53 protein-coding genes and 1 tRNA gene (2 of these 54 running past the window's edge) are annotated in these 57,671 nt (G+C 58.4%); 31 read left to right on the top strand and 23 right to left on the bottom strand.

Going from position 1 to position 57,671, the window contains the following annotated elements; genetic code table 11:
• Positions 1-313, top strand: the 3' portion of a protein-coding gene (locus I6L37_RS03265) for an Rrf2 family transcriptional regulator (protein ID WP_026456341.1). It extends 140 nt beyond the left edge of the window; only the last 313 of its 453 coding nucleotides appear in the window; the start codon falls outside the window, past its left edge; its stop codon occupies positions 311-313.
• A gap of 56 nt (positions 314-369) precedes the next feature.
• Here the strand turns inward: I6L37_RS03265 and I6L37_RS03260 are convergent, their stop codons facing one another.
• Positions 370-894 (bottom strand): ferredoxin-type protein NapF, encoded by a 525-nt coding sequence (locus tag I6L37_RS03260; RefSeq protein ID WP_201981862.1) that lies wholly within the window; start codon positions 892-894, stop codon positions 370-372.
• 140 nt (positions 895-1,034) lie between these two features.
• Here I6L37_RS03260 and I6L37_RS03255 point away from each other — a divergent pair, with 140 nt between their 5' ends.
• Both I6L37_RS03255 and rmuC read left to right on the top strand, forming a co-directional pair.
• Positions 1,035-1,250: a hypothetical protein gene (locus I6L37_RS03255; protein WP_026456343.1), complete on the top strand. Its 216-nt coding sequence runs from the start codon at positions 1,035-1,037 to the stop codon at positions 1,248-1,250.
• Positions 1,247-2,587, top strand: coding sequence for a DNA recombination protein RmuC (gene rmuC / locus I6L37_RS03250; RefSeq protein WP_216993258.1), 1,341 nt, complete (start codon positions 1,247-1,249; stop codon positions 2,585-2,587). The genes I6L37_RS03255 and rmuC overlap by 4 nt, the downstream gene beginning before the upstream one ends.
• 111 nt (positions 2,588-2,698) lie before the next feature.
• On the opposite strand, the gene I6L37_RS03245 is transcribed toward rmuC, so the two are convergent.
• From I6L37_RS03245 to glnA, 6 genes are all read right to left on the bottom strand, one after another.
• Entirely contained in the window at positions 2,699-3,370 is a 672-nt protein-coding gene (locus I6L37_RS03245; RefSeq protein WP_216993257.1) for a bifunctional 2-polyprenyl-6-hydroxyphenol methylase/3-demethylubiquinol 3-O-methyltransferase UbiG, read from the bottom strand.
• Between the two features lie 158 nt (positions 3,371-3,528).
• Entirely contained in the window at positions 3,529-4,530 is a 1,002-nt protein-coding gene (add, locus tag I6L37_RS03240; RefSeq protein WP_216993256.1) for an adenosine deaminase, read from the bottom strand.
• 141 nt (positions 4,531-4,671) lie between these two features.
• The gene (gene glnG / locus I6L37_RS03235; protein ID WP_216993255.1) at positions 4,672-6,090 is read right to left on the bottom strand and encodes a nitrogen regulation protein NR(I); all 1,419 of its coding nucleotides are present in this window, start codon (positions 6,088-6,090) and stop codon (positions 4,672-4,674) included.
• 9 nt (positions 6,091-6,099) lie between these two features.
• Positions 6,100-7,155, bottom strand: a complete 1,056-nt coding sequence (gene glnL, locus I6L37_RS03230; protein ID WP_216993254.1) for a nitrogen regulation protein NR(II) — start codon at positions 7,153-7,155, stop codon at positions 6,100-6,102.
• Positions 7,156-7,235: 80 nt separating this feature from the next.
• The gene (locus I6L37_RS03225) at positions 7,236-7,814 is read right to left on the bottom strand and encodes a DUF4124 domain-containing protein (protein WP_042025292.1); all 579 of its coding nucleotides are present in this window, start codon (positions 7,812-7,814) and stop codon (positions 7,236-7,238) included.
• Positions 7,815-7,929: 115 nt separating this feature from the next.
• Entirely contained in the window at positions 7,930-9,339 is a 1,410-nt protein-coding gene (glnA, locus tag I6L37_RS03220) for a glutamate--ammonia ligase (protein WP_026456606.1), read from the bottom strand.
• 354 nt (positions 9,340-9,693) lie between these two features.
• Here glnA and typA point away from each other — a divergent pair, with 354 nt between their 5' ends.
• Entirely contained in the window at positions 9,694-11,505 is a 1,812-nt protein-coding gene (gene typA, locus I6L37_RS03215) for a translational GTPase TypA (protein ID WP_026456607.1), read from the top strand.
• Positions 11,506-11,695: 190 nt separating this feature from the next.
• Here the strand turns inward: typA and I6L37_RS03210 are convergent, their stop codons facing one another.
• The 5 genes from I6L37_RS03210 to def form a co-directional block, all read right to left on the bottom strand.
• Entirely contained in the window at positions 11,696-13,138 is a 1,443-nt protein-coding gene (locus tag I6L37_RS03210; protein WP_042072547.1) for a TrkH family potassium uptake protein, read from the bottom strand.
• Positions 13,139-13,234: 96 nt separating this feature from the next.
• Complete coding sequence (trkA, locus tag I6L37_RS03205; RefSeq protein WP_042025290.1) at positions 13,235-14,611, bottom strand: Trk system potassium transporter TrkA; 1,377 nt, start codon at positions 14,609-14,611, stop codon at positions 13,235-13,237.
• An 87-nt stretch (positions 14,612-14,698) separates the two neighbouring features.
• Complete coding sequence (rsmB, locus tag I6L37_RS03200) at positions 14,699-15,991, bottom strand: 16S rRNA (cytosine(967)-C(5))-methyltransferase RsmB (RefSeq protein ID WP_216993253.1); 1,293 nt, start codon at positions 15,989-15,991, stop codon at positions 14,699-14,701.
• Positions 15,992-16,036: 45 nt separating this feature from the next.
• Positions 16,037-16,981 (bottom strand): methionyl-tRNA formyltransferase, encoded by a 945-nt coding sequence (fmt, locus tag I6L37_RS03195; RefSeq protein ID WP_216993252.1) that lies wholly within the window; start codon positions 16,979-16,981, stop codon positions 16,037-16,039.
• Between the two features lie 12 nt (positions 16,982-16,993).
• Complete coding sequence (gene def / locus I6L37_RS03190) at positions 16,994-17,506, bottom strand: peptide deformylase (RefSeq protein WP_026456707.1); 513 nt, start codon at positions 17,504-17,506, stop codon at positions 16,994-16,996.
• Between the two features lie 108 nt (positions 17,507-17,614).
• On the opposite strand from def, the gene I6L37_RS03185 reads away from it, so the two are divergent.
• The 8 genes from I6L37_RS03185 to I6L37_RS03150 all read left to right on the top strand — a co-directional run bounded on the left by I6L37_RS03185 (position 17,615) and on the right by I6L37_RS03150 (position 24,250).
• Positions 17,615-18,706: a LysM peptidoglycan-binding domain-containing protein gene (locus I6L37_RS03185; RefSeq protein ID WP_216993251.1), complete on the top strand. Its 1,092-nt coding sequence runs from the start codon at positions 17,615-17,617 to the stop codon at positions 18,704-18,706.
• Position 18,707: 1 nt separating this feature from the next.
• On the top strand, positions 18,708-19,823 hold the full coding sequence (gene dprA / locus I6L37_RS03180) for a DNA-processing protein DprA (RefSeq protein ID WP_216993250.1): 1,116 nt from the start codon (positions 18,708-18,710) through the stop codon (positions 19,821-19,823).
• A complete protein-coding gene (locus I6L37_RS03175) occupies positions 19,816-20,289 on the top strand; it encodes a DUF494 family protein (protein ID WP_042072540.1) in 474 nt (157 codons plus the stop codon). The genes dprA and I6L37_RS03175 overlap by 8 nt, the downstream gene beginning before the upstream one ends.
• Positions 20,290-20,344: 55 nt before the next feature.
• Positions 20,345-20,902, top strand: coding sequence for a type I DNA topoisomerase (locus I6L37_RS03170; RefSeq protein WP_082043443.1), 558 nt, complete (start codon positions 20,345-20,347; stop codon positions 20,900-20,902).
• A gap of 595 nt (positions 20,903-21,497) precedes the next feature.
• Positions 21,498-22,058 (top strand): Sua5/YciO/YrdC/YwlC family protein, encoded by a 561-nt coding sequence (locus I6L37_RS03165; protein WP_216993249.1) that lies wholly within the window; start codon positions 21,498-21,500, stop codon positions 22,056-22,058.
• Positions 22,059-22,159: 101 nt separating this feature from the next.
• Positions 22,160-23,068, top strand: coding sequence for an oxygen-dependent coproporphyrinogen oxidase (gene hemF, locus I6L37_RS03160; protein WP_216993248.1), 909 nt, complete (start codon positions 22,160-22,162; stop codon positions 23,066-23,068).
• A 103-nt stretch (positions 23,069-23,171) separates the two neighbouring features.
• Positions 23,172-23,993 carry a shikimate dehydrogenase gene (aroE, locus tag I6L37_RS03155; protein WP_216993247.1) on the top strand — a complete coding sequence of 274 codons (822 nt, stop codon included), beginning with the start codon at positions 23,172-23,174 and terminating at the stop codon, positions 23,991-23,993.
• Positions 23,990-24,250 (top strand): DUF1488 domain-containing protein, encoded by a 261-nt coding sequence (locus I6L37_RS03150; RefSeq protein ID WP_026458214.1) that lies wholly within the window; start codon positions 23,990-23,992, stop codon positions 24,248-24,250. Before aroE ends, I6L37_RS03150 begins: the two co-directional genes overlap by 4 nt.
• A gap of 783 nt (positions 24,251-25,033) precedes the next feature.
• Here I6L37_RS03150 and yihA read toward each other — a convergent pair.
• On the bottom strand, positions 25,034-25,690 hold the full coding sequence (gene yihA, locus I6L37_RS03145) for a ribosome biogenesis GTP-binding protein YihA/YsxC (RefSeq protein WP_026456286.1): 657 nt from the start codon (positions 25,688-25,690) through the stop codon (positions 25,034-25,036).
• Between the two features lie 142 nt (positions 25,691-25,832).
• On the opposite strand from yihA, the gene I6L37_RS03140 reads away from it, so the two are divergent.
• From I6L37_RS03140 to I6L37_RS03115, 6 genes are all read left to right on the top strand, one after another.
• Positions 25,833-26,450, top strand: coding sequence for a cytochrome c (locus I6L37_RS03140; protein WP_026456285.1), 618 nt, complete (start codon positions 25,833-25,835; stop codon positions 26,448-26,450).
• A 509-nt stretch (positions 26,451-26,959) separates the two neighbouring features.
• A complete protein-coding gene (locus I6L37_RS03135; RefSeq protein WP_032495448.1) occupies positions 26,960-28,381 on the top strand; it encodes an IS66-like element ISKpn15 family transposase in 1,422 nt (473 codons plus the stop codon).
• A gap of 435 nt (positions 28,382-28,816) precedes the next feature.
• Positions 28,817-29,389 carry a Der GTPase-activating protein YihI gene (yihI, locus tag I6L37_RS03130; protein WP_216993246.1) on the top strand — a complete coding sequence of 191 codons (573 nt, stop codon included), beginning with the start codon at positions 28,817-28,819 and terminating at the stop codon, positions 29,387-29,389.
• Positions 29,390-29,400: 11 nt separating this feature from the next.
• Positions 29,401-29,841: a DUF2489 domain-containing protein gene (locus tag I6L37_RS03125; RefSeq protein ID WP_042025274.1), complete on the top strand. Its 441-nt coding sequence runs from the start codon at positions 29,401-29,403 to the stop codon at positions 29,839-29,841.
• A gap of 31 nt (positions 29,842-29,872) precedes the next feature.
• Positions 29,873-31,246, top strand: a complete 1,374-nt coding sequence (gene hemN, locus I6L37_RS03120) for an oxygen-independent coproporphyrinogen III oxidase (RefSeq protein WP_216993245.1) — start codon at positions 29,873-29,875, stop codon at positions 31,244-31,246.
• Positions 31,247-31,553: 307 nt separating this feature from the next.
• A protein-coding gene (locus I6L37_RS03115; RefSeq protein ID WP_088821966.1) for an IS3-like element ISAs22 family transposase occupies positions 31,554-32,641 on the top strand; the annotation gives its coding sequence in 2 pieces (ribosomal slippage) (positions 31,554-31,806 and positions 31,806-32,641; 1,089 coding nt in all).
• 473 nt (positions 32,642-33,114) lie between these two features.
• Here I6L37_RS03115 and I6L37_RS03110 read toward each other — a convergent pair.
• The 3 genes from I6L37_RS03110 to I6L37_RS03100 all read right to left on the bottom strand — a co-directional run bounded on the left by I6L37_RS03110 (position 33,115) and on the right by I6L37_RS03100 (position 34,406).
• On the bottom strand, positions 33,115-33,483 hold the full coding sequence (locus tag I6L37_RS03110; protein ID WP_042025272.1) for a hypothetical protein: 369 nt from the start codon (positions 33,481-33,483) through the stop codon (positions 33,115-33,117).
• A gap of 1 nt (position 33,484) precedes the next feature.
• Entirely contained in the window at positions 33,485-34,132 is a 648-nt protein-coding gene (locus tag I6L37_RS03105; RefSeq protein ID WP_026456280.1) for an AAA family ATPase, read from the bottom strand.
• Between the two features lie 97 nt (positions 34,133-34,229).
• Positions 34,230-34,406, bottom strand: coding sequence for a hypothetical protein (locus I6L37_RS03100; protein ID WP_216993244.1), 177 nt, complete (start codon positions 34,404-34,406; stop codon positions 34,230-34,232).
• Between the two features lie 748 nt (positions 34,407-35,154).
• On the opposite strand from I6L37_RS03100, the gene arcA reads away from it, so the two are divergent.
• The 4 genes from arcA (at position 35,155) to I6L37_RS03080 (ending at position 39,944) form a co-directional block, all read left to right on the top strand.
• Complete coding sequence (arcA, locus tag I6L37_RS03095; RefSeq protein ID WP_026456279.1) at positions 35,155-36,375, top strand: arginine deiminase; 1,221 nt, start codon at positions 35,155-35,157, stop codon at positions 36,373-36,375.
• A gap of 62 nt (positions 36,376-36,437) precedes the next feature.
• Positions 36,438-37,364, top strand: a complete 927-nt coding sequence (arcC, locus tag I6L37_RS03090; protein ID WP_026456278.1) for a carbamate kinase — start codon at positions 36,438-36,440, stop codon at positions 37,362-37,364.
• Between the two features lie 49 nt (positions 37,365-37,413).
• The gene (argF, locus tag I6L37_RS03085) at positions 37,414-38,418 is read left to right on the top strand and encodes an ornithine carbamoyltransferase (RefSeq protein ID WP_042025270.1); all 1,005 of its coding nucleotides are present in this window, start codon (positions 37,414-37,416) and stop codon (positions 38,416-38,418) included.
• A 122-nt stretch (positions 38,419-38,540) separates the two neighbouring features.
• Entirely contained in the window at positions 38,541-39,944 is a 1,404-nt protein-coding gene (locus I6L37_RS03080; RefSeq protein WP_026458484.1) for a YfcC family protein, read from the top strand.
• Positions 39,945-40,130: 186 nt separating this feature from the next.
• On the opposite strand, the gene I6L37_RS03075 is transcribed toward I6L37_RS03080, so the two are convergent.
• The 4 genes from I6L37_RS03075 to I6L37_RS03060 form a co-directional block, all read right to left on the bottom strand.
• The gene (locus I6L37_RS03075) at positions 40,131-40,622 is read right to left on the bottom strand and encodes an arginine repressor (RefSeq protein WP_042025268.1); all 492 of its coding nucleotides are present in this window, start codon (positions 40,620-40,622) and stop codon (positions 40,131-40,133) included.
• A 200-nt stretch (positions 40,623-40,822) separates the two neighbouring features.
• Positions 40,823-41,287 carry an aspartate carbamoyltransferase regulatory subunit gene (gene pyrI / locus I6L37_RS03070; RefSeq protein ID WP_026455957.1) on the bottom strand — a complete coding sequence of 155 codons (465 nt, stop codon included), beginning with the start codon at positions 41,285-41,287 and terminating at the stop codon, positions 40,823-40,825.
• A gap of 10 nt (positions 41,288-41,297) precedes the next feature.
• On the bottom strand, positions 41,298-42,218 hold the full coding sequence (pyrB, locus tag I6L37_RS03065) for an aspartate carbamoyltransferase (RefSeq protein ID WP_042025267.1): 921 nt from the start codon (positions 42,216-42,218) through the stop codon (positions 41,298-41,300).
• A 274-nt stretch (positions 42,219-42,492) separates the two neighbouring features.
• Positions 42,493-43,035, bottom strand: a complete 543-nt coding sequence (locus tag I6L37_RS03060) for a hypothetical protein (protein WP_216993243.1) — start codon at positions 43,033-43,035, stop codon at positions 42,493-42,495.
• A 201-nt stretch (positions 43,036-43,236) separates the two neighbouring features.
• Here I6L37_RS03060 and I6L37_RS03055 point away from each other — a divergent pair.
• Positions 43,237-43,313: transfer RNA gene (locus tag I6L37_RS03055), tRNA-Trp, on the top strand.
• A 269-nt stretch (positions 43,314-43,582) separates the two neighbouring features.
• Positions 43,583-45,475: a methyl-accepting chemotaxis protein gene (locus tag I6L37_RS03050; RefSeq protein WP_026455960.1), complete on the top strand. Its 1,893-nt coding sequence runs from the start codon at positions 43,583-43,585 to the stop codon at positions 45,473-45,475.
• Positions 45,476-45,536: 61 nt separating this feature from the next.
• Here I6L37_RS03050 and I6L37_RS03045 read toward each other — a convergent pair whose 3' ends face one another.
• Both I6L37_RS03045 and I6L37_RS03040 read right to left on the bottom strand, forming a co-directional pair.
• On the bottom strand, positions 45,537-46,049 hold the full coding sequence (locus I6L37_RS03045; RefSeq protein ID WP_026455961.1) for a lipocalin family protein: 513 nt from the start codon (positions 46,047-46,049) through the stop codon (positions 45,537-45,539).
• A 17-nt stretch (positions 46,050-46,066) separates the two neighbouring features.
• Entirely contained in the window at positions 46,067-46,969 is a 903-nt protein-coding gene (locus I6L37_RS03040) for an AraC family transcriptional regulator (protein ID WP_216993242.1), read from the bottom strand.
• Between the two features lie 146 nt (positions 46,970-47,115).
• Between I6L37_RS03040 and yqhD the strand changes: the two genes are divergently transcribed.
• From yqhD to I6L37_RS03010, 6 genes are all read left to right on the top strand, one after another.
• Complete coding sequence (gene yqhD / locus I6L37_RS03035) at positions 47,116-48,279, top strand: alcohol dehydrogenase (RefSeq protein ID WP_216993241.1); 1,164 nt, start codon at positions 47,116-47,118, stop codon at positions 48,277-48,279.
• Positions 48,280-48,785: 506 nt separating this feature from the next.
• Positions 48,786-50,312, top strand: coding sequence for a Re/Si-specific NAD(P)(+) transhydrogenase subunit alpha (gene pntA / locus I6L37_RS03030; protein ID WP_216993240.1), 1,527 nt, complete (start codon positions 48,786-48,788; stop codon positions 50,310-50,312).
• An 11-nt stretch (positions 50,313-50,323) separates the two neighbouring features.
• Positions 50,324-51,808: a Re/Si-specific NAD(P)(+) transhydrogenase subunit beta gene (pntB, locus tag I6L37_RS03025; RefSeq protein ID WP_042025258.1), complete on the top strand. Its 1,485-nt coding sequence runs from the start codon at positions 50,324-50,326 to the stop codon at positions 51,806-51,808.
• A 423-nt stretch (positions 51,809-52,231) separates the two neighbouring features.
• Complete coding sequence (locus I6L37_RS03020) at positions 52,232-53,530, top strand: serine dehydratase subunit alpha family protein (RefSeq protein WP_216993239.1); 1,299 nt, start codon at positions 52,232-52,234, stop codon at positions 53,528-53,530.
• A 137-nt stretch (positions 53,531-53,667) separates the two neighbouring features.
• Positions 53,668-55,068, top strand: a complete 1,401-nt coding sequence (locus I6L37_RS03015) for an L-cystine transporter (RefSeq protein ID WP_026455966.1) — start codon at positions 53,668-53,670, stop codon at positions 55,066-55,068.
• Positions 55,069-55,149: 81 nt separating this feature from the next.
• A complete protein-coding gene (locus tag I6L37_RS03010) occupies positions 55,150-56,478 on the top strand; it encodes a CoA-disulfide reductase (protein WP_216993238.1) in 1,329 nt (442 codons plus the stop codon).
• Positions 56,479-56,574: 96 nt separating this feature from the next.
• Here I6L37_RS03010 and I6L37_RS03005 read toward each other — a convergent pair whose 3' ends face one another.
• Positions 56,575-57,330: an outer membrane protein assembly factor BamD gene (locus tag I6L37_RS03005; protein WP_042025307.1), complete on the bottom strand. Its 756-nt coding sequence runs from the start codon at positions 57,328-57,330 to the stop codon at positions 56,575-56,577.
• 118 nt (positions 57,331-57,448) lie between these two features.
• Here I6L37_RS03005 and rluD point away from each other — a divergent pair, with 118 nt between their 5' ends.
• Positions 57,449-57,671, top strand: partial view of a 23S rRNA pseudouridine(1911/1915/1917) synthase RluD gene (gene rluD, locus I6L37_RS03000; RefSeq protein ID WP_042072517.1) — the start only. 758 nt of this gene lie beyond the right edge of the window; only the first 223 of its 981 coding nucleotides appear in the window; it begins with the start codon at positions 57,449-57,451; the stop codon falls past the right edge of the window.

Below are 57,671 nucleotides of genomic sequence, written 5' to 3'. Positions count from 1 at the left end.
CCAGCTCGGGATCAAGGGATACATAGAGACGGTACGTGGCAAGCATGGCGGCATCCGCCTTGGCCGTGCAGCGGTATCCATCAATCTGCGGGACGTGGTGATGGACATGGAGCATGTGCTCTGTCCGGTCGACTGCAAGCGCGAGAACTGTCGCCTCTCCGGCGGCTGCCGCATTCAGGGGATCCTGCGTCGCGCCATGAACGCCTTCCTGGAAGTGCTGGGTGAGTACACCCTGGCCGATGCGGTACGCGATCCTACCCGTCTGTGCCACCTGCTGGGTATAGAACAGGAGTCCATCCTGGCGATGGCGTGATCCGAAACGGGAACGAACAAGACATAAGAGGGGCCCTTGCTGGCTCCTTTTTCGTATCAGCGGTTGCCCGGCTGGCGGATCAGGGTGATGGCACCGTGCAGGCAGGCCAGTCCGCAGGCGCCACAGCCGTCACACGCTTCCATATTGACGCTGACTCCATCGGCGGTGGCCTTGATCGCCTGCTGGGGGCAGGCATCTTCACACAGCAGGCAGTAGAAGCCCTGACGGGCCTGGCAGCTGGCCTCGTCGATCTGGACCCGGGTCTGCACCTGGCGTCCCAGCTGCAGGTCGAGGGCGCCGGTGGGGCAGGCTCTGGCGCAACTGCCACAGTAGCTGCACTGGCCGCATTCGAGATCCAGCACCGGGGTGCCGGCGATCGGGCTGCCTTGATATTTTTCCCGGGAGGCGGGTTTGAGCAGGCCGCGCGGGCATGCCTTGAAGCACTCACCGCAGCGGGTACAGAGGGAGAGATACTGGGATTCCTCGATGGCCCATGGCGGGCGTGCTTCCTGGCACACTACGGCGGGTGCGCGGGAAGCCTGCCAACCTTGTGTCAGCCAACGGAGGAAATAATGAGTCATGCCCACCCCTAATACCTATTAGGGGTTAATTTTATCGGAGTTTATGGACGCAAGCCAGAGAATCGCGGCAGTCAGGATCGCAAGGGCGGTTGCCCTTGTGTAAGCTAGGCGGGTCTTTTTGCGTGACTGAATGAAAACATATGTGGTTATTTCTCTGGCGTGCCTCCCTGCTGTATGTGTTTCCTCTGCTGATGTGGATCTACTGTCGCATCAAGGGTATCGAGTTTGTCGAGCTTGATACCGGCGTCAACATGCACAAGTGGGTGGTGCTGGCCGCCTATCTCCTCTATGTGGTGATCTGGTTGCTGGCTAACCGCTATCTTGAACTCTTTCTGCGTCAACGGAGTCGCAAATGATCGAGCCCGGGCTCTGGGAGATCCTGCTGCCTGCCGCCGTGCTGGCCCTGGGGATTGGCTGGCTGGCCGGACGCCGGGCCAGTGCCGCCCAGGCCAGGGCGCTGTTGCTGGCTCAGGAGCGTTATCAGGCGCTGCAGGATCGTTTCGACGAGCTGCAGGATGAGCGGATGCTGGGTCAGCAGAAGCTGGATCAGCAGCAGACCCTGCTGATCAAGCTCACCGCCCGTCTCAAGGATGCCGAGGCGACCCTGCGCAGCGAGCGGCTGGCCGCCGCCGAGAAGCTGCAGTTGCAGCAGGAAGCGGAGCAGCGCCTCAGCCAGCAGTTCGAAAATCTTGCCAACCGCATCTTCGAGCAAAACTCGGGCAACTTCCGCGAACTGAATCAGAACAGTCTCGATCTGCTGCTGACACCGCTGAAAGAGCAGCTCGAGGGTTTTCGTCGTCAGGTAGGGGAAACCCACGCCCAGGAAACGGCCCAGCGTCACAGCCTCAAGTTCGAGCTGGAGCGCCTTGCCGAGCTCAATGCCCGCATGACCGAAGAGGCGGCGGCCCTGACCCGTGCCCTCAAGGGGGACAGCAAGCAGCAGGGTAACTGGGGCGAGGTGGTGCTGGCCCGCATCCTGAGCGAATGCGGCCTGCGCGAAGGGCACGAGTACCACACCCAGGTCAATATCGAGGTGGACAAGGGCAAGCGCTATCAGCCTGACGTCATCGTCCACCTGCCGCAGGAAAAAGACATCATCATCGATGCCAAGGTGTCGCTGACCGCCTACGAGCGCTGGTACAACAGCGACGACGAGCTGGAGAAATCGGTCGCCCTCAAGGAGCACGTCGCCTCGGTGCGCAACCATATCCGCGAACTGGGCCGCAAGGATTATCAGCAGCTGCCCGGGGTGCGTACCCTCGACTATGTGCTGATGTTCGTCGCAGTGGAGCCCGCCTTTCTCACCGCCCTCGAAGCGGATCCCTCGCTGGTGCGCTACGGGCTCGACAACAACATACTGCTGGTGAGCCCCACCAACCTGATGGTGGCGCTGCGCACCATCGAAAATCTGTGGCGCTACGAACGGCAGAACCAGAATGCCCGTCATATCGCCGAGCGCGCGGGGCGCCTCTACGAGAAGTTGCGGTTGTTTGTCGAAGAGATGCAGCAGATGGGCGGTAGCCTGCACAAGGCGCAGGAGAGCTATGACAAAGCGATGGGGCGGCTGGTCAATGGCCGTGGCAACCTGATCGCCCAGGCCGAGCGTTTTCGCGAGCTGGGGGTGGAGGTAACCAAGACCCTGCCCGAGCCGCTGGTGGAGCGGGCGCTGGAGCGCGACCAGGCGCGGGATTAATCGCTCACTTTCTTCGGCGTCAGCCAAGGCCCAACCATGACCGCTATGCACTCCGGGGGAGGGGGATCATACGCGATGGCTTGCCAGCGTCTTCATTACCAGGGAAAATAGTCATGGCTGTTTTTTCAAAATAGCCAAGTAATTACCATCGTCCTCCTTATGAAGTATTTCAGTGGAGAAGCCATATATTTCACCCTGGTGGCGTAATGTCTCCTGATCGATATCCAGCCAGCTGACGGTTTCATCAGTTTCACCGTTATATGTAAAAGAGAGTTTGCGTATTGTCGTCAGGTTGGTTGTGCCGTTGGTGGAATTCAGAATGAGCCGGCCATTTGCCGACAAATATTGATGGGCAAGAGAAAGCAAGCAAGTGAGCATGGGAAGGCTCCCCACTGCGCCTATGCTACGGCCCAAGAGCAACCATGTATCGAATTCTGCATCGAAACGGGCGGAAAAGATGTCCGCGTTGATGACCCTGTTGACCCCTCTCCACCGCATCACTTCACAAGCCAATGGTGATATGTCCAACGCGGTCACATCACGGCGATGCTTTTGCAGGAATAGCGAGTGTTCACCTGCCCCCGCGCCTATATCTAAAATACGTCCGGAACACAGGGACAAGGCTAAACGATCAATGGCATAGTAATCTGCCGGTCGAAAAAATATCGATAATGGGAGACGGTATGATTCTTGTCCCTCAATATTAATTTGTAGCATCTCATTACCTTGATTCAGGTAGTGATCTCGTAGAGCCTTGCCGAATATATCCAGATTCTTTCCCATGGCTATGTCCTCCCTCATGCCAAACTCGGCCCAGATATCTCATGTTGTCGATATTGAATTTGTGGAGAGCACGATGTTTTTGAAACTATGAGTCGTCATAGCCAAATAAAAACGGCCCACTTCAGTGGGCCATTTTTTATTTGCAGTACCGATGTTAATCAGCGACTGGCGGCGCGGGCGCTCAGCGCGGCTTTTTCGGCATCGCTCAGGAAGGCCAGGGTCAGGCCATTTTGCTGGGCGGTGCGGATCTCGCTCGCCGTCATGCCGGCGGCCGGGGCGGCTACCTCGTATTCGTAGGGCAGATCGATGCCTTCCACCGCCGGATCGTCGGTGTTGAGGCAGGCCAGTACGCCGGCGGCCAGGAACTGGCGGATCGGGTGCTCGGCCAGGCTCGCCACCGTGGTGGTCTGCAGGTTGGAGGTGAGGCAGGACTCGATGCCGATGCGGTGCTCGGCCAGATAGGCCATCAGGGCCGGATCCTGAATTGCCTTGACGCCGTGGCCGATACGTTCGGCACCCAGCTCGCGAATGGCTTGCCACATGCTCTCGGGGCCGGCGGCCTCACCGGCGTGCACGGTAACGCGCATGCCGGCATCCCGCACCTGGCGGAAGTGATCGGTAAACAGCTCGCCCGGGAAACCCAGCTCGTCGCCGGCCAGATCGATGGCGACCAGCTGGTCGCGATGGGCCAGGCAGGCTTCCAGCTCGCTGCGGCACTGTTCGGTGCCGAAGGTGCGGCTCATGATGCCGATGAGGTTGGTCTTGATGCCGAAATCGCGGCTGCCGGCGGCCACGCCGTCGATGACGGCTTCCACCACTCCTTGCGGGTGCAGCTTGTGAGCCATCGCCATGTAGGCGGGGCTGAAGCGCAGCTCGGCATAGTCGATGCCGGCGCGCAGCAGATCTTCCACGTTCTCGTAGGCGACCCGGCGACAGGCGTCATAGTCGGCCAGCACGGCCACGCCCCAGTCCAGCTTCTTCAGGAAAGCGACCAGGCTTGGCTCGTTCTCGACGATCTGGACGTGGGGGCGCAGTGCCTCCAGCTCATCGGCAGGCAGCCGGATATTGTGATGACGTCCCAGCTCAAGGATGGTCTGCGGGCGGATGTTGCCGTCCAGATGGCGGTGCAGGTCGGTCAGGGGGAGAGATCTGTCAATCATGATATCGCCTTCTTCGAGTCGGGGTTGAAGCCTGCCATTCTAGGGGGGGCTTTCAAAAAAGATACCCCGTTTGAAATCAAACGGGGCTCTTGTTGCGCAATGATTTACCAAGGCGTGATGGGAATCGTTTTTCCTCTGGACTCAGGAGATGTCTAGCTCTTTCAGCTTGCGGGTCAGCGTGTTGCGACCCCAGCCGAGCAGGCGGGCGGCCTCCTGCTTGTGGCCGTGGGTATGTTCCAGCGCTGTCTCCAGCATGATCCGTTCGAACTGGGGCATGGCATCCGCCAGGATGTCGATTTCCCCCAGCGCCAGCTTGGCGGCCACCCACTCCTGCAACTGCTGTTGCCAGCCGCCGGACAGGGCTGGCTGGCCCGGCTCGGCGGTATTGGTGATGGGGGTGAGCAGCTCGGTGGGCAGGTCGCTTACCAGCACCTCCTGCCCTGAGGCCATCACGGTGAGCCAGCGGCAGACGTTTTCCAGCTGACGGACGTTACCCGGCCAGGGCAGGCGGCTGATGTAGGCCTGAGTATCCGGATGCAGACTCTTGGCTTCTACGTTCAGCTCCTTGGCAGCGCGCAGCAGGAAGTGGCGGGCCAGTTGGGGGATATCCTCGCGGCGCTCCTTGAGGGCCGGAATATGGATGCGAATGACGTTGAGGCGGTGGAACAGGTCTTCACGAAACTCGCCATCGGCGACCCGCTTCTCCAGGTTCTGGTGGGTGGCGGCGATGATCCGTACATCTACCTGCACCGGCTGATGGCCACCGACCCGGTAGAACTGGCCGTCGGCCAGTACCCGTAGCAGCCGGGTCTGCACGTCCAGCGGCATGTCGCCTATCTCGTCGAGAAACAGGGTGCCGCCGTCGGCCTGCTCGAAGCGGCCGTGACGGATGTTGTTGGCGCCGGTGAAGGCCCCCTTCTCGTGGCCGAACAGCTCTGATTCGATGAGATCTTTCGGGATGGCCGCCATGTTGAGGGCGATGAAATTCTTGTGGGCGCGCGGGCTGTGCTTGTGCAGGGCATGGGCGACCAGCTCCTTGCCAGTGCCGCTCTGGCCGTTGATCAGCACCGAGATGCTGGAGCGCGACAGCCGGCCGATGGCGCGGAACACTTCCTGCATTGCCGGCGCCTCGCCGATGATCTCCGGGGTGCTGCTGGCCTCCTGCTGGCGCGCCTTGCGCTTGGTGCGCTGCTCCTTGAGGTGATTCTCGGCGCGCCGAACCAGGGCCACGGCCTCGTCGATGTCAAACGGCTTGGGCAGGTATTCGAAGGCGCCGCGCTGGTAGGCGTTGACCGCGCTGTCGAGATCCGAGTGGGCGGTCATGATGATGATGGGCAGGTCGGCCTGACGGCGGTGGATCTGCTCCAACAGGCTCAGGCCGTCGATCCCGGGCATCCGGATATCGGAGAGGATAACGTCGGGGGAGCGAAGCTCCAGGGCATGGAGCAGGGCTTCGCCATCGGCGAAACTCTCGCAGGTGAAGCCTTCGCTGCCGAGGGTGCGCTCCAGCACCCAGCGGATAGAACTGTCGTCATCGACGATCCACACTTTGGCGGTCATGGTGGTCCCTTACTTGCGAAGCGGTAGAAAGATGGTGAATTCGGTATGGCCCGGCCAGCTGATGCAGTCGATGCGCCCCTTGTGCTGATCGATCAGGTTCTGGGCGATGGAGAGACCGAGCCCGGTGCCCCCCTCCTTGCCGGTGATCATGGGATAAAACAGGGTGTCGCGGATGGCATCGGGAATGCCGGGGCCGTTGTCGATGATCTTGATCTCCGCCGCCAGCCGGTAACGCTGGCCGTGGATGGTGATCTGGAAGGCGGTGCGGGTCTTGATGCGAATAAGGCCGGTCTGATCGCCGATGGCTTCGGCGGCGTTGCGCACTATGTTGAGAAACGCCTGCTGTAGTTGGTCCGGCTCCATCTCGAACTCGGGAATGCTGGGATCGTAATCTCGCTCGATGCGTACCGAGGGGGGCAACTCCAGCTCCACCAGACGGCGCACCTGCTCCAGCACCGAGTGGACATTGTGCATCTGGTGGCGACCGGGACGCTGGGGGCCGAGCAGGCGATCGACCAGTACCCGCAGCCGGTCGGCCTGCTCGATGATGATGCCGGTGTATTCGCGCAAGGAAGGATCTGGCAGTTCCTTTTGCAGTAATTGGGCTGCGCCGCGCAGACCGCCGAGGGGGTTCTTGATCTCGTGGGCCAGGCCACGTACCAGCTCCTTGGCCGCCTGCTGCTGGGCGTGTTGCTGCTGCTCTTGGCTGATCTTCTTCTGCTGATCGATCTTACGCAGCTCCACCACCAGGAGTCGCTGCTCGTGATCGGCCATGGGGGTGGCGCTGAGCTCCACCAGGCGGGGCTCCCCTTCCACTACCAGGGTGACTTCGCTATCGGTGAAGCCCTGCCCCGAGATGAGGCAATGCTTGAGCCGCTGTAGATCGAGGGAGATATGCTCCAGCAGGTGGGGCAGTTCGATGCCGATCAGTCGCCGTTCACTGAGGGAGAGCAGCTGTTCGGCCGCCGGGTTGACGAATTGAATGCAGAGCCGCTCATCCATGAGGATCACGGCGGTCAGCAGATTATCCAAGAGTGTCTTGGCACTATCCGAGCGGGTTGGCACAGGTTTCTCCCTAAAACGGTGCTTTGCACCTGTAATGCACCGATATGGTGCATTGAGTTTACCCGCATCGGTGCGCTATATCACCCCTGATTGGCCTTCGGGGTGGGTTTGGGAGCCGCAGCCACACTCGCTCTATGCAGGTAAAAGGTGACTGGAGTGGATTTAGCAAGGATCGTACCGTCTTTGGCGAGCAGCTCTAGTTGTGCCTCGTGGGCGCCGCGATCGAGGTTTTCAACCCGGATCGCCAGGCTGTTGCTGACGATGGGAGCGGCCTTGCCATCAAGTTTCAGGCGTACGTCATATTGCGTCGGCGGCTGGGGGGTGATCTGTCCCTGAAATACTATGTTGCCGGTGTTGTCGCGCAAGGTGCTGCCTTGTTCGGGGGAGAGCAGCTCAATGACCAGCTTGGCGGCCTCCTGTTCTTTCTTGGCATCGGCGCCGGTCAGGGCGTTGAAGTTCTCCACCTGCACCGAGCGGGGTGAGCTGCCGATGAGGGGGGCCGTGCGCAGATCGACCTCCTGGGCCTTCTTGCCGGGGGGCGGGGCATCCGTGTAGTGGGTCACGCCATTGCCATCAACCCAGGAATAAACCTTGGCGGCCTCGGCACCGGCAGTGATCAGCAACAGGGTGAGCGTCCATGCGATGTAGCTTCTGTTCATCCATCTCTCCTTGACGGTATTTTGCTTAATCCTATCAGAGAAAAAACCCGCCAGATGGCGGGTTTTGTCACGATTAGGCAAGCTGGCCGGATTTAAACGGGCAGGCTGTCCGGGTTTAGACGGAGTAGTACAGCTCGAACTCCAGCGGGTGCGGGGTCATGCGTACGCGGTCAACGTCCTGCTGCTTCAGCTCCAGGTAGGAGTCGATGAAGTCGTCGCTGAACACGCCACCACGGGTCAGGAACTCGCGATCGCTGTTCAGGGCTGCCAGGGCTTCGTCCAGAGAACCGGCTACGGTCGGCACTTCTGCGGCTTCTTCCGGCGGCAGGTCGTACAGGTTCTTGTCCATGGCATCGCCCGGATGGATCTTGTTGATGATACCGTCCAGACCGGCCATCAGCTGGGCAGCAAAGGCCAGGTACGGGTTGGCAGCCGGATCCGGGAAGCGCACTTCGATACGACGGGCTTTCGGGCTCGGTACCACCGGGATACGGATAGACGCTGAGCGGTTACGGGCGGAGTAGGCCAGCATGACCGGGGCTTCATAGCCCGGCACCAGACGCTTGTAGGAGTTGGTGGTCGGGTTGGCGAAGGCGTTGATGGCCTTGGCGTGCTTGATGATGCCGCCGATGTAGTGCAGCGCCATCTCGGACAGACCGCCGTACAGGTCGCCGGCGAACAGGTTGACGCCATTCTTGGCCAGGGACTGGTGGCAGTGCATGCCGGAGCCGTTGTCACCGAACATGGGTTTCGGCATGAAGGTGACGGTCTTGTTGTAGGCGTGGGCCACGTTGTGGATCACGTACTTCAGTACCTGTACTTCGTCAGCCTTCAGGGTAAGGGTGTTGAAGCGGGTCGCGATCTCGTTCTGACCGGCAGTGGCCACTTCGTGGTGGTGAGCTTCAACAACCTGGCCCATCTCTTCCAACACCAGACACATGGCGGCACGGATGTCCTGGGAGGAGTCAACCGGGGCAACCGGGAAATAGCCACCCTTGACGAAGGGACGGTGACCCTTGTTGCCGTGCTCGTAGTTGGTACCGGAGTTCCAGGCAGCTTCTTCGGATTCGATCTTCACGAAGCTGTGACCCATGGTGTTGGAGAAGGTGATGTTGTCGAACATGAAGAATTCCGGCTCCGGCCCGAACAGCACGGTGTCAGCGATGCCGCTGGACTTCAGGAAATCTTCTGCACGCTTGGCGATGGAGCGCGGATCGCGGTCATAGCCTTGCATGGTAGCAGGTTCCAGCACGTCACAGACGATGTTCAGAGTGGTCTCTTCGGTGAAGGGATCCAGTTTGGCGGAGGCCGGGTCCGGCATCAGTACCATGTCGGACTCGTTGATGCCCTTCCAGCCGCCGATGGAAGAACCATCGAACATCTTGCCGTCTTCGAAGAAATCTTCATCAACCTGATGAGCAGGGATGGATACGTGCTGCTCTTTACCCTTGGTGTCGGTAAAGCGCAGATCAACAAACTTGACTTCGTGTTCCTGGATCAGGGCCAAAACGTTCTGGGCTGACATGCTAAGTAACCTCCGGTGTTAAAACTCTTTTGGGTGAATGCGTCGTCGTATTCACATAAGCCAGTATCGTGCCAAGTTTGTGACAGCTTGATTTCAGGGCAGTCCCGGCAGGATGGCTCCCCAAAAGTAGGCGCTTTCGCGTCGGAATGCATCAAATTAGTGCGTCACTGGATCGTTTTGGTGCACTGAAATGGTGCGCAATAACGGAGTCACGAGGCGCCCAAGCAGGCTTTGTGGGACGGGTCTATGATCCAGATCCGTTGATGTGCGCGAATGTACTGCAATTCTGCTAGGCAGATCACAAAGGCGAGAGTACAATTAGCGCCCAATTTTACCCGGTGTATTGAGGCGAGAATGTTAGATAATTTACGCAATATTGCGATTATTGCGCACGTTGACCACGGCAAAACCACGCTGGTGGACAAGCTGCTGCAGCAGTCCGGTACCCTGGACCGCTCCACGGAAGGTCAGGAACGGATCATGGACTCCAATGATCTGGAACGGGAACGTGGCATCACCATTCTCGCCAAGAACACTGCGATCCGCTGGAACGACTACCGCATCAACATCGTGGATACCCCGGGTCACGCCGACTTCGGTGGTGAAGTTGAGCGCGTACTCTCCATGGTTGACTCCGTGCTGCTGCTGGTTGACGCGGTAGACGGCCCGATGCCGCAAACCCGCTTCGTGACCCAGAAGGCATTTGCCCAGGGTCTGAAGCCGATCGTGGTGATCAACAAGGTTGACCGTCCGGGTGCCCGTCCTGACTGGGTAATGGATCAGGTATTCGACCTGTTCGACAACCTGGGGGCCACCGACGAGCAGCTGGACTTCAAAGTTGTTTACGCCTCTGCACTGAACGGTTGGGCCACCATGGATCTGGACACTCCGTCCGAGAACATGGAACCCCTGTTCCAGGCCATCGTCGACAACGTGGAAGCTCCGAAAGCTGACACCAACGGCGCATTCCAGATGCAAATCTCCCAGCTGGACTACAACTCCTACGTGGGCGTTATCGGTATCGGCCGCATCACCCGCGGTCGCGTCAAGACCAACCAGCAGGTGACCGTGGTCGGCGCCGATGGCAAGACCCGCAATGGCAAGGTTGGCCAGGTGCTGGGTTACCTGGGTCTGTCCCGTACCGAAGTGACCGACGCGCAAGCGGGCGACATCATCGCCATCACAGGTCTGGGCGAGCTGAAGATCTCCGACACCATCTGCGACACCGGTGCCGTTGAAGCGCTGCCGCCGCTCTCCGTTGACGAGCCGACCGTGAACATGACCTTCCAGGTCAACACCTCGCCGTTCGCCGGTAAAGAAGGCAAGTTCGTCACCTCCCGCAACATCCTGGAGCGTCTGAACCAGGAGCTGGTCCACAACGTGGCCCTGCGCGTGGAAGAGACCGATGATCCGGACAAGTTCCGCGTATCCGGTCGTGGTGAGCTGCACCTCTCCATCCTGATCGAAAACATGCGTCGCGAAGGCTACGAGCTGGCGGTATCCCGTCCGGAAGTTATCCTGCGCACCGTCGATGGCGAACTGCAAGAACCGTTCGAAACCGTCACCGTGGACGTGGAAGAAGCGCACCAGGGTTCCGTCATGGAACAACTGGGTCTGCGTAAAGGCGAAATGACCAACATGACCCCGGATGGCAAGGGCCGTGTTCGCCTCGACTTCATGATCCCGAGCCGTGGCCTGATCGGCTTCCAGACCGAGTTCATGACCCTGACCTCAGGTACCGGTCTGTTGTACCACACCTTTGACCACTACGGTCCGCACAAGGGTGGCAACATCGGTGAGCGTCAGAACGGCGTGCTGATCTCCAACGCAACCGGCAAGGCCCTGACCTACGCCCTGTTCGGTCTGCAGGACCGTGGTCGTCTGTTCATCGGTCACGCGACCGAAGTGTACGAAGGCCAGGTGATCGGTATCCACTCCCGCTCCAACGACCTGACCGTCAACTGCCTGAAGGGCAAACAGCTGACCAACATGCGTGCCTCCGGTACCGATGAAGCTCAGGTGCTGACTCCGCCGATCCGCATGTCTCTGGAACAGGCCCTCGAGTTCATCGACAACGACGAACTGGTAGAAGTGACTCCGAAGAGCATCCGCATTCGCAAGAAGTTGCTGACCGAGCTGGATCGCAAGCGCGCCGGCCGTGGTTGATATGATGCGTTGAGTGGCCATGGCCACTCCATGCAGGCAAGCGGGCCCAAACCTCTGGTTTGGGCCCGCTTTTATTGTCTGGCACTGCTCTGTTCAACCCATGCATTACTGATGGCGAGGCAGGGCAGTGGATAAACAAAAGCCGCGGGTCGTGAGACTCGCGGCTTTTTCATTGCTTCGTCGGTAGCGCTTACTGGCGCCAGAACGAGGGGAAGAAGAGCACGGCGACGGTCAGGATCTCGAGGCGCCCCAACAGCATGCCGAACGACATCAACCACTTGGCCGAATCGGGCAGGCTGGCGAAGTTGGTGCTGGGACCGACCACAGGTCCCATCCCGGGACCCACGTTGGCCACCGCCGTGATGGCGCTGGAGATGGAGGTGAGCGGGTCCAGCCCGATGGCGCCGAGCAAGGCGGCGATCACCAGTATGATGGCGAAGTAGGCCAGCACGAAGGAGATCATGGAGCGGATGATGGCGTCATTGACGGTGCGGCCGTTGTATTTCTGTGGAAACACGGCGGAGGGGTGCATCAGCTGGCGCATCTGCTTCTTGAACAGGGCGAAAGCAACCTGAATACGGAATATCTTCAGGCCCCCCGCCGTCGAGCCGGAGCAGGCCCCCAGCGCCAGCAGCACGATGAAGAGAATGCTGGTGAGCGGCCCCCAGGTGCCGAAGTCGCCGAGGCCGTAACCCGTGGTGGTGAGTACAGAGACGATATTGAAGCTGCTGATGCGCAGGGCGTCCCAGAAATCGAATACGTCCCGCTGCCACAGGTAGAGGGTCATGATGAGGGTGACCCAAACCACCAGCCAGAAGAAGCCCCGCACCTGGGCATCCTTGAACAGGCTGTAGTCCCTGTGATTGAGGCTCTGCACATAAAGCAGGAAGGGCAGGCCGCCCAGGAACATGAAGACGGTACCGATCCAGTGGGCAGAGGGGGAGAAGTGGGACATGGATTGGTCAGAAGTGGAGTAGCCGCCGGTACTCAGGGTAGTCATGGCGTGATTGACCGCCTCAAACATGGTCATGCCGCTCGCCCAGTAGGCCATGAAGCAGAGCATGGAGAGCACCAGATAGACCACGACGATATTGTTGGCCACCGTTTTGGCGCGCGGAGCGCTCTTGTCGGACCAATCCGAGCTTTCGGTCTGGAACAGCTTCATGCCACCGACGTTGAGGTAGGGCAGTACTGCTACCGCCATCACGATGAAACCGACCCCGCCAAGCCACTGCAGGATGGATCGCCACAACAGGATGCTGTGGGCCATGTTGTCGAGCCCGGAGAGCACGGTGGAGCCGGTGGTGGTCACTCCCGACATGGTTTCGAAGTAGGCGTCAGCAAACGTGATGTGAGTGATGAAGACGAACGGCAAGGCGCCAAAGACGCATGCCACTACCCAGACCGAGGTGGTGAGCAGAAACATCTCCCGCACCCCGAGGTGAAACTCCGCCTTGCGGCCATAGTGGAGGCAGAGCAGGGCGGCGCCATGGGTGATGAGCACCGACTTGAGAAATTCGACGAAGCCTTCGGAGCCGGTCAGCAGTGCCAGCAGGGTGGGCAGCCACATGAAGAGCGCCAGCTTGGAGAGCACCAGTCCGAGAGTGAAGATGATAGGTCGCAGCTTGATCATGCCGGATAACCTGGTCGTTGATTAAAAAAAGACCCGGACCATTCCCTTGGAGGGAGCAGGCCGGGTCGGATTTGGCTGTCTGTACGCATTTGAACGTTACAGGAAGAAGGGGCTTGGCTGGAACAGCCGCTCCACTTCCGGAATGTACTTCTTGTCCACCAGGAACATGACCACATGGTCATCTTGCTGGATCTGCGTACGGTCGTGGGCGATCAGTACTTCATCCCCCCGAACCACGGCACCGATAGTGGTGCCGGGCGGCAGCTTGAGCTCGCCCACCGTCTTGCCCACCACCTTGGAGGTGTTTTCGTCGCCGTGGGCGATAGCCTCGATGGCCTCGGCGGCACCGCGGCGCAGACTGTAGACGTTGGCGATATCGGCCCGTCGCACGTGGGTCAGCAGGGCCGAAATGGTGGCCTGCTGGGGCGAGATGGCGATGTCGATGGAGCCACCCTGCACCAGATCCACGTAGGCGCCGCGCTGGATCAGTACCATGGTCTTCTTGGCGCCCATCTTCTTGGCGAGCAGGGCCGACATGATGTTGGCCTCGTCCTCGTTGGTCACCGCGATGAAGACATCGATCTGGTCGATGTGCTCCTCCGCCAGCAGCTCCTGATCCGCCGCATCGCCGCAGAAGACGATGGTGTTTTCCAGCAACTCGGAGAGTTGCTCGGCCCGCTTCAGGTTGCGCTCGATGAGCTTGACGCTGTAGCGCTTCTCCAGCTGGCGGGCGAGGCCGGCGCCGATATTGCCGCCTCCGACGATCATGATGCGCCGGTAGGGGCTCTCGAGTCGCTGCAGCTCCGACATCACGGCACGGATATGGCCGGCGGCGGCGACGAAGAAGACCTCGTCATCCGCTTCTATGATGGTGGTGCCTTGCGGGCGGATGGGGCGTCCCTGACGGAAGATGGCAGCCACCCGGGTCTCGATGTTGGGCATATGTTCACGCAGGGTGGAGAGGGCATTGCCCACCAACGGGCCGCCGTAGTAGGCCTTGACCGCCACCAGGCCGACCCGGCCACCGGCGAAATCCACTACCTGCAGAGCCCCCGGATATTCGATGAGGCGCCGCACATAGTCGGTCACCAGTTGCTCGGGGGCGATCAGGTGATCCACCGGCACGGATTCCGGCAAGAACAGACGATCCCGCTCGGTCAGATAGGCCGGTGAGCGGATCCGCGCCACCTTGTTCGGCGTGTTGAACAGGGAGTAGGCCACCTGGCAGGCGATCATGTTGGTTTCGTCGCTGTTGGTGACGGCCACCAGCATGTCGGCATCCTGGGCGCCCGCCTCGCGCAGCACCTTGGGGTGGGCGCCGTGGCCATTGACCACTCGCAGATCGAACTTGTCCTGCAACTCGCGCAGCCGCTCGCTGTCGGTATCGACGATGGTGATGTCGTTGTTCTCCCCGGCCAGGTTCTCGGCCAGGGTGCCGCCGACCTGGCCGGCGCCCAGAATGATGATCTTCATACGGACCGTTTACTCACGTTGGTGCGGTAAAGGGGGCCGCCAGCACAGGCCAGGCGGGGCTCCCGAATGATGCCGGACATGCCGGGCTCACTGCTTGATCAGCTTGGCATAGTAGAAGCCGTCCATTTCGGCCTCGCCCGGCAGGAACTGACGCCCCGGGCACTCCGGCGTGTCTTCTGCGTGCAGTGGCACCAGGGTGGCATCCGGCGTCGCCGCCAGGAAGGCGCGGATCTGTTCGCGATTCTCCTCCGGCAGTACGGAGCAAGTTGCGTAGAGCAGGGTACCGCCGCTCTTCAGCTTTGCCCAGAGTGCGTTGAGGATGCGGCGCTGCAGCTCGGCCAGTTCACGAATGTCCTGATCCCGGCGCAGCCACTTGATGTCGGGGTGACGGCGGATGACGCCGGTCGCGGAGCAGGGGGCATCCAGCAGGATGCGATCAAACTGCCCATCTGGCCACCACTGTTCCGGCGCGCTGGCATCGCCGTGGATCACTTGGGCGGTGAGGCTGATGCGCTCCAGGTTTTCCCGTACCCGAGTCAGGCGGTGTTCGTCGGCATCGACCGCGACGACGCCTGCCAGCTTGGGTTGGCGTTCCAGCAGGTGTGCGGTCTTACCGCCAGGAGCAGCGCAGGCATCCAGCACCCACTCACCCGGCTGCGGGTCGAGCAGGGCTGCGGCCTGTTGGGCCGCACCATCCTGTACCGAGCAGTCACCCACCTCGAAACCGGGTAGCTTGGCCACGTCGCAGGGGCGCTCCAGCAGGATGCAGTCCTCACCCTCTTCACCAGCCACTGCATTGATGCCGGCTTCGGCCATGCGTGCCAGCATCTGGTCGCGGCTCTGGCGCTGGCTATTGTTGCGGATCCACATGGGCGGGCGCTGGTTGTTGGCCTCCATGATGAATTCCCACTCGTCGGGATAGGCCTGACGCAGGCGCTTGGTGAGCCACTCGGGATGACCGAGGCGAATGCTGGGGACGCGGTCGATGCGCAGCAGAATGACTTCGGCGCTGCGCTGGAAGTTGCGCAGCACGCCGTTGATGAGGCCGCGCAAGGAAGATCCCTTGAGCAGCTTGACGGCATTGACGGTCTCGGCCACTGCGGCGTGGGCCGGAATCCGGGTGTAAATGAGTTGGTAGAGGCCGACCAGGATCAGGTAGTGGAAGATACGGCTCTTGTTCTTGAGCGGTTTGTCCATCATCTCGCCGACCGCCGCATCGAGGCGGGGCAGCCAGCGCAGGGTGCCGTAGCAGAGTTCTTGCAGGAGGGCGCGATCGCGAGGCGCAACCTTCTCTTGAGCAGCAGGCAGTACGGCTGAGAGGGACTGGCCCTGATCCAGCACCTGTTGAATGACGAGAGCGGCCTGTGCACGTGTTTTCATATGATTACCTTAGATGCGCAAGTCGGGGCCTGAGCCCCGCTTGTTTCAATTCAATTGCGTGCCGGGTTCAAACCAGTCGCGGCGAGAGTTGAGCAGATCCGTGACGGACATGGCTTTCTTGCCGGGCGGTTGCAGGGTCAGCAGGCGCAGCACACCCTTGCCGGTGGCGATATCGATCCCCTGCTTGTCGGCCTTGAGCAGGGTACCGGCACTCTGGCCGTGTTCGTGCTCGATGACCTCGGCCTGCCACACCTTGATGGTCTGACCGGCGACCTCGCACCAACTGATGGGCCAGGGATTGAAGGCGCGGATGCAGCGCTCGATAGCGACGGCGTCCATCGTCCAGTCGATGCGGGCCTCTTCCTTGGAGAGCTTCTGGGCATAGTTGGCCAGGGCATCGTCCTGCGGCTCGGCGGTCGTGTTGCCGGCAGCCATGGCATCGACGGTGTCGACCAGCGCCTGCGGGCCCAGTTCGGCCAGTTTGTCATAGAGGCTGGTGGAGGTTTCGTCGGCTGCGATGGGGCAGCTCACCTTGCGGATCATGGCGCCGGTATCCAGCCCCACATCCATCTGCATGATGGTCACGCCGGTCTCGGCATCGCCAGCCCAGATGGCTCGCTGAATAGGAGCAGCACCACGCCAGCGCGGCAGCAGGGAGCCATGCACATTGATGCAACCCAGACGCGGGGTATCGAGCACGGCCTTGGGCAAGATCAGGCCATAGGCCACCACGACCATCAGATCGGCGCCCAGTGACGCCAGTTCAGCCTGCGCCTCTTCGTTGCGCAGGGAGGCGGGCTGGTAGACCGGCAGATTATGGGCGAGGGCCAGTTCCTTGACCGGGCTGGCGGTGAGTTTCTGGCCGCGGCCGGCCGGCTTGTCCGGCTGGGTGTAAGCGGCGACGACCTCATGGTCGGAAGACAACAACGCCGCCAGGTGACGGGCGGCGAAGTCGGGAGTACCGGCAAAAATCAGTTTCAACTTATTCAATGCAGCAGATCCTCAAAGGGCTTTGCGATCTTCTCGGGCCATTTTTTCCAGCTTTTGGCGGATGCGCTGGCGCTTGAGCGGCGACAGGTAATCCACAAAGAGTTTGCCCATCAAATGATCCATCTCATGTTGGATGCAGATGGCGAGCAGATCGTCGGCCTCCAGTTCAAAGGGCTTGCCGTGACGATCCAGAGCCCGGATCTTGACCTGTTCGAAACGGGGAACCAGAGCCCGGCTGCCCGGGACGGAGAGACAGCCTTCTTCGATACCAGTGCTGCCACTCTGCGCAATTATCTCCGGGTTGATCAATACCAGAGGATGTTCACGGTTTTCAGAGACATCGATCACTATGATGCGCTGATGAATGTCGACCTGAGTCGCGGCCAGGCCAATGCCTTCCTCCGCGTACATGGTTTCGAACATATCATCTACAATCTGTTGTAACTCGGGTGTAAAGGTCTCGACAGGGGCTGCGATTGTACGCAGACGCTCATCGGGGAAACGCAATACATCTAGAATGGCCATAGTTTTTTCTTTAGTTTCGTATAAATGCAGTCAATATTGGCGTAATTCTAGTCATTTACGCCGACAAAAAACAGCAACACTTTGCGCGCAGAAGTAACAGGGAGTGTTATGTATCTGAAGCAAACCATCTTTGCCTGCCTGCTGGCCACCGTGAGTCAGGGCATTCTGGCCGATCAGCTGAAGCTGAAAGCAGGCTACCCCGAGAGCTATGTGGTGCAGAAAGGAGACACCCTGTGGGATATCTCCGGCAAGTATCTGGCCGAGCCCTGGCTCTGGCCCCGTCTCTGGAACATCAATCCGCAGATTGCCAATCCGCACTGGATCTACCCCGGTGATGTGCTGCACCTGAGCTGGGTCAATGGCGAACCACGCTTGGGCAAAGCGACGCAGGGGGGCAAGCAGGTCATCCGTCTCAGCCCCAAGAGCCGTTACGAGAACAAGGCCAACCCGATTCCCACGCTGCCCATCAGCGAGATAGGCCCCTTCCTGCAAACCGATCATATTCTGGCGGACACTCGCCAGCAGAAGAGCCTGCCTTATGTGCTGGGGTCGGACAAGAAACATATTGGCATGCTGGAGGGGGATACCCTCTACGTGCAAGGGGATCTGGTTCCGGGCCAGAATTATGGCATCTATCATCCCGGCGTCATCTACAAGGATCGCGAAACGGGTGAATTGCTTGGCCAGGAAGCGATTTTTGCTGGCACGATCCGTGCCGTGGCCCGCCTGGATGGCAACCGGACCGAGGCAACCCTCACCCATAACCAGCGTGAAGTCATGCAGGGTGACAAGGTGATGGTGTTGCCCGAGCAAGAGAGTCTACCCGCGGTCTTTATGCCCAAGGCTGCGCCGACCATTACCCCTGGCTATATTGTTGACTTGCTCAACAAGACCCGTGGCGGTGGCAAATTTGATGTGGTACTCATCAACAAGGGAAGCCGGGATCTGCTGGCGGCGGGGGATGTGCTGGACATACGTCGCCCGGGTGCCGGCTTGGTGACCAAAAATGGCAAGGTGCAGTACAGAGAGCTGTCATCTGTCTATGACAAGGTGTTTCACAGCAACAACCGCAAAGCGGCTCTGCCTTCTGAAGCCATTGCCAGAGTCATGTTGTTCAAGGTGTATGACAAGCTGAGTTACGGTCTCATCATGCAGAGCAACGACATGGTGAGTTCGGGTTATCAGGTTACCCATTTCTGAGGTGAACTATCCCGACGGGCGGCTGGCCCTCTGGCTGACATTGGAAGCCGTCACGGGGATCGGCCCTGTGACGGCTTCTCGTTTGCTGGAACGGGTGGGTGGCGACATCCTGACATTGTTTGAGAGCGATGAAGCCAGTCTGCATGGCATGGGACTCTCTTCCGAGCAGATCAGACAGTTAAGATGGCCATCACCGGTTGTTGAAGGGGGGCTGAGGTGGGCCTGTGATCCCGGTAATCATCTTGTTCCTCGTGATCATCCGGCCTACCCGGCTTTGCTGGGTGAAATCCCGGCGGCCCCCTTGTTGCTCTATTGTCGTGGTGATTTGTCAGCCCTGGTGTTGCCGCAGCTGGCCATGGTCGGCACCCGTCATCCTACCTATGCCGGCAAAGACAATGCTGCGCGTCTGTGTGCCGAGCTGGTAGCGTGCGGGCTGGCGATAACCTCAGGACTGGCGCTGGGGATCGATGGCATCTGTCATCAGCAGGCCTTGACGAGTGGCTGTGTCACACTTGCCGTATTGGGCTCCGGCCTTGACTGTATCTATCCCAAGCGTCATCAGGGGCTGGCGGTTAATATTCTGGAGCGTGGTGGTTTGCTTGTCTCCGAGTTTGCGCCGGACAAGGGACCGCTTGCCGAGCATTTTCCTCGCCGTAATCGCATTATCAGCGGCCTCTCTTTGGGGACTCTGGTGGTGGAGGCGACCGAGCAGAGTGGCTCGCTGATCACCGCTCGTTATGCGCTTGAGCAGGGGCGCGAGGTTTTTGCGGTTCCCGGTGCCCCTCAAAATGAACAAGCGACGGGCTGCAACAGATTAATTCAACAAGGTGCCAAACTTGTGCTGAATGCAGCCGATATAGTGGAAGAGCTGCCCATGTTGATGGGATCTTGGCAAAGGCAACGAGTGGCTCCTGCACCACAGATTAATAGCGAATTGCCTTATGCCGATTTGTTGGATAACGTAGGTTATGAGACCACGAGCGTGGATACCGTCGCCGAACGGGCTCAGCTCCCTGTCGAAGTGGTACTGGGCAGGTTGGTGGAGCTGGAACTGGCCGGGGCAGTGATGGCGGTAGCCGGTGGATACGTCAGAACGAGGAGGGCGAATCATGTTTGATGTATTGATGTACCTTTTCGAGACCTACATCCACAGCGATGCAGATGTGATGGTGGAACAGGACGAGCTCACCGACGAGTTGAGCCGTGCCGGTTTCGACAAAGACGAGATCGAAAAAGCGCTCAGCTGGCTGGAGCGGCTGGCCAATCTGCATGATAGCGAGCGGGAGGTGTACGTCTCCGCCAGCGCGCAAGGTTCGATGCGTATCTACGCCCCGCAAGAGCTGGCTCGCCTCAGCACGGAATGTCGTGGCTTCCTGCTTTTCCTGGAGCAGGCTCAGGTACTGAATGCCGAAACCCGTGAAATCTGCATCGAGCGCCTGCTTGAGCTGGACAAGCCGGATATCGAGCTGGATGACCTGAAATGGGTTGTCATGATGGTGCTGTTCAACGTCCCCGGCAGTGAAAACGCATATCAGCAGATGGAAGAGCTGGTGTTTGACGAGTCAGACGGCGTCATCCACTGACAGTCCGCCGCCGCGCTGGTAGAATCTGGAGCATCTGGATTTCAAGGCGCGGCACATGTCAAAAATCGATCACCACCTCTTCTCTGCCCATGAGCATGCGTTCGAGCGCGAGCCCTGCCCGCAATGTGGCGCCGAGCTGGTGATCCGTCAGGGCAAACATGGCTTGTTTCTTGGCTGCTCCGCCTACCCTTCCTGCGACTATATCCGCTCCCTGACGCCATCCGGTCGTGATATCGAAAAAGTGCTCGAAGGTTCCGTCTGCCCGGATTGCGGTCATCCCCTGGCGATCAAAAAGGGTCGTTATGGCCTGTTTGTGGGATGCACCCAGTATCCGGCCTGCCAGCATATCGAATCCCTGCAGGAAAGTGATGACACCCAGATCCTGTGTCCTGATTGTGGCAAGGGGCATCTGGTGAGCCGAACCTCTCGCTATGGCAAGCAGTTTTACTCCTGTGATGCTTACCCCCATTGCAAATATGTGGTGAACGACAAACCTATCCCCATGCCATGTCCCGAGTGTGGTTGGGGCATCATGGTAGAGAAAAAAGTGAGGGGTGCGTTGCGCTGGGTGTGCCCGCAAAAGAAATGTGGCCATCAAAGTGAGCGGTTATAAGTCCGCTGCACAACCAGGTTGCAGCATTGCTAGTAAATTCAATCCTTTGGACTAGGGAAATTACCTGCCATACATAGCCCTTCGTTACCGTATCACTGGGTTCTGATCCAACCTTTCCCGTATGCAAACTGCTCTCGATAAGCTCAACTCGCTTGAGATCAAGGCTGAAGTTAGCGTCATCTCCGTACTCTGCCAGTCATCTCTCAGTCGGTGACCGACCTAGAGGCCCGTGGCTGCCAGGTCTCAATATGTGCCATTGGCCGGGCGATTCATCAGACAAGCCATTGCCAGCATCACGCCCGTTCCATGATGGGGGTTCCCATCTATAGTGGTTTGCTCAAAGAGCTGGTTGCTCAGATGCTGGTGGTGAGGGATGATGCGTGGGCAGCCAAGGGTGTGCCAAACGCCAGCTCAAGATTGAGGAGATGGTAGCCAGGGGGGCCGCACTGCAGGTACGACTCAACGTAGATTAAATGATGTGGCTGTTATCCGATTGAGCGCTATTTTCCTCTCTGGAAAGTGCGATCACAGCGGTGGCGGTCATGTAACAGGTTCAACCCAATGATGAGGTGGCAGCCCGACTGCCGCATGTGTTATGTCCAACGAATTTGAACGCGCCGTTGCAGCCCTTCGCCAGGAAGGGGTAATTGCCTATGCCACCGAGGCCGTATTTGGTCTGGGTTGTGATCCTGATTCCGAACCGGCGGTCCAGCGCTTGCTGGCCATCAAGCAACGTCCGGTGGAGAAGGGTCTTATCCTGATCGCAGCCGAGCTGGCGCAGTTGCAGGATTATATCGACCTGGATCAGCTGAGCGATGAACAGCGCCAACGGGTCGAAGAGAGCTGGCCAGGTCCCTTTACCTGGATCATGCCCGCCAAACCAAATACCCCTTCATGGTTGACTGGCCAGTTCAATACTCTGGCTGTTCGGGTGACGGCACATCCTCAGGTGCAGGCCCTGTGCCGTGCTTTTGGCAAACCGCTGGTCTCTACCAGTGCCAACCTGACCGGTGAGGAGCCTGCCCGCCGGGTGGCGGATATTGGAGAATTGCTGGCAAGCCAGCTGGCCTATATTCTGCCCGGAGAGGTTGGTGGTCAGGCGAATCCATCAGAAATCAAGGATGCCAGAACCGGCGCCATCATCCGGGCTTCCTGACCCGGACGGTGAACTTGGCTTGGCTATGACGGGCGTCGAGGGCGCCACAATCGCACAATAACAAGGACAGGGCGAACAGATCCTGCCTCACTGGAGACAAGATGAGCAAACCGGATGTGGCCGAGGTCAAGGCCTTCCTGTTGCAGCTACAGGACGAAATCTGTCGCGGTCTGGAACAGGCCGATGGAACTGGACACTTTGTTGAGGATGCCTGGCTGCGCGAGGGGGGCGGCGGTGGCCGAACCCGGGTGCTGCGTCACGGCGCCGTCATCGAGCAGGGGGGGGTCAACTTCTCCCACGTGTATGGTGATGCGATGCCTGCATCGGCGACTGCCCATCGTCCCGAGTTGGCGGGGCGCCGGTTCGAAGCCATGGGGGTGTCGCTGGTGATCCACCCGCATAACCCCTATGTGCCGACCAGCCATGCCAATGTCCGGTTTTTCATTGCCGAGAAAGAGGGTGAAGAACCTATCTGGTGGTTCGGGGGCGGTTTCGATCTGACGCCGTTTTATCCGTTCGAAGAGGATGTGCGGCACTGGCATCAGGTATCCCATGAGCTTTGCCAGCCCTTTGGCGAGGAGATTTACCCCGAGTTCAAGGCGTGGTGTGACCGCTATTTCTATCTCAAGCATCGTAACGAGACACGTGGGGTAGGGGGCCTCTTCTTCGATGACTTGAACCGTTGGCCGTTTGCCGACTGTTTCGCCTTCATGCAGGCGGTGGGCCGAGGCTATCTCGAGGCTTATCTGCCGATTGTCGAGCGACGCAAGGCCTTGCCCTATGGTGAGCGGGAGCGAGAATTCCAGCTCTACCGTCGTGGTCGCTATGTAGAGTTCAACCTGGTTTATGACCGTGGCACCTTGTTCGGGTTGCAGACTGGGGGGCGCACCGAATCCATCCTGATGTCGATGCCGCCTCTGGCGCGCTGGGAATATGACTGGCAGCCTGCTGCAGGTAGCCCGGAGGCCCTGCTCTACAGCGATTACCTCACGCCTCGAGAGTGGCTGTGACAAAAGGGGCCGCCTGCGGCCCCTTTCTGTTGCCGAGATTCGGCTTGTCCCTGAGAGGGAAAACCCGTTAAATCGGAACATCGCCCTCTGCTGGAATGCTTTGATGGATCATTATCTGGTTTTTGGCCACCCGGTGCGCCATAGCAAATCTCCCTTCATCCACACCCTGTTTGCCAGACAGACTCAACAAGAGTTGGAGTACGGGCTGGCCGAGCCTGCCGTCGATCAATTTGCTGCTGCTTTGCACGATTTTTTTGCCCAGGGGGGCAAGGGGTGTAACGTCACGGTGCCATTTAAAGAGCAGGCGTTCGCATTGGTGAATCAACTGAGCCCCAGGGCCAAGCGGGCCGGGGCAGTCAATACCATCAAGCTGACCGACGATGGTGTGTTGCTTGGAGACAATACCGACGGCGCCGGCCTGGTAGCTGACCTGAAATCCCATGAGGTGTCTCTGGCTGGTTGCCGGATCTTGTTGCTGGGTGCCGGTGGCGCGGCTCGTGGGGCCTTGGCGCCGTTATTGGCCGAACAACCACGCGAACTAGTGATTGCCAATCGCACTCACGCCAAAGCCGAACAGCTGGCTGCCGAGTTTAGTGATTTGGGCACGGTAACGGCGCAAACTTATGAACAGCTGAGCGGATCTTTCGATCTTGTCATCAATTCAACCTCGGCCAGTTTGCAAGGTGAGTTGCCACCACTGTCGCCTGCCCTGATTCATGCTGATATCGCCATTTATGACATGATGTATGGTGCTACGGACACGCCTTTCATCACCTGGGCCAGGCAGCAGGGGGCCCGTCATGCCATGGACGGACTGGGCATGCTGGTGGAGCAAGCCGCAGAGGCGTTCACCGTGTGGCGTGGCATCCGGCCAGGTACTAAACAAGTATTGAGAGAGCTGAAGCGTAATCTGGGGATTCTATGAACCAAGGTATTCTTTTTCCCGACTTGATGGAGTGGCAAGCTCAAGAGCAGCGGGTGCACTTCCCGGCCCAGCAGATGGGTGCGCTGATAAATTGCTACATCAGCCGCCGCAGACTGGAGAAAATGACCGGGCTTGTACTGACGAAGGAAGGTGACATAGTGCGGGCATTCGAAAGTGTGCGCTTTGACATTGAGGATATAGCGGAAAAACTCATTGAAGAACAAGAGTTTGGCGAAGATGGCGCCATCTACCTTTGATTTTTTCAGGTTTTTTTTCTTCGCGTCGGAACTTCTATGGCCCGCCGTGGACTAACTAGATAGTTGAGGAAGTGCTAGCTAGTCACCTTTATAACTCCCCGGTATTCGTACTGGGGATTTTTTTATCTAAATGAAAAATAAAGACTTTTTGTCTCGTTTCGAGTTTGGAATTTAATTACATAAATTACTTTCACTTTTTGCTGCTTTGTTGTACGATTCTCGGCGTAGGGTACAGAGGTAAGATGTTCTATCTTTCAGACCTTTTATTTCACGTAATTGAATGTGGCTGAATAGCAGCCCCGATGAGATTCTCGTCGGGGTGTTTTTTTATGCGTAGTGTTTAGAGTAAATGCTTTAATTTGCCGGTGCATTTGTTAGAATGAGGTGCTTCTTGAGGAAATACCTATCGTCGTGGTTCTCAAGAATCAGCTTCTTCCCAATTTTTTGAACTTCTTGTTTCAGGCCGGGTGACAGCACTGTCATTCGGCCTCATTTTTATCCCGTCTCGTACGTGAAATGTAATTAAATTACAGCATTGTCTTTTTAGGTGATTTTATTACTTCTTGCACGCACCAGCGTGAAAACGATATCAGAATTTTGAAAGGTTAATTCTCTTTGATAATTAAATCTCTATCTATCTGATAATTAAGAATGACTTTGTTGATGCGGGTAAAGGGTGGGGGTGGGGATGGGGAGAAAGAATGGAGAGAAAATATCAATCTGAAACCCTTTCAATCAGCGGAGGAGGATCTCCGCCAATTGCAAGGAAAGACGAGGAGCGGATTACTCCTCGCTAGACTCCTGTTCGTCGGCATCGACGAGACCTTCATCCGCGCCGGCCAGATACCAGTCGGTCAGGGTCTTCGCCAGCTTTTCTACGCCGATATTGCTGAGTGACGAGAAGGCTTCCACCTGGATCTGCGGACCCAGGCTGGCAACAGCTTGACGTACCTTGATCACCTGATTGTTGCGGGGACCCGGGCTCAATTTGTCCGCCTTGGTCAGCAGCAGCATCACCGGCAGCTCGCGGTGAGTACTCCACTCCAGCATATTCATATCGGTGTCTTTGAGCGGGTGGCGAATGTCCATCAAGATCACCAGTCCTTTCAATGACTCACGACGCTGCAGATACTCTGCCAGTGATTTTTGCCACTTGAGCTTCATTTCCAGCGGAACTTGGGCATAACCGTAGCCTGGCAGGTCGACCAGACGTTTGCCCGGTTCCAGTTCGAACAGGTTGATGAGCTGGGTACGGCCCGGGGTCTTACTGGTCCGAGCCAGGTTCTTGTGTTTGGTCAAGGTGTTCAAAGCAGATGACTTGCCGGCATTGGAACGGCCTGCAAACGCGATCTCGACACCCCCATCATTTGGCAGGTGGCGGATGTCGGGTGCGCTGGTCACAAAATGCACCTTATTGAAATTCAGAATTTGTGTATCCAACGTAAATTCCCTATGGAGATAGAGGGTTATGGAGTTACTTTTTTGTAAAATAGTGTAAAATGGCGTCGCTTAAACGCGTTTATTTTAACATGCCTTCAGCGGCATGGGATCTGGAAGCCTAATAACGAAAAGTTGGAACGCCATGAAGAACCTAGTCATTACTCTTGCTCTGATGGTTGGCGTAACGGGGATGGCACAAGCCACAGGCGATGCCGCTGCGGGACAGACCAAGGCTGCCGTTTGTGCGGCTTGTCATGGACCGGACGGAAACAGCCTGGTTGATATGTACCCCAAAATTGCTGGTCAGCACGCATCATATATCAAAAAGCAGTTGATTGAACTCAAGGCAGCCGCTTCCGGCCAAACTGGTCGGGTTGCGCCCGTGATGGGGCCGATGGCATTGCCTTTGTCTGAACAGGACATGGATGATCTGGCGGCTTATTTCTCCAGCCAGAAGGTGACGCCGATCGCCGTCCCTGACGATGTCGTCGAAGCAGGCAAGGCTCTCTATATGGGAGGCGACTTGAGTCGTGGTTTGGCTGCCTGTACCGCCTGTCATGGTCCGCGCGGTTCCGGAGTTGAGCAGGCCAAGTATCCGAATTTGTCCGGGCAGCATCCGGCTTACATCAAGGATCAGTTGACCAAGTTCCGTGCTGGCACTCGGGATAACGATCCGAATGGCATGATGCGCGATGTGGCCAAGAAACTGACCGATCAAGATATCGATGTGTTGTCCAAGTATATTGCCGGACTGCACTGATTAGACGATTGCATTGTAGGGTTGCATAACGGGGAGCTTCTGCTCCCCGTTGTTTTTGCTTTCACCTTTCCATTCTCGTAATAGTCCTTGTTGTTTGTAAGAGATCTTCCATTTATCGGGTCGGCCAAGGCTCAAATATCTCTGTGTCTTTTCAAATAACCTCAATTAATCATGTAGTTAAATTGAAAATGCACTTTTATGATGCATAGAATTGATCCCTGAGTGATTGAGCCGCTTTATGGTGTTGATACCATTAATGCAAAGGATTTCTCCGAAAGGCTCATTGCAGGACGCAGTGACAACAGGATGTCAGGCATGGTGGACGCCATGGGCTCTTTGGAGTCGGCAAGGGATTGAAGGATCAGGATGGTGACCATCTCCGGAGCGGGATGGGGGGGCGGGATGGTAAGTATTCACCGGAACAGTATTGACACAGGAAAAATGAGACGATCGTCTCTTGATCCCACTTTCCTGCTTGCTTGATCCTGCTCCTTAGATACGCTCCCCCCATGAGCAAAAACACCATGCATTCCGCGGGAATGCCCACCACTCTGGAGCAGGCCAACGAGCTGATTTATAAGCTCCTCGACCGCATCGCCGAGCTGGAGGACCGCCTCAATCAGCACAGCGGCAACTCCTCCAAGCCGCCTTCCAGCGACGGCCCCGGTGCACCGCCGCCGGCCCGCAAGCGTCCGGCGTCCGGCAAGCAACGGGGGGCGCAGCCCGGTCACAAGGGACATCGCCGCGAGCGGCATCCGCTTGATGCCCGCCTGACCCTGGTCCCGCATTACCCTGCCGCCGATTGCGCTTGCTGTGGCGGGGACATGGTGGCCCATGCCAAACCCTATCAGGTTCATCAGGTGTTCGAGCTGCCCGAGGTGAGCTATCTCGTCACCGAACACCAACTGTATCGTGCGACCTGCTCACGGTGTATCGGCACGACCCAGGCCGCACTGCCAGACAACGTCAGCAGCAGCCAGATGGGGGCCAATCTGCTCAGCTACATCGCGCTGCAAAGCGGCCAGTTTCACCAGAGCGTCAGCCAGATACAGCAGCAGCTCAAACAGCATTTCGGCCTGAGTTTTAGCCGGGGCGCCATCAGTGAGGCGCAGGGGCGGGTGAGTGCCATGCTCACCCCGACCTACCAGGCCATCAAGCAGCAGGTGCAGACGGCCACCCACGTTCATGCCGATGAGACCCGGCATCAGCGGGGTGGAGAGCGCCGCTGGATGTGGCTGGCGCTGAGCAAGATAGCCGTCTGCTTCATGACGGCCTATGGCCGTGGTCAGGAGGCGGCCAAGCGGCTGCTGGGCGCCGAGTTTGACGGGGTGCTGGTGACCGACCAGTACGCCGGCTACCGGTTTATCGACGCCGACCAGCGGCAACTGTGCTGGGCCCACGTGGCCCGCAATCTCGTGGCCATCGCCGAGAGTAGCGAGCAGTGCAACCAGCCCATCGGTGCCCGGTTGGTCTTGCTGGCGGATGCGGTGTTTCGTACCCGGCACCGTTGGGAAAGCGGTGCGTTGAGCAAGCAGAAATACCTGCGCAGGCTCGCGCGTTACCGGCAAAGCTGGCGAAGCCAGTTGGAGCGCGGCGCCCTGTTGTGCAGCAAACGCTACCGTGGACGATGCCAGTTGCTGCTGCGGGATGACGAGATGCTGTGGCGGTTTATGACTGACGACGAAATAGCGCTGACCAACAACGAGGCGGAGCGGGCGCTGCGTGGCTATGTGCTCTGGCGCAAGGGTAGCTACGGCGTGTGGTCTCACCGGGGCGAGCTGTTTCGCCAGCGCATCCTGTCGTTGGTGGAGACCGGCAAGCGATTGGGCCGCTGCCCACAGGAGTGGTTGAGGGCCGTGGTCAGGGCGTGCATCGAGAAGACAGATTATCCCATCCCGGCAGAACTGATGCCGTCAACCCCGTCCTGGTGAATAGATACGCGGGATGCGCATTCTCCTTCGCGATAACAGGATGTTGTCGGCGTGGGTCAAGCAAGCACACGCACATTCAGGACGACTCAATAACAAGGTCAGGAAGACCCTACCCGGATATGATGTGATCATTTGCCGTTACGGACGGATGAAATACGCGGTCTTGCCATTTCGGGAGGTGTTCGCATACACATATCAAGGCAGCTTCGGCTGCCTTTTTTCTGTTGGGTCATTAACCCGGCCCGCCATTCTGTGTCAAAATACCAGCAATATGCCCAGAGGATACCGATCCTGCGGTGTTCAGTGGCCTGAAAAGGCCGGATTGGTGCGGGTTCCTGCTCTTGTTCCAGCCTCACTGCTCCCCGTATCGTGTCCCGCCGGGTGACACCACCCCGGATAGGGTTCAAACCAAGTTATTTTCGGAGTTAGCCATTCATGTCTGCCAAACAACCCACTCGCAAGCCTACTGGCAAGCGCAAAGAATCAGAAGCCAGTGCTCAGGAAGGTCGTGAGCGTAAACGGGCTGCCAAACGTAAGGGGCTGAAGGCGGGCTCTCGCCAGCAGGTCGAACAGCAAGGCAAAAAATCCGGCGCCAAACAGGCAAAAGATCCCCGTATCGGCTCTCGCAAGCCAATTGCTCTGATTGTTGAAGAGAAGAGCATCAAGGCGGCAGCATCCAAGCCGGTGAAAGAGAAGAAGCTGGCGATGACTCCGGAGCAGGAACTGGCGGCCATCGAGAATGATGATCGTCTGAATGCCCTGCTGGATCGTCTCGATGCCGGTGAGACGCTGGATGCCGCCGAGCAGGCCTGGGTCGATCAGCGTGTTGATCGTTATCAGGAGCTGATGGATGAACTTGGCATCATCGACAACGACGATGATGAAGAGGAGTTCTCCTTCGCCGATGAGGAAGCTGAATACGATGAACCTCAGCAGCCGGCCTCTGAAGAGGAGCTGTGGGATCGTTTCACCCAGGTTGATTATCAACCCGAACCGAAGAAGAAGTGATGAGTGGATGGATGCTGGCCGCCCTGTTGGGCGGCCTGATTTTGTCAGGTCTGGCGATTTATGCCGGCATGCTGTTGGCCCGGCTGAAACGGCAGCAAGAGATGCAGTTACAGGCGATCAAGGCGCGTAACGAGCGGATCCTGGATAGCGTGCGAGTGATCGCCCACGCCGTGTTGGAAGGACAGTGTGATTATTCCGAAGGAGCTATTCGCCTGACCAATCTACTTGATGCCTTGCAGATCAAGGAAGGACGCGCTTTTGCTGCTGAATTTCCGGGCCTTTATGGCCTCTACGAAAAGGTGAAAGAGATGCCGACTCACGAGGCACGCCGTGCGCTCAAACGCAACGAAGTGATGAAGCTGGATCTTGAACGCAGTGGCTATGAAGCCGAGCTGGAGACCCAGATCCTCAAGGATGTCGCCCAGTTGAAAGATCTGCAGTTGAGTCAGTGAGCCATCAATAACAAGAAAAGAGGAAGCGAGTGTGCAAGCAGAACAGATTGTGTGGGATCAGGCCCTGATCGAAAAATACAACTACAGTGGCCCGAGATATACCTCCTATCCTACCGCGCTGGAGTTCAATGAGAGCTTTGGTTACGGCGATTTTGTCCAGGCCGCCAGTCAGTATCCCGAGCGCAATCTGTCGCTCTACGTGCACATCCCTTTCTGCCACAAGCTTTGCTATTACTGCGGTTGCAACAAGGTGATCACTCGCCACCAGCACAAGGCCGATGAATACCTTGATCACCTTGAGCAAGAGATCAAGGCGCAGGCCCCCCTGTTCAAACATCGTCTGGTGACCCAACTGCATTGGGGCGGTGGTACACCAACCTATCTGAACGAGCCCCAAACCCGTCGTTTGATGGGCATGTTGCGCGAACACTTCCGGTTTGCCGAACAGGGAGAGTTCAGCATCGAGGTCGACCCCCGCGAGATCGAACTCACCATGCTGGATGTACTGCGGGAGGTTGGTTTCAACCGCATCAGCCTGGGTGTGCAGGACTTCAACAAGGATGTGCAGCTAGCCGTCAATCGCGAACAGGATAACGACTTTATTTGCGCCATGCTGGAGCGGGCGCGTGAACTCGGTTTTCGTTCTACCAACCTCGACCTTATCTATGGTCTGCCACATCAGGATCAGAGCAGCTTCCATCACACCCTGGAAGAAGTGCTCAAAACGGATCCTGCGCGTCTCTCCATCTTCAATTATGCGCATCTGCCAAGCCGTTTTGCTGCCCAGCGCAAGCTGAAAGAAGAGGATATGCCTGCGCCACAAGAGAAGTTGGCCATGCTGCAGGACACCATCGCCTTCCTGACCGGGCGGGGTTACCAGTTTATCGGCATGGATCACTTTGCCAAACCTGATGACGAGCTGGCCGTAGCCCAGCGCGAAGGCAAGCTGCACCGCAACTTCCAGGGCTATACCACTCAGGGGGACTGTGATCTGTTGGGGTTGGGGGTTTCATCCATCAGCATGATCGGCGATGCCTATTCCCAAAACCAGAAAGAGCTCAAGGCCTATTACGCCCAAGTGAGCGAGCTGGGTCATGCCCAGTGGAAGGGATGCTCGCTCAATCGGGATGACCTGATCCGCCGTGAGGTGATCAAGCGGCTGATCTGCGATTTTCGTCTGAACTTTGCTGCGGTAGAGCAAGAGCATGGTCTGGTTTTCAAAGAGTACTTTGCCGATGACCTCAAGCTGTTGCAGACCTTTGTCGACGATGGCCTGGTTCGTATGACCGATGAAGGCCTGGAGGTTTCGTCCACGGGGCATCTGCTCATTCGCAACATTTGCATGTGTTTCGATGTCTACTTGCGTAACAAGGCGCGCCAGCAGCAGTTTTCGCGGGTGATCTGACAATAGACAATGGGCGCCAAAATGGCGCCCATTGTCTATTTGCGACTGGGAAACACGCTCGATATGGGGTGAGCGGAAAACGCAGACAAAAAGATGGGGGCGACTTGCGTCGCCCCCGGTAGTCGTATCGCTCAGATCCTTGAACGAAGTTGCTCCCTGCAATCCCTGACTGTTTACCTCTTCCTTTAGGTTTCCCCTTCCCAATCCTTTGGGGTGTCCTTTAGCCATCTTGGCTTGGTAATCCCCCCGAAAAACTGAGGTGCTCATAAGTAGAATTTTCTCGTATCTTGAACGCAGGAGGTTCTACATGAAAACATCACGCTTTAGCGATGCACAGATCATCGCCATCCTCAAGCAGGCCGAGTCTGGTTCACCCGTCCCTGAGCTCTGCCGTGAGCATGGCATCAGCTCCGCCACCTTCTACAAGTGGCGCTCCAAATTCGGTGGCATGGATGCCTCTCTCATGGCGCGCCTCAAAGAGCTGGAAGAGGAAAATCGTCGCCTTAAGAAGATGTATGCCGAGGAGCGCCTAAAGGCTGAGATCATCTCCGAGGCGATGGCAAAAAAGTGGTGACGCCATCTGCCCGCAGGGAGATGGCGACCAAGGCTGTGGCTCATTACGCCATTTCTATCCGTCTGGCTTGCCAGGTGTTCAAGGTGAGCGAGGGTTGCTACCGTTATCAGCCCGTGCTGGCTGATGAAAACCAGGAAATTGCCGACTGGCTGCTGCGCCTCACCGCCAACCAGCGCAACTGGGGTTTCGGACTGTGCTTCCTGTACCTGCGTAACGTCAAAGGCTTTGGCTGGAACCACAAGCGGGTCTACCGGATCTATCGGGCGCTAGAGCTCAATCTGCGGATAAAACCCAAGAAGCGGCTAGTGCGGGCCAAGCCGGAGCCGTTGGCAGTCCCTGACCAACCGAATCACTGTTGGTCGATGGACTTTATGCATGACCAGCTCAGCGATGGTCGTTCGGTGCGGTTGTTTAATGTGATCGATGACTTCAATCGCGAAGCACTGTGCATCGAGGTGGATTTTTCCTTGCCTGCCTCGCGAGTCAAACGGGTGCTGGAGCAGGTTATCGAGTGGCGGGGCAAACCAGCCGCAATCCGCTGTGATAATGGTCCGGAATACATCAGCGAAGAGCTCAAGCAATGGGCGCAGCAGAAGAGGATTGCGCTGAGGTATATCCAGCCAGGCAACCCGCAGCAGAATGCCTACATAGAGCGATTTAACCGCACTGTGCGTTACGACTGGTTGGGCCATTACCTGTTTGAGTCACTGAATGAGTTACAGGAATTTGCCACGAACTGGCTGTGGGTTTATAACCATGAGCGGCCCAATATGGCGCTGGGCGGCTACACGCCGAAACAGCGCTTGGCACAGGCCGCATGACCTCTACTTTTGAGTGCTCCAAAAAATGGGGGGATTACCGCTTGACGAGTCATCCTTTCTCGCCGCACTTTCTCCATCCTGGGAGGTGTCCTTTACCACATCCTGTGGTGAGTCCATTTGCCCAACCCTGGCAGCCAGTCTTCCTGACCGACTTCATCGCGTCCGTGCATGAGTAACTATAAGGATTTTCCGGTTGCGTACAACGCCAGGGTGAAAAACGTTTTTATTCTGCTAACTTAAGAAAGTGCTAATGTTTTTATTTTTTGTATAAAAACAATTAATTAAATGTGTTGTTGTCATTTTTTAGGATCGCCTTTTCCGATTATTTCGAGGAACTTTTACGGCATTTGCTTACGGCTTTCATGGCAGATCTCTTACATGCAGTGGTTGGTTGCTGGTGCAACCGGATAGGGGGCTTGCCAGGAATGAAGTCAGGAGGGATGCCATAGGTAATGGCGAGGTGAAAGAAGGTATTAAAGTTGCTGGTTCAGTCGCTCATAGATGGTCTGGCGCTCCTCAGGGCTAAGGGAGGCGAAGTAGTGGGTGAAAAGACGCAGCAACAGAGATTTGTTCATGCCATCCTGTTGTGTCAGGCTGCCCAGCTCGCTGATGGCCGCCGTACTCATGGAGAAGGTAGCCTTTTTATAGCTGGGCTTCAGATGATCGCCGCGCTCGATGAACGCCAACGCCGAGAGAGCCTCATCCCTGTGCAGGCTTAGCTCCAGGCTGACCACCTTGGGTTTGCCCTTGGCATAAAACTCCGCGTCCTCGATGAACTCGTCGACGGTAAATTTCTTCTGGTGATGCAACTGGTGCTTTTTCTTCAGGTCGGCAAGGCCCATATCACACTCCCAATGTCAGAAATTCTTTGGCGATGGTCCGGATCTCCTCGGCGGATTTGCCATCCGGCTCTATCTCCATTACCGAGAGCCCCTTCTCCTCGCTGTCGTCGTAGACATTGCGGCCATAAGTAATGGCATTGAGTACATCGACGCCAAACGATGCACAGACCTCCTTCGCCTCCAGAATACGCTTTGCCTGGTTGGGCAGGGCGGGGCACTGGGTCAGCACCACGGCCGCATTGAGGGTCGGATTGACCATTTTGCAGGTCGTAATGAGATCTTCCATATGCGGCAGGGTCTTGAGATCGCGGCGTTTGGGGCGAAGGGGGATCAGGGCATGGGTAGCGACTGCCATGGTGGAGCGTAAAGCCCGGTTATCCTGGCCGCCACAATCGACGATGACGTAGTCGTAGCGATTCTTCAGGCTGATGAGATCGTTGCGGATATTGCCATACAGCTGCACGCAATTGATCTGGGGCAGGTCGGGATTGTCATTGCGCTCCTGGATCCAGTCGGAGGTGGTGCGCTGCGGGTCGCAGTCGACCAGTAGCACTTCCCCCTGAAACTGGGTCCTGAGATAGACAGCCAGATTTTGTGCCAGGCAACTCTTGCCGCTGCCTCCCTTCTCTCCACCAACCAGCAGGATCATTGTCGCGCCCCTTTCCCTGATGACACAGCTGTTTTGAGTATAGGAGGGGCTTTCTTCAAGACAAGGCGAGAGGAGATGGCTCCTCTCGCGCAGCGGGCTAGTAACGCTGGATGCCACCTTGCCAGCGGCAGACATATTCGGGCACCAGTATCTGGGGAGCCTGATCGACCTGGCAGACCACCATGGGCATGGCTGGGGCTCCCTCCGCCAGACTGATACCCGGTACCACGGGCAGCAACAGGCTGGCGAGCAGCAGTAAGGATTTCATCTTCATAACGACTCCTTGTTAACACCGTTTATATGTGATCTAAATCACTTTTTGAGTTAAGCCGAGGTTTGGAGTGGCGCAAGGAGGATGAATAAATTCAATTAATGAAAAAAGTGCCGAACTGGTCCCTCTGTCGCAGGATGAATGGTTGATTGGCAAGATGCTGGCTGTGTGCATATTCATGGAGCAAGACAGGCATCAGGAGGAGGATATGAGGCAAGGCTCATGGGGCGTGACGACAATGCCATGATCTGGAGCAAGAAAAGATTTATGCAGTGAAAATTTGAAATATGACTATTTATTTCTCTCGATAGCGGAATAAAAACAGTGAATTATTCATAAAAGTGAATGCAAAATTCACATTAAAATTAATGATGAAGTTAATTTATTGAAATTTAACAATTTAATTGTTTTGGGTTACCCCTTTAGAGAGGGGGCGATTGAATCAAATAGATTTATTTATGAAATTTAAAGGCGTTTTTTTAGCTATCTATTCAAGTTGTCTGAATGGGGAAATGCCATTTCTGCTACCCCAGTCAAAGATCTCTTCGTGAATTTATTCAGTTCTGAGTGAATGTGATCAATGTCTAAGTTTAACTTCATTGGCAGGTCTAACCTCGCTCTCGAAAGGCAAAGGCAGGATAGAACACAAGCCGAATACCCTACATAAAGAATATCCCGCCTTAGCCACGAGCATGAATAGAAGGAATCTATTCAATCACTCGCATGGACCACTGCTAAACGGAATATAATCATGAGCAAATTTTATGTAGGTTCTGAAGTTGGCCAACTGCGCCGTGTCATGTTGCACCGCCCCAACCTCAGTCTGAAGCGTCTGACCCCCTCCAACTGCCAGGACCTGCTGTTTGATGACGTCTTGTCTGTTGAACGCGCCGGTCAGGAGCACGACAAATTCGCTCAGGTGCTGCGCGATCAGAATGTCGAAGTTTTCCTGCTGACCAATCTGTTGGCTGAAACCCTGGATGTGCCCGAAGCCAAAGCCTGGCTGCTGCAAAACCAGGTCTCCGACTATCGCCTCGGCACTTCTTTTGCCAACGATGTGCGCTGCTTCCTGGCTGACATGCCGCATCGCGAACTGGCCCGCATTCTTTCCGGTGGCCTGACCTACTCCGAGATGCCTTACAGTGGCGTCAACATGGTAGTCGGCATGCACGCACCGACCGATTTCATCATCGAGCCGCTGCCCAACCATCTCTTTACCCGTGACACCTCCTGCTGGGTCTATGGTGGCGTCTCCATCAACCCGATGGCCAAACCAGCTCGTCGCCGCGAAACCAACCATGTGAAGGCCATCTACCGCTGGCACCCCATGTTCGCCGGTCAGGACTTCATCAAGTACTTCGGTGACGAGGAGCGTGACTACGACAACTCCACCATCGAAGGGGGTGACGTACTGGTCATCGGCCGCGGCTCCGTGCTCATCGGCATGTCCGAGCGCACTACTCCGCAAGGGGTTGAGCACCTTGCCCGCAACCTGTTCAAACACGGTCAGGCCAAACAGGTCATCGCCATGGAACTGCCGAAACACCGCAGCTGCATGCACCTGGATACCGTCATGACCCACATGGATATCGACACCTTCTCCGTCTATCCGGAAGTCATCCGTAAAGATGTGAACTGCTGGAGCCTGACTCCGGGTGGTGCTACCGGCATGAACATCAAGGAAGAGGGTTACTTCGTTACCGCCATCGAGAAGGCCTTGGGCGTGGATCAGCTCAAGCTCATCACCACAGGTGGCGACAGCTTCGAGGCCGAGCGCGAGCAGTGGAACGATGCCAACAACGTGCTGACCGTACGTCCTGGCGTGGTCGTGGGTTACGAGCGCAACACCTACACCAACGAGAAGTACGACAAAGCCGGCATCACAGTTCTGCCCATCCCGGGTGAAGAACTGGGCCGTGGCCGCGGCGGCGCCCGCTGCATGAGCTGCCCGATGGAACGCGACAGCATCTGATGATACGGCGTGGCGCCGGCAGAGGCTGGCGCCACACAGACAAGCACACGAGATCAACCACTATGAAAAAACCAACTGTCGTCGTCGCTCTGGGTGGTAATGCACTGCTCCGTCGTGGTGAGCCGCTTGAAGCCGACATCCAGCGCAAGAATATTGCAACTGCCGCCAAGACCATCGCTCGCATCGCCGAGGAGTACAACGTGGTGCTGGTGCACGGCAACGGCCCGCAAGTCGGCCTGCTCGCCCTGCAAAACAGCGCCTATACCAAGGTTTCTCCCTATCCCCTGGATGTGCTGGGCGCCGAGTCCCAGGGCATGATCGGCTACATGCTGATCCAGGAGCTGAAGAACCTGATGCCGAGCCGCAACGTCACCGCCCTGCTGACCCAGGTGCAGGTAGACCCGCAGGATCCGGCGTTTGCCAATCCGACCAAATTTATCGGCCCCGTCTATGAAGAAGCCGAAGCCCGCACCCTGGCTGAAGAGAAGCACTGGGTGGTCAAGGCTGACGGCAAGTTCTTCCGCCGCGTGGTGCCGTCCCCGCTGCCCCAGCGCATCGTCGAAGGCGATGCCATCGAAACCCTGATCGCCCAGGGCCACCTCATCATCTGTACCGGTGGTGGTGGTATTCCGGTGACCTGGAATGGCCAGACCCTGACCGGTATCGAAGCCGTCATCGACAAGGACATGTCTGCCGCCTACCTGGCCAAGCAGATCAAGGCCGACGCCCTGCTGATCCTGACCGATGCCGATGCCGTCTATCTGGATTGGGGCAAGCCGACCCAGCACCCGCTGCGGGTGACCAGCCCGGACGAGCTGGCTGGCGTCAAGTTCGATGCCGGTTCCATGGGGCCGAAGATCGAAGCGTCCTGTGAATTTGTCAAAGCGACCGGTGGCATGGTCGGGATCGGTTCTCTGGAAGATGGCCTGGCCATCCTCAAGGGTGAAGCCGGTACCAATATCGTCGCCACTCGCACCGTGAATGCGTAGTCAATAACACTGCCCTACTTGGTCTGAATAAATATAGAGAGAACTCATCATGGCTTTTAATCTGCGTAACCGTAACTTCCTGAAACTGCTGGACTTCACCCCGCGCGAAATCCAATACATGATCGACCTGGCCATCGACCTGAAAAAAGCCAAATACGGTGGCTACGAGCGCAAGCACCTGGTCGGCAAAAACATCGCCCTGATCTTCGAAAAGACCTCTACCCGTACCCGTTGTGCCTTTGAAGTTGCGGCCTTCGACCAGGGCGCCCAGGTTTCCTACCTCGGCCCGAGCGGTTCCCAGATTGGTCACAAGGAGTCCATGAAGGACACCGCCCGTGTACTGGGCCGCATGTATGACGGTATCGAATACCGTGGCTACGGCCAGGAAATCGTGGAAGAGCTGGGTGCCTATGCCGGTGTACCGGTATGGAACGGCCTGACCAACGAGTTCCACCCGACCCAGATCCTGGCCGACTTCATGACCATGCTGGAGCACGGCAAGGGCAAGCGTCTGGATCAAATCAAGTTCGCCTACCTGGGTGATGCCCGCAACAATATGGGTAACTCCCTGATGGTCGGTGCTGCCAAGATGGGCATGGACATTCGCCTGGTTGCGCCGAAAGCCTTCTGGCCGGAAGAAGAGCTGGTTGCCCAGTGCCGCCAGATCGCCGAAGAGACCGGTGCCCGTATCCACCTGACCGAAGATGTGAAAGAGGGCGTGCTGGGTGCCGACTTCCTTTACACCGACGTCTGGGTATCCATGGGTGAAGCGAAAGAAGCCTGGGATCAGCGCGTCAAACTGATGACTCCGTATCAGGTCAACATGGACGTCATCAACGCCACCAAGAACCCGGATGTGAAGTTCATGCACTGCCTGCCGGCGTTCCACAACGATGAAACCACCATGGGCAAGGAAGTGGCTGACAAATATGGCATGAAAGGCCTGGAAGTGACCGAGGACGTGTTCGAATCCGAGCACAGCATCGTGTTCGACGAGGCCGAAAACCGGATGCACACCATCAAGGCAGTGATGGTTGCTACGCTGGGCGACTAAGGTCGCAGTAGTGGTGCCGGGGGGTGACCCCCGGCTTTTCGACCATGTGACAGCGGAACAATACCTCTAACCCTACAACCCGCAGCCAGCATGGATACCACACCACAGAAGGAAGCTGGACCATGACCAAATTCAAGTTCCCGTCAGCCTACACGATACTGTTTGTGCTGATCGCCCTGGTAGCCGCCCTGAGCTGGGTAGTGCCTGCCGGCAAATACGAGATGACCATGAACGAAGCCCTCGGCAAGGAAGTGCCGGTGGCGGGTACCTACAAGCAAGTTGAGAGCAATCCCCAGGGGATCGTCGACGTGCTGCTGGCCCCTATCGATGGTCTCTACAACCACGATACCTATGAGGCAGGCGCCATCGACGTCTCCCTCTTCATCCTGATCATCGGTGGCTTCCTCGGCATCGTGACCAAGACTGGCGCCATCGACGCCGGTATCGAGCGTGTCACCGATCGCCTGCGCGGCCGCGAAGAGTGGATGATCCCCATCCTGATGGCGCTGTTTGCCGCAGGGGGCACCATCTACGGTATGGCGGAAGAATCCCTGCCGTTCTACACCCTGCTGGTACCGGTGATGATGGCCGCCCGTTTTGACCCGGTCGTCGCCGCCGCCACCGTGCTGCTCGGTGCCGGTATCGGTACCCTGGGCTCCACCATCAACCCGTTTGCTACCGTTATCGCCGCCAACGCCGCCGGCATCTCCTTCACCGACGGTATCTGGCTGCGCGTGGCCATGCTGATCGCCGGCTGGCTGATCTGCGTTGCCTACGTGATGCGTTACGCTAAGATGGTACGCAACGATCCAAGCAAGTCCCTGGTCGCTGACAAGTGGGAAGAGAACCGTGCCCACTTCCTCGGCAACAAGAGCGACGAGATGCTGGAGTTCACCACTACCCGCAAAATCGTGCTTGGTATCTTCGTCGCCGCCTTCGCCGTGATGATCTACGGTGTGGCCGTACTGGGCTGGTGGATGGCCGAGATTTCCGGCGTGTTCTTGGCTTCCGCCATCATCGTGGGCCTCATCTCTCGCATGAGCGAGGAAGAGCTGACCTCCAACTTTATTGACGGTGCCCGTGACCTGCTCGGTGTTGCCCTCATCATCGGTATCGCCCGCGGTATCGTGGTGGTGATGGACAACGGCATGATCACCCACACCATCCTGAACAGCGCAGAAGGGATCGTGACCGGTCTCTCCACCGTGGTATTCATCAACGTGATGTTCGCGCTGGAAGTGGTGCTCTCCTTCCTGGTGCCGTCCTCTTCCGGTCTGGCCGTGCTGACCATGCCGATCATGGCGCCGCTGGCAGACTTCGCCAACGTGGGTCGCGACCTGGTAGTGACTGCCTATCAGTCCGCCTCCGGTCTGGTGAACCTGGTAACCCCGACCTCCGCCGTGGTCATGGGTGGCCTGGCCATCGCCAAGGTGCCGTATGTGCGCTGGCTGAAGTGGGTCGCGCCGCTGCTCGGCATCCTGACCATACTGATCGTGGTCTGCCTGAGCGTGGGTACCCTGATCTGACAACCCTCTTTCCATATTCAAACGGGAGCCTGCAGGCTCCCGTTTTTTTATATGTGCAACAGGCGGCTGTGGTTCTATCGCCTGGGTCATAAGGGGAGGGGCAAGCGAAGCGGAAGAGCGCTCCCGGTGACAAGCGGGCAATAAAAAGGCGACCCTGGGGTCGCCTCGCTGCATGCGGGGGAGGGCCTAGCGCGCCTGCTCCAGGGTACGCACCACGGCGGCATGGGCCTGGCGGGTGCGGCTGATGTGGCGGGGGGCGACCAGTACCACGTCGTTGCCCGCGACGGCGCCCATGATCTCCGGATTGGCATTGCGATCCAGCAGACGGGCCACCACGGTGGCGGCGCCCGGGGTGGTATGGATCAGCACCATCTGTTGGTTGTGCACCACGGCGCGCACCATCTCGTGGATGGAGCGGGTGCTGCCGGCCGGTTCCAGCTGTTCGTCCACCAGGGTGTAGACCTTCTTGCCGTTGGCATTTTGCGCCTTGGCGACGCCGAGACGGCGCAGCAGGCGGGAGATGGTGGACTGGCTGATATCGGCGAAGCCGCGCTCCGACAGCTCGCGACGGATCTCTTCCTGAGTGCTGTAACAGTGCTGGCCGATGATCTGGCGACAGGCATCCAGCTGGGCCAGTTCGGGCTCCTGGGCAACGGGGCGGCTGAGTGTTTTGACCACGGCAACTTCCTTTGACGATGACAGGAAACAAGTGCTCGATATCTGCCATATTCGCTGGTTAGCAGCAAAAAATACTGGCAATCATGATGCTGGCAGGGAATGAGCTGGGATAACCATCTTTGGATGGCAAATTATAACTGACTGGGAATCTGGTGATGTGACAGGGTTCAAAAATGGGCCCCGTAGGGCCCATTCAGATATCAATAACGCTCGCTGACGATATCCTGGGTGAAGGACTTCTCGCAGTACTTGCACTTCATCCGGACCACACCTTTTACCTCGCGTACCCGGAAGTAGCTGTCCACCGGCTCGTTGTGGGAGATGCAGTTGGAGTTGGGGCAGTGGAACACGCCGGCGATGAACTCGGGCAGTTCCAGCTGGTGCTTCTTCACCACGTTGAAGTCTTCGATGATATTGACGGTCGCTTTGGGGGCGAACAGCGCCAGCTGGTTGGCCTGCTGTTCGGTCAGGCGGGTGTTCTCGATCTTGATGAGGTCTTTCTTGCCCAGCGCGCCGGATTTCAGGTTGAAGCCGACGGTGATCCGCTCCTGGGTCTCCACCAGCTGGAACAGCTTGAGGATCTTGATGCCCTGGCCGGCGGGGACGTGGTCGATGACGGAGCCGTGACGGATGGCTTCGACTTGCAGTTGGTTCTTCTCAGACATGATGTTCCCCTCAGACAGTTTCGTTCAGTACCAGTGCCAGCAGAGCCTGGCGTGCATAGACCCCGTTTTCCGCCTGCTCGAAGTAGTAGGCGTGGGGAGTCTTGTCGACCGCTACATCGATCTCGTCGACGCGGGGCAGGGGGTGCAGGATCTTCATGGTGGGCTTGGCCCCTTCCAGGGTGGCCACTTCCAGCACGAACTTGGCGGCCATGTGCTTGTATTCGGTCTCGTCGAAGCGCTCTTTCTGGACGCGGGTCATGTAGAGGATGTCCAGCTCGGGCATCACCTCTTCCATGGTCTCGTGGACGCTGAACTGGATGCCTTTCTCTTCCAGCTCCTCGCAGATGTAGTCCGGCATCGCCAGCGCTTCCGGGGAGATGAAGAAGAAACGGCAGTTGAACAGACTCAGGGCCTGGGCCAGAGAGTGCACGGTGCGGCCATATTTCAGGTCACCGACGAAGGCGACGTTGAGGCCGTCCAGCTTGCCCTGGGTCTCGCGGATGGAGAAGAGGTCGAGCAGGGTCTGGGTCGGATGCTGGTTGGAACCATCACCGCCATTGATGACCGGCACGCGAGAGAACTCGGAGGCGAGGCGGGCTGCGCCTTCCTTCGGGTGACGCATCACTACCGCATCGCTGTAGGAGCCGATGATCTTGATGGAGTCGGCCAGGGTCTCGCCCTTCTTGGCACTGGTGTTGCCACCGTCGGCAAAGCCGATGATGTTGCCGCCCAGGCGCTGGACCGCAGTCTCGAAAGAGAGGCGGGTACGGGTTGACGCTTCGAAGAAGCAGCTGGCGACCAGCTTGTTTTGCAACAGGCTGGTGTTGGGTTCAGCCTTCAACCGTTGTGCGGTTTCGACTACCAGTTCCATTTCGGGCCGGGTCAGGTCCGAGATGGAGATGACATGTTTCTTATAGAGTGGATTGGTCATCGTCTGCATTCCCTTTGGCATCAATGAAGGTTTTTCAGGCACAAAAAAAAGCCCCTGAAACAGGGGCTTTTTTCAAAAAATAACGGGAGAACTTTGGGTCGGAAACCGGAAACAACGGGGCCGCACTGGTGTGTTCCACCCGTTTGCAAGGCTGTTGTTTGCAATAAAAACGGCATCTTATGTCCCGACCTTTTTCAAAACCGGACAGATTATAGGGCTGGTTTTTTATTTGTCAAAATTTTATTTCAGATGCCTTTTTGGCGCTGAAAAACGTTTATGTGTCGTGAAGTTGCCGACAAACCCACACCTGGTGTTCGCTTTGCAATGGCTCGCTGTCACGGGCCATTGCGCGCAGATAACCGAGTCTGTGGTGTCCCTCCAGCAGACAGCAGGGACCTGGCAGTGGTTGTCCACTCGGGTGGTGATCCTCTTCCCCCGGGATCAGCACTATGATGGGCTCGGGCCAGGTGCCATGGCCCAGCATGTAGTCACCTAGCCAGGAGCGACGCACGTAACGATTGTTTTGCAGCATCTCGCCCCAGCGTTCGATCACCTCCATATGACGGGAGTCGACTTGCGTGATCAGGCGCTCGGTGGGCCAGCGCTCGCACTCGAAGCGGTGGTTGGCGAGATCGATAAAGCTCCAGTTGGACTCAAAACCGCGCCAATGACGATAAATCCACTGAGAAAGCACATTTTCCGGAATAAAGGGCACCAGCGGGGCCACCCGGGCGAGATAATCGGACAGCGACTCCGTTTTGCTTTCATCCCTGAAGTTAAGCGGCGCCAGTTGCTGGAGCAATCGGTAATTGAGCATGGACAACCTCCCTGTTCCACACTTTACCCTACCCCCATTTATGGCCCATTCCTACCCTGATGAGGCTGCAAATACAGCAAGTTATCCCGCATTGCTGCGCAAATCACCGCGACTTGTTCGGGATTTGTGCAATCGCAGCGAAAGTGTGAAAAAAGCCTTTACCTTTGATCTCCACTTTGTATACTACGCCTCGTTTGTTGCAGGGGCGTAGTTCCAATTGGTAGAACAGCGGTCTCCAAAACCGATGGTTGCGGGTTCGAGTCCTGCCGCCCCTGCCATTTTCAGAAAGGCCAGCTCATTGAGCTGGCCTTTCGCATTTCTGCACCTTCCTTTGACCCCATTTGCCCTCTGCGTCGCTGTCATCAATCTGGCGGCATACCTCTGCTTGTCAGCATGGAATTTTGTCTCTTTTCTCACCGATAGCGCCTTGTGTTGTTGATGGATGTGAAAATATACAGATTCACTAAAGTCTGTTCATCTCGCCGCCGATAACCACAAATGAGTAGGGCCTTTTCCCTGCCCGATACAACAACAAGGATTCGTAGTCATGACACTCTCTTTGCGCGGCAAATTGCTGGCAACCAGCCTTGGCGTGGTGCTGCTGATGGCATCACTGCTCGGTGTGGTGGCATTTCACACCCTCAAATCCCGGACCATGAACGCCATCCAGAGCGAAGCGGTCAACTATGGTCACGCCTATTCGGTGGCCATCGGTGACTGGATGGCGGACCGCAAGAATGTGGTGCACGCCCTGGTCAGCCTGATCGCCGACAATCCCCAGGCCGAACTGGTACCTCACCTGAAGCAGGCCTTCACCTCGGGGGGCTTCGGGCTCACCTATTTCGGTTCGGAGCAGGGGGTGATGACCCGCCAGGATCCCTCGCTCAATACCGGCAACTATGACCCTCGCGAGCGCCCCTGGTATCAGGATGCGGTCAAGGCGGGCCAACTCATCATCACTGCCCCCTATGTCAGCGTCACCATGCAGAAGCTGGTGGTGACTCTCTCCGAGCCGGTTCGTCATCAGGGGACGCTGGTGGGGGCAGTGGGGGCGAATCTGGCGCTCGACAAGCTGATCGATGAAGTGCTGGCGATGCAGGTGCAGGGGGAAGGCTACGCCATGCTGCTCGACAACAGCGGCCTGATTGTCGGCCACCCGAACAAGAAGCTGGCGCTCAAGCAGGTCTCCGAACTGGCGCCTGATCTGTCGGCCGCCACCTTCCAGCAGTGGGGACGTGAAAACAGCGAGCTGCATGCCGCCAACATAGATGGTCGCGATGTATTGCTGGCGGTGCAGCCAGTGCCCGGTACCGACTGGTTGCTCGCCATGGTGATGTACCGCGACGTGCTGGAAGCGCCGCTCACCACCCTGTTGTGGCAACTGATGGGGTTGACCCTGGTGTTGTTGTTGCTGTTCAGCACCCTGCTGACCGCCCTGTTCAAATATCTGTTTGCGGATCTGGGCCGGGTGGCGAACGCCCTGCACGACATCGCCCATGGCGAGGGGGATCTCACCGTTCATATCAAGACCCGCAGTCAGGATGAGGTGGGCCAGCTTGCCGAAAGCTTCAACCAGTTTGTGGCCCGCTTGCACGGCATCGTCAGCCGGCTGCGGGACGTCACTCTGGAGCTGGCTGGCCAGTCCCGCACCCAGGCCGCCGGCGCCCATGCCCGTAGTCAACGGGTACGCCAGCAGCAGGACGAGATCGTCATGGTGGCCACCGCAGTGACCGAGATGGCCTCCGCCACCCAGGAGATCGCCGGCAATGCCGAGTTTGCGGCCACTACCGCCGGAGAAGCGGTGCAGCTGGCCGTCGCCGGTCAATCCCAGGTGGGCCAGAGCCAGCGCAGCATCACCGGGCTCGCGGATGAAGTGGCCGATGCCAGCCAGGTCATCCACGAACTGGATTCCCATGCCCAGAAGATCAGCGGCATTCTGGCGACCATCAGCGGGATCGCCGAGCAGACCAATCTGCTAGCGCTCAATGCCGCCATCGAAGCAGCCCGGGCTGGTGAGCAGGGGCGCGGCTTTGCGGTGGTGGCGGACGAAGTACGGGTGCTGTCGCGCCGCACCCACGACTCTACCGCCGAGATCCAGCAGATGATCGAGACCCTGCAGCAGACTACCCGCCGCGCGGTCGATGGTATGGAGACCAGCCGTCAGCTGGCGGGCACCAGCGTGGAGGATGCCGAGTCCGCCAACCACAGCCTGGCCCGGATCAACGAGGCGATCGGCTCCATCAGCGACATGGCGACCCAGATCGCAGCGGCGGCCGAAGAGCAGACCTCGGTCACCAGCGAGATCAGCCGCAACACCGAGAACATTCGCCATGTCTCCCAGGAGCTGGCCGAGCAGGCAGGTGCAGAGGCAGCCCAGGCTGCCGAGCTCAAGGCACTGACCGAGCGGCTGGAGCAGGAGATAGGCCGCTTCCGGCTCTGACCTCCCGGTTCTTTTCATGAAAAAGGGCAGCCTGCGGGCTGCCCTTGTTGATCCTGACGATTCAGGGAGTCTGCCTGACCCAGATCAGCTGGTCGGTGGCAAAGCCCAGCGCTTTGGCCTTGGCGACCAGCGCAGCCACCTTCTCCTTGGGCGGATTGGGGGAGCGGGCGAGGATCCAGAGGTAGTCGTGGTTGTAACTGGTCACCAGCGAGAGCTGGTAGTCGGGGTCGAGATCGATAACGTTGTAGCCGCCATAGAAGGGCCCGAAGAAGCTCACCTTGAGCCGGGCCTCATCCGGCCGATCGACGAAGTAGGCCTTGCCCTTGGCCTCGCGCCAGCTGCCATCGCTCTGCTTGCCGCGGTTGATCACCCTGACGCCGCCATCGTCCCGCAGGCTGTAGGTGGCGCTCACCTGCTCCAGCCCTCGTTCGAAGCCGTGATCGAGACGGGCGATTTCGTACCAGGTGCCAAGATAGCGGTCGAGCTGGAAGCCGGTGACCGGGCGAATACCGTCGGCAAGGCCGGTGCAGGCCGTCAGCAGCAAGGTGGCAAGCAGATAAAGCAGTGAACGCATGAGTAGTCCCTCTCTTGTTATCCTTCGATGATACGCAGCTGGCCTTCCCGGAAGCGGGAAGCCTGATCCGTCGGCGTACTGCCGAAAAAGCGTTTGAACTCCCGGCTGAACTGGGAGTTGCTCTCGTAACCGACCCGGGCAGCCGCCGCCCCTGCCTTGACGCCGTCATGCAGCATCATCAGGCGCGCCTTGTGCAGGCGAAACGACTTGATGTACTGCAGCGGTGAGGTAGATGTGACTGCCTTGAAGTGGTGGTGGAAGGCAGACACGCTCATGTTCACCTCCCGCGCCAACTCTTCCATGGTCAGGTTGTCGGCGAAACGCTGTTCTATCATACGCAGCACCCGGGCGATCTGACCCACATGGTTGTGACGGTTGGCCAGCGCCTGCAGGGCCGGGCCACCTCCCTCGCCAAGAGCATAGAACAGCATCTCCCGCACCGTCTGCGGCCCCAGCACCCTGGCGTGGAGGGGGTTGTCCATCAGATCGATCAGCCGTTCGGCAGCGCAGAACATGGCCTCCGACATGGGCACCGAGTGTACGCCGCTCTTCTGCGGGGCTGGCGCGGGCAGGGCATCACCCAGCTCCAGCAGCAGCTCCTGCAGGGTGACCAGATTGATCTCGAGGGTGAAGCCGATGAGGGGCTGCTCGGGGGAGGCGAAGCATTCGCACTCGCAGGGCAGCGGCAGGGTCATCAGCAGATAATGGTTCGGGTCGTAGCGAAACACCTGATCCGCCAGATAACCCACCTTGTGCCCCTGCAGGATCACTATCATCCGCGGCTGGTAGAGCACCGGGGTGCGGCCATGGTACTCGGTGGTATAGATGAGGTTCACCTGCTCCACCGGGGAGGGGGTGATGCCGGGAGCGGTGACGTGGCGGGTCAGCCTGGTGGCCAGGTCGGTGTAACGGTCAGGCATGGAGCCCCTTGTTCTTTAAATTGGTGCGCTTGCAGAAATAGGCAATAAAAAAGCAGGATGTGACCTTGATGGTATGGCTGTTCAGGAGAAAAATGCAATCATGATTTCGCGGCCCTGCCGCACAGCTGTCAGAGAAGGTGATACCGATGAACAACTTTACCCTGCATACCCCGACCAAGGTCCTGTTTGGCAAGGGCCAGATCGCCCAACTGCGCGAGCAGCTTCCCGCCGATGCCCGCGTCCTCATCACCTATGGTGGTGGCAGCGTGGTGCGCAGCGGCCTGCTGGCGCAGATCCGCACTGAACTGGCGGGCATGACCCTGTTCGAGTTCGGTGGCATCGAGCCCAACCCCGCCTACGAGACCCTGATGGGCGCGGTCGAACTGGCCCGTGCCGAGAAGGTCGACTTCCTGCTCGCTGTCGGTGGCGGTTCCGTGCTGGATGGCACCAAATTTATCGCTGCAGCCACCCCTTACGATCCGGCCAGGGATCCCTGGCACATTCTCGAGACGGTCGGCAGCGAGGTGCGTTCCGCTATCCCGCTAGGCACTGTGCTGACTCTGCCTGCCACCGGCTCCGAGATGAACATGGGGGCCGTCATCACTCGCAAGCGCACCGGCGACAAGCAGCACTTCTTCTCCCCCTTCGTGATGCCGCGCTTTGCCGTGCTCGACCCCGTGCTCACCTATACCTTGCCGGCGCGTCAGGTGGCGAATGGCGTGGTGGATGCCTTCATCCACATTCTGGAGCAGTACCTCACCTACCCGGTCAACGCCAAGGTGCAGGATCGCTTCGCCGAAGGGCTGCTGCTGACTCTGATCGAGGAGGGGCCCAAGGCGCTGACCGAGCCGGAAAACTACGACGTGCGCGCCAACATCATGTGGAGTGCCACCATGGCCCTCAACGGCCTGATCGGCGCCGGCGTGCCCCACGACTGGGCCACCCACATGCTGGGTCACGAGCTCACTGCACTCTATGGCCTGGATCATGCCCAGACCCTGGCGGTAGTGTTGCCTGCCCTGCTGCAGGCCAAGCGCGAGCAGAAACACGCCAAGCTGCTTCAATACGCCGAGCGGGTGTGGGATCTGCGCGAGGGCAGCGAAGTGGAGCGCATCGACGGGGCCATTGCCGCCACCCGCGACTTCTTCACCCGGATGGGGCTCAAGACCCGGCTGCGGGATTACGATCTGGGTTCGCTCGACATCGATGCCTTGCTGGGCAAACTGGCGGAACACGGCATGACCCGACTCGGCGAGCACGGCGACATCGACCTGGTGCAGAGTCAGCATATTTATGAAGCCGCCTGGTAACGGCATACCCTTACCATCATCTGCGCGAAACGATTGAATACGTGGGGCCGACGCCCGCCATTTGGCGGTCGGACGGCCCTCTTTCGTTATTAAATTGTTACTTTATGGCATTTCGTTGCGAAAAATGAGACACGGCCGGATTTCGTAATAACAAAAAACGCTAAGATAGAGGGCCGGTAAAACATTTTTTTTGACTGGTTGGATCACTTTTTTCAGCCGTTTTTACTGGTATAAGCCTCTAATTTGGTTTGTTTTTTTTAATCGCGACCAGGGATGGGCTGAATTCTGTACGAGCGCCGTCGGGACTGCGGTTGTAATAAAACTCCAAAATTTGATACTAATCACCTTCGCGCCTGAAAAGCGGGGGCCTGACCATGACAGGAGGTTGCGGTAAAGCCTACTGATTTTCATAACAAAGAGCCCTGGACCTGCACTTTGGTCCTGTCTTGTTTCGCCAGAAATGAGACACTGGGCAGCGATTGTTTATTAACCATCAGGGAATAGTCATGCAGATTGGAATACCGAGAGAGAGTCTCGCCGGTGAAACCCGGGTCGCAGCGACCCCGGCTACCGTCGAGCAGCTGAAAAAGCTCGGCTTCGAGGTCGCCATCGAGTCTGGCGCAGGCCAGTTGGCCAGCTTCGATGATGCTGCCTTCGAGGCGGCCGGTGCCAGCGTGGTGCCGAATGTCTGGCAAGCCGACCTTATCTTCAAGGTCAACGCGCCGACCGATGTCGAGATCGCACAAATTAAGGATGGTGCCACTCTGGTGAGCTTCATCTGGCCTGCCCAGAACCCCGAGCTGGTCAAGAAGCTGTCCGAGCGCAACATCAATGTGATGGCGATGGACATGGTGCCGCGGATCTCCCGTGCCCAGTCTCTCGATGCCCTCTCCTCGATGGCCAACATCGGTGGCTATCGCGCCGTGGTGGAAGCCGCTCACGAGTTCGGCCGCTTCTTTACCGGTCAAATCACCGCTGCCGGTAAGGTCCCGCCCGCCAAGGTGCTGGTGATCGGTGCTGGTGTGGCCGGTCTGGCCGCCATCGGTACCGCCGGCTCCCTCGGCGCCATCGTGCGAGCGTTCGACACCCGTCTGGAAGTGGCCGAGCAGATCGAATCCATGGGTGGGGAATTCCTCAAGCTGGACTTCGGTGGCGAGGATGGCTCCTCCAGCGATGGTTATGCCAAGGTGATGAGCGAAGAGTTCATCAAGGCCGAGATGGAGCTGTTCGCCCAGCAGGCCAAAGAGGTGGACATCATCATCACCACCGCCCTGATCCCGGGCAAGCCGGCACCCAAGCTGATCACCGAAGAGATGGTCGACAGCATGAAGCCGGGCTCGGTGATCGTGGACATGGCCGCTCAGGCCGGTGGCAACTGCGAATACACTGTACCGGGCCAGCTGCACGTCACCGATCGTGGCGTCAAGGTGATCGGCTATACCGATCTGCCAGGTCGTCTGCCTGCCCAATCCTCCCAGCTTTACGGCACCAACCTGGTCAACCTGATGAAGCTGATGTGCAAGGAGAAGGACGGCAACGTCGCCATCAACTTCGAAGACGTGGTGCAGCGCAACATGACGGTGATCCAGGCCGGTGAAGTGACCTTCCCGCCGCCCGCCATCTCCGTCTCTGCCGCCCCGCAGAAGCCGGCAGCCGCCAAACCGGCCGCCAAGAAAGAAGAGGCCAAGCCCTCCAACAAGAAATTTGTCTGGGGTGCCCTGGGCATCGCCGCCTTTGGCTGGGTAGCTGCCGTGGCGCCGGCCGCGTTCCTCTCTCACTTCACCGTGTTCGTTCTGGCCTGCGTGGTCGGTTACTACGTGGTGTGGAACGTCTCTCACGCCCTGCACACGCCGCTGATGTCGGTCACCAATGCCATCTCCGGCATTATCGTGGTCGGTGCCCTGCTGCAGATCGGGCAAGGATCGACCCTGGTCACCGCGCTGGCGTTTATTGCCGTGCTGATTGCCAGTATCAACATCTTCGGCGGTTTCACCGTCACTCAGCGCATGCTGAAGATGTTCCGTAAGGATTAAGGGGGTTTAACGTGTCTCAAGGACTGGTAACAGCATCCTATATCGTTGCCGCCGTGCTCTTCATCCTCAGTCTCGCGGGACTGTCGAAGCAAGAGACGGCCAAGCATGGCAACCTGTTCGGTATCGCGGGTATGGCCATCGCCCTGCTCGCCACCGTGTTCAACCCGGAGACCAGTGGTGTCCACTGGATCATTCTGGCCATGGTGATCGGCGGTGCCATCGGCGTGCGTCTGGCACTCAAGGTCGAGATGACCGAGATGCCCGAGCTGGTAGCCGTGCTGCACAGCTTCGTCGGTATGGCGGCGGTGCTGGTGGGCTTCAACAGCTTCATCGATCTGCACCCGTCGGCACCGGCCGAGGTGGTGGTGCCCATCACCTCCAACCTGGATGCCACCCTGGCGGCCGCCCGTGCGGCGTTCGAACAGGCGGCCAGCGTGGCTCAGGTCGAGCATCTGACCGGCGCCATGCTGAACATCCACCTGGTTGAAGTGTTCCTGGGTGTCTTCATCGGTGCGGTGACCTTCACCGGTTCCGTGGTGGCGTTCGGCAAGCTGCGTGGTCTCATCTCCTCCAAGCCGCTGATGCTGCCGCACCGCCACAAGCTGAACCTGCTGGCCGTGGTGGTCTCTGTGCTGCTGATGATCTACTTCGTCAACGCGGGTGGTTCCACCTTCGCTCTGCTGGTGATGACCCTGATCGCGTTTGCCTTTGGCTGGCACCTGGTTGCCTCCATCGGTGGCGCCGACATGCCGGTCGTGGTCTCCATGCTGAACTCCTACTCCGGTTGGGCGGCGGCGGCGGCGGGCTTCATGCTCTCCAACGACCTGCTGATCGTCACCGGTGCCCTGGTGGGTTCCTCCGGTGCCATCCTCTCCTACATCATGTGTAAAGCGATGAACCGCTCCTTCATCTCCGTGATCGCCGGTGGCTTCGGCTCCGACGGCGTTGCCTCCAGCGGCGACCAGGAGATGGGCGAGTACCGCGAGACCAGCGCCGAAGACGTGGCCGAGCTGCTCAAGAGCTCCAGCTCCGTCATCATCACCCCGGGTTACGGCATGGCGGTGGCGCAGGCCCAGTATCCGGTGGCCGAGATCACCCAGAAGCTGCGTGACCGCGGCGTCAAGGTGCGCTTCGGTATCCACCCGGTGGCCGGTCGTCTGCCTGGTCACATGAACGTGCTGCTGGCGGAAGCCAAGGTCCCGTACGACATCGTGCTGGAAATGGACGAGATCAATGAAGACTTCAGCGATACCGATACCGTGCTGGTGATCGGTGCCAACGACACCGTCAACCCGGCCGCCATGGAAGATCCGGGCAGCCCCATCGCCGGTATGCCGGTGCTGGAAGTGTGGAAGGCGCAGAACGTCATCGGCTTCAAGCGTTCCATGAATACCGGTTATGCCGGTGTGCAGAACCCGCTGTTCTTCAAGGAGAACACCCAGATGCTGTTCGGCGATGCCAAGGCCAGCGTCGAGGCTATCCTGAAAGCACTGTAAGTGCCTGTCAGAAAACGAATAAAAGGAGGCTTCGGCCTCCTTTTTTATTGCCGGGGGCAATTCGAACACCCTGTATGTGTGCGAATTTTTATGCTGAGTTTTAAGTTATTTGCAGAGTGAAATGTGTAATGCTTCACATTTTGTCGCACTTTATACAAAGGCGGGCATAATGGCGTGCAAAAAGGGGATGTGGCTCAACATTAGTTGAATGCATTGGGCGTAAAGTCAACTTTGGTTGACTATGCAGGGCTGACCCGGATGGCGTATGCCATGGTCGTTGCCACCACCAGGGGACGAAGGTTAATCCGCGTTCTGGCCAGGCAGGCCAAGAGATCACCTGACATCAGCAACCATACTCTTTATCAGGCTCGCCGCATGGCGGTGGCCACGAACAATCGAGATTGCCCCGCGGGCACCACGAAGATGAGACATACAGCAATGAACGCACAATGGACCGACTTTATTACCCTGCTCAAGCGTGAAGTGGTGCCGGCTCTGGGCTGCACCGAACCCATGTCGGTGGCGCTGGCAGCTGCCAACTGCCGCAAACTGCTGGGGCAGGTGCCGACCCGCGTCAACGTCTGGGTCAGCGGCAACCTGTTCAAGAACGGCATGGGGGTCGGGGTACCCGGTACCGGCATGATAGGCCTGCCTGTCGCGGCGGCCGTCGGCATCACGGGTGGTAATCCGGATGCCGGACTGGAGGTGCTCAAGGGTCTCACCACCGAGCAGGTCGAGGCGGCCAAGGGGCTGCTGCCGACCATCAAGGTGGATGTGAAGGATGTGCCTGACGTCCTCTACGCCGAGGTGCTGGCGGAAGTGGACGGCCACAGCGCCCGGGTGGTGATCTGCACCGATCACACCCGTATCATCCTGATGGAGAAGGATGGCGAGGTGCTGATGGCGCAAGATAGCGCCCCGGGCGTGCAGATCCAGCCCGCCAAGGCCGACAAGCCCACTATGAGCCTGCGCGAGATCGTCGACTTTGCCCTGCAGGTACCCCTTGCCGAGATCGACTTCATCCGCGAGGCGGCCTCGATGAACCAGGCCCTGGCGGACGAAGGGTTGCAGGGCTACGGCCTGCGCATTGGCAAGATCCTCACCGAGCAGGTGGAGCGCAAGCTGCTCTCCGACGATCTGATGACGCTGGCCATGCGCCTCTCTTCCGCCGCCTCCGATGCGCGGATGGATGGCGCCATGCTGCCCGCCATGTCCAACTCGGGCTCTGGCAACCAGGGCATCGCCGCCACCATGCCGGTGGTTGCCGCCGCCCGCTTCCTCAATGCGAGCGACGAGCAGCTCACACGCGCCCTGGTGATGAGCCATCTGGTGGCCATTTACATCAAGACCTATCAGAACAAGCTGTCAGCCCTGTGCGCCGCCAGCACCGCCGCCATGGGGTCGGGGGCTGCCATCACCTGGCTGCTGGGCGGCCAGTTCGAGCAGATCAGCCACTGCATCAACAACATGATTGGCGATGTCTCCGGCATCATCTGTGACGGCGCCGGCAGCGCCTGCTCCATGAAGGTTTCCACTTCCACTTCGGCAGCGGTGAAGTCGTCGCTGATGGCCATCAACAACCTGCGCGTTCCCCAGAGCGAGGGGATCGTCTCTGACGATGTGGATCAGACCATAGCCAACCTGGGGCAGCTCTCCAGACAGGGGATGCTGGATACGGATATCGAAATCATCAACATCATGCGCGCCAAGCAGAAGTCATAAGTTTGCGAACAAAGGGGGCAGCAAGACCCTCTTGTTCATGTCATGACGGTTACGCCGTCTGACCTCAAGGTTGCCAGGGCAGGCATGAGGCCTGCTCTCGTTTCTCGGGCACGGCCCGCTTTTTGGGGAGTCATCACATGACACTTAGCGTTATCGGCAATCTGGCCATTGCGGCCCTCTTGCTGCTCTTCCTCTACCGGTTGCAGCAAAAACACGTGAGCTTCACTCGCCGGGTCTTCGCGGGCCTGGGGCTCGGTATCCTGTTCGGGGCGGCCCTGCAACTGCTCTACGGCACGGGGTCGGGAGTGATTACCCAGACCATCGACTATCTGGATATCGTCGGCAGCGGCTATGTGAAGCTGCTGCAGATGATCATCATTCCGCTCATCATGGTCTCCATCATCAGCGCCATCCTCAAGCTCAATGGCGGCACCGCCCTTGGCAAGATCAGCGCCATGACCATAGGAGTGCTGATCTTCACCACCATGATCGCCGCCGGGGCGGGCATCCTGATGTCCAACCTGTTCGGTCTGACCGCCGAAGGGCTGACCGCCGGGGCCGCCGAGAGCGCCCGTGGTGCTGCGTTGCAGACCACCCTGGGCTCGGTTGAAAGCATGTCGTTTGCCAAGATGGTGCTGGAGTTTATCCCGGCCAACCCCTTCCTCGACATGACGGGGGCGCGCAAGACCTCCACCATCGCCGTGGTGATCTTCTCCATCTTCATCGGCCTGTCGGCCACCGGCATCGCCCGCAAGAAACCGGAGATCTTCGAGAGCTTCAGCCACTTCATCGCCGTGGCTCACGCCATCGTGATGCGCATGGTGACCCTGGTACTGCGTCTGACCCCGTTTGGCGTGCTGGCCCTGATGACCAAGGTGGTGTCCGGCTCCAACTATGCCGACATCCTGAACCTGCTCAACTTCGTGCTCGCCTCCTACGGCGCCATCGCCATCATGTTCGCCGTGCACCTGCTGCTGGTGAGCCTGGTCGGCATCAACCCGATGCGCTACCTGAAGAAGATCACCCCGGTGCTGGCGTTTGCCTTCACCTCGCGCACCAGTGCGGGCTCCATCCCGATGAACGTGCAGACCCAGACCAAGTCGCTGGGTATTCCGGAGGGGATCGCCAACTTTGCCGCCTCCTTCGGTTCCACCATCGGTCAGAACGGCTGCGCCGGCATCTACCCGGCCATGCTGGCGGTGATGATAGCGCCGACCGTGGGGATTGACCCCCTGGATCCCGGTTTCATCATGACGCTCATCGCCATCATTACCGTCAGCTCCTTCGGGGTAGCGGGGATCGGCGGCGGCGCCACCTTCGCCGCGCTGATCGTGCTCTCCGCCCTGGATTTCCCGGTCGCGCTGGCGGGCTTGCTCATCTCCATCGAGCCGCTGATCGACATGGGCCGCACCGCCCTCAACGTCTCCGGCTCCATCACCGCCGGGACCATCACCAGTCGCGTGCTGGGGCAGACCGACATGGCGGTGTTCAATAGCGACCATGAAGTGAGCCTGGACGGCGAAGAGTCCACCATCTGATCCGCCGCGGGGAAGGGGAAGCCTTCCCGCCATCCATCACAGGGAGGGTTCGCCCTCCCTGCGTCATTGCGAGGAAATAGCATGAGAATCCTGATCATCGGTGGTGAAGCCGCCGGTATGAGCGCGGCGGCCAAGGCTCGCCGCCTGGCAAAGGATGCCGAAATCGTCGTCTACGAGGCCTCCGAGGTGATCTCCTTCGGCGCCTGCGGCCTGCCCTACTTCGTGGGGGACGAGTTCCAGGAGCCGGGCTACATGGCCGAATTCACTCCGGCGCAGTTCGCCGCCAAGGGGATCGAGGTCAAGACCGGCCACCGGGTGCTGAGCGTCGATGCTGCAACCCAGACCCTGCTGGTGGAGCACAAGGGCGACACCTTCAGCGACCGTTACGATCGCCTGATGATCGCCACCGGTGCTCGCGAGGTGATGCCTCCCATTTCCGGTCTGCAGCAGCAAGGTGTATTCGGCCTGCGCCGGATGGCCGACGGGCTGGCGCTCAAGGCCGCCGTGCAGGACAAGGCCAACACCCGTGCCCTGGTGATCGGATCCGGCTTTATCGGGCTAGAGGTGGTCGAGGCGCTGGTCCATCAGGGCAAGGAAGTGCGTCTCATCGAGCTGGCCGAGCGGGTTATCCCGGAGGCATTTGATGAGGATATCACTCGGCATATCGAAACCGAGCTGCGCGAACAGGGGGTCTCCCTCCATCTCGGCGAGCGGGTAGAAGCACTGCTGGGAGAGGGCCGGGTGACCGGTGTGCGCACCAGCCATGGCGAGTACGAGGCCGATATCGTGGTGGTCTGCACCGGGGTCAAGCCCAACACCGAGTTTCTGGCCGACACCGGCATCGCGCGTCTGGGTAATGGCGCCATCGAGGTGGATCGCCAGGGCCGTACCTCGCTGCCAAACGTCTGGGCCGCCGGTGACTGCGCCAGCGTCTGGCACAGCGTGAAACAGCAGCAGGTCTATGTGCCGCTTGCCACCATCGCCAACAAGCTGGGCCGCATGGTGGGGGAGAACCTAGCGGGCGCCGAGCAGAGCTTCCCGGGCACCCTGGGCTCGGCCGCACTTCAGGTGCTGGGACTGGAGGCGGGGCGTACCGGTCTCTCCGAGAAAGAGGCGCAGCAGCTTGGCATTGACTATCGCACCGTGGTGATCAAGGACAAGTGCCACACCAACTACTGCCCGGGCCAGTCCGACATCCACGTCAAGCTGGTCTATGAAGCGGGCAGCAAGCGGCTGCTGGGAGGCCAGATCCTGGGTCGCAAGGGGGCGGTGCACCGCATTGACGCCCTGGCGGTCGCCATCACCATGGGAGTCACCACGGAGCAGCTTGGCATGCTCGACTTTGCCTACGCGCCGCCCTTCTCCCGTACCTGGGATGTGCTCAACGTGGCGGGCAATGTCGCCAAGTAAGGCTTGTCTTTCTGGCTGGAAGGACGACTCCTGATGACCATCACCCATAAAAAAACCGGGGCCATTGGCTCCGGTTTTTCATTGGACGCTTGCTGCTCAGCTGCGGCCGAGACGATTCTTCGGATAGTTTTCCGCCAGCACTTCCCGGGCGTGTTTGGCCAGGGTAGGCATGTTCAGGGTGTCGTAGGCCTTGACCATGATCTCCAGTGCTTTTTCGGTTTCGGCGGTGTCGGGGTAGGTCTCGACGACCTGCTTGGCCCGGTTGGCGGCGGCTACCAGGGCATCGCGCTTCACATAGTACTCGGCGACGCTCAGGTCGTAGCGGGCCAGACGGTTCTTCAGACCGACCATGCGGGCACGGGCATCGGCGGCGTACTGGCTATTGGGGTAGTTCTGCAGCAGGGTCTTGAAGTCCTGGAATGCCTGACGGGCATAGGCCGGGTCCTTATCGTCCCGGTCGATCCCGAACATGTCCTGGAAGAAGTTGTAGTCCGCCGCCATGTTGGTCAGACCGCGCATATAGAAGACGTAATCGATGTTCTTGTGCGCCGGATTCAGACGGATGAAGCGGTCGATATTGGCGATCGCCTGGGCGGTGTCATCCTGCTTGTAGTAGGCATAGATGAGGTCGAGCTGCACCTGGTTGGAGTAGGCACCGAACGGATAGCGCGAGTCCAGCGCTTCCAGCAATTCGGTGGCCTGCACGTAGTTGCCCACGTCCAGTTTCAGCCGTGCTTTCTGGTACAGGGTCTCCGGCGGCTCGTCGGGTACCTTGGGTTTGGTGCTGGAACAGCCTGTGATCAAGGTAGCGACCAAGGCGAGCGACATCAGCAGGTGAGACTTCTTTCCCATCAACAACATCCGGTCCATTTCCACGAAATTGGCAAAGTATCCGTTATGCTTGGCTAAAAGAAAAGCTAGAATACCCGGATTATTTCGAATTAACACCCCTCCGCTCAAGAGACCTTACATGAGCCAGCATATTGAACTGACAGGCGAATTCCAGGATCACCAATTCGGGCAGCGACTCGATCAGGCCCTGGCTGAAATGTTTCCAGACTACTCCCGTACCCGTATCAAGGAGTGGATTTTACAGGACAGAGTGACCCTGGATGGTCAGGTTGCCAACACCCCGCGCGAGAAAATTCTGGCCGGGCAGAAGGTGCATGTGAATGTCGAACTGGCAGACGATA

This window comes from Aeromonas sp. FDAARGOS 1407 (assembly GCF_019048725.1).
Lineage (GTDB): Bacteria > Pseudomonadota > Gammaproteobacteria > Enterobacterales > Aeromonadaceae > Aeromonas > Aeromonas enteropelogenes.
The sequence above is the reverse complement of the archived record's forward strand: the minus strand, read 5'-3'. Positions and strand labels throughout refer to the sequence as shown.

Bases quoted from the DNA above. Each gene is read 5' to 3' on its own strand.
- I6L37_RS03185 (WP_216993251.1), top strand. From the start codon at position 17,615: ATGTATCTGAAGCAAACCATCTTTGCCTGCCTGCTGGCCACCGTGAGT.
- glnA (WP_026456606.1), bottom strand. From the start codon at position 9,339: ATGTCAGCCCAGAACGTTTTGGCCCTGATCCAGGAACACGAAGTCAAG.
- I6L37_RS03175 (WP_042072540.1), top strand. From the start codon at position 19,816: ATGTTTGATGTATTGATGTACCTTTTCGAGACCTACATCCACAGCGAT.
- I6L37_RS03255 (WP_026456343.1), top strand. From the start codon at position 1,035: ATGTGGTTATTTCTCTGGCGTGCCTCCCTGCTGTATGTGTTTCCTCTG.
- arcA (WP_026456279.1), top strand. From the start codon at position 35,155: ATGAGCAAATTTTATGTAGGTTCTGAAGTTGGCCAACTGCGCCGTGTC.
- I6L37_RS03125 (WP_042025274.1), top strand. From the start codon at position 29,401: ATGCTGGCCGCCCTGTTGGGCGGCCTGATTTTGTCAGGTCTGGCGATT.
- def (WP_026456707.1), bottom strand. From the start codon at position 17,506: ATGGCCATTCTAGATGTATTGCGTTTCCCCGATGAGCGTCTGCGTACA.
- I6L37_RS03260 (WP_201981862.1), bottom strand. From the start codon at position 894: ATGACTCATTATTTCCTCCGTTGGCTGACACAAGGTTGGCAGGCTTCC.
- pyrI (WP_026455957.1), bottom strand. From the start codon at position 41,287: ATGTCTGAGAAGAACCAACTGCAAGTCGAAGCCATCCGTCACGGCTCC.
- glnG (WP_216993255.1), bottom strand. From the start codon at position 6,090: ATGACCGCCAAAGTGTGGATCGTCGATGACGACAGTTCTATCCGCTGG.
- I6L37_RS03045 (WP_026455961.1), bottom strand. From the start codon at position 46,049: ATGCGTTCACTGCTTTATCTGCTTGCCACCTTGCTGCTGACGGCCTGC.
- typA (WP_026456607.1), top strand. From the start codon at position 9,694: ATGTTAGATAATTTACGCAATATTGCGATTATTGCGCACGTTGACCAC.
- hemF (WP_216993248.1), top strand. From the start codon at position 22,160: ATGAGCAAACCGGATGTGGCCGAGGTCAAGGCCTTCCTGTTGCAGCTA.
- I6L37_RS03060 (WP_216993243.1), bottom strand. From the start codon at position 43,035: ATGCTCAATTACCGATTGCTCCAGCAACTGGCGCCGCTTAACTTCAGG.
- I6L37_RS03105 (WP_026456280.1), bottom strand. From the start codon at position 34,132: ATGATCCTGCTGGTTGGTGGAGAGAAGGGAGGCAGCGGCAAGAGTTGC.
- add (WP_216993256.1), bottom strand. From the start codon at position 4,530: ATGATTGACAGATCTCTCCCCCTGACCGACCTGCACCGCCATCTGGAC.
- I6L37_RS03210 (WP_042072547.1), bottom strand. From the start codon at position 13,138: ATGATCAAGCTGCGACCTATCATCTTCACTCTCGGACTGGTGCTCTCC.
- I6L37_RS03040 (WP_216993242.1), bottom strand. From the start codon at position 46,969: ATGCCTGACCGTTACACCGACCTGGCCACCAGGCTGACCCGCCACGTC.
- I6L37_RS03165 (WP_216993249.1), top strand. From the start codon at position 21,498: ATGTCCAACGAATTTGAACGCGCCGTTGCAGCCCTTCGCCAGGAAGGG.
- I6L37_RS03150 (WP_026458214.1), top strand. From the start codon at position 23,990: ATGAACCAAGGTATTCTTTTTCCCGACTTGATGGAGTGGCAAGCTCAA.
- I6L37_RS03170 (WP_082043443.1), top strand. From the start codon at position 20,345: ATGTCAAAAATCGATCACCACCTCTTCTCTGCCCATGAGCATGCGTTC.
- I6L37_RS03020 (WP_216993239.1), top strand. From the start codon at position 52,232: ATGAGACATACAGCAATGAACGCACAATGGACCGACTTTATTACCCTG.
- I6L37_RS03005 (WP_042025307.1), bottom strand. From the start codon at position 57,330: ATGGGAAAGAAGTCTCACCTGCTGATGTCGCTCGCCTTGGTCGCTACC.
- I6L37_RS03080 (WP_026458484.1), top strand. From the start codon at position 38,541: ATGACCAAATTCAAGTTCCCGTCAGCCTACACGATACTGTTTGTGCTG.
- rmuC (WP_216993258.1), top strand. From the start codon at position 1,247: ATGATCGAGCCCGGGCTCTGGGAGATCCTGCTGCCTGCCGCCGTGCTG.
- pntA (WP_216993240.1), top strand. From the start codon at position 48,786: ATGCAGATTGGAATACCGAGAGAGAGTCTCGCCGGTGAAACCCGGGTC.
- I6L37_RS03010 (WP_216993238.1), top strand. From the start codon at position 55,150: ATGAGAATCCTGATCATCGGTGGTGAAGCCGCCGGTATGAGCGCGGCG.
- I6L37_RS03015 (WP_026455966.1), top strand. From the start codon at position 53,668: ATGACACTTAGCGTTATCGGCAATCTGGCCATTGCGGCCCTCTTGCTG.
- trkA (WP_042025290.1), bottom strand. From the start codon at position 14,611: ATGAAGATCATCATTCTGGGCGCCGGCCAGGTCGGCGGCACCCTGGCC.
- I6L37_RS03110 (WP_042025272.1), bottom strand. From the start codon at position 33,483: ATGGGCCTTGCCGACCTGAAGAAAAAGCACCAGTTGCATCACCAGAAG.
- yqhD (WP_216993241.1), top strand. From the start codon at position 47,116: ATGAACAACTTTACCCTGCATACCCCGACCAAGGTCCTGTTTGGCAAG.
- I6L37_RS03100 (WP_216993244.1), bottom strand. From the start codon at position 34,406: ATGAAGATGAAATCCTTACTGCTGCTCGCCAGCCTGTTGCTGCCCGTG.
- argF (WP_042025270.1), top strand. From the start codon at position 37,414: ATGGCTTTTAATCTGCGTAACCGTAACTTCCTGAAACTGCTGGACTTC.
- yihI (WP_216993246.1), top strand. From the start codon at position 28,817: ATGTCTGCCAAACAACCCACTCGCAAGCCTACTGGCAAGCGCAAAGAA.
- I6L37_RS03135 (WP_032495448.1), top strand. From the start codon at position 26,960: ATGAGCAAAAACACCATGCATTCCGCGGGAATGCCCACCACTCTGGAG.
- pyrB (WP_042025267.1), bottom strand. From the start codon at position 42,218: ATGACCAATCCACTCTATAAGAAACATGTCATCTCCATCTCGGACCTG.
- I6L37_RS03245 (WP_216993257.1), bottom strand. From the start codon at position 3,370: ATGGGAAAGAATCTGGATATATTCGGCAAGGCTCTACGAGATCACTAC.
- I6L37_RS03225 (WP_042025292.1), bottom strand. From the start codon at position 7,814: ATGAACAGAAGCTACATCGCATGGACGCTCACCCTGTTGCTGATCACT.
- I6L37_RS03140 (WP_026456285.1), top strand. From the start codon at position 25,833: ATGAAGAACCTAGTCATTACTCTTGCTCTGATGGTTGGCGTAACGGGG.
- aroE (WP_216993247.1), top strand. From the start codon at position 23,172: ATGGATCATTATCTGGTTTTTGGCCACCCGGTGCGCCATAGCAAATCT.
- I6L37_RS03050 (WP_026455960.1), top strand. From the start codon at position 43,583: ATGACACTCTCTTTGCGCGGCAAATTGCTGGCAACCAGCCTTGGCGTG.
- rsmB (WP_216993253.1), bottom strand. From the start codon at position 15,991: ATGAAAACACGTGCACAGGCCGCTCTCGTCATTCAACAGGTGCTGGAT.
- arcC (WP_026456278.1), top strand. From the start codon at position 36,438: ATGAAAAAACCAACTGTCGTCGTCGCTCTGGGTGGTAATGCACTGCTC.